This window comes from Aporhodopirellula sallentina SM41 (assembly GCF_000346505.1).
Taxonomy (GTDB): Bacteria; Planctomycetota; Planctomycetia; order Pirellulales; family Pirellulaceae; genus Rhodopirellula; species Rhodopirellula sallentina.
Window position 1 is genome coordinate 1 of the sequence record NZ_ANOH01000197.1, and the last position, 57671, is coordinate 57671.

Consider the following 57671-nt stretch of genomic DNA (forward strand, 5'->3'; position numbering starts at 1 on the left):
TACCTACCCCAACTGTCCGCCGCCCCACTGCCTCCCATGCCGCCGCCCATTCCGCCCATTTGGGCGTTGATCGGCACGCCGGCGAAGGCAGCAGGCAATTGGATTTGCAGCGGTTTCTCAGTGAGGTTCTTCACCAACAGGTTCGCTTTGGCAGCATTTTGCGGGATGAAAGTCGCTTCGACTTGTCCGGCGTCCATCGCCGCGAAAAGGCCTGCCTGATCGACGATTTCGCCACCACCGGCATTCGCAATCGGCGTAACAGCCAAGTTGGCCGCTGCGAACGAGGCCAACGCCACAAGGGAAAGAACCGAAAAACGGGCGGTCGAGGCTGCAAAGCGTTTCACGGCGTTTGTTGCAAAGCGTTTCACTGTGTTGATCCGAGCGGAGAAGAGGGAGAAAGGTGGATCGGGAACTCGAGAGTTTCGAGGGAGAGGACATGAGTCTAATTGAGTCGAGCCAAATTCACAAATTTTTCGCCGTGAAAGTGCGATTCTCGAGCACGAATGTGCCCGCAAAATCGAATCTTCACGCCGATGTGGCTGCCAAGAGCCCGCCAGGCAAGACTCTGGCTCAATCCATTAACCTGGCTCAATCCATTACTCAGGCTCGAACGATTACTCTGGCCCAAACGATTACTCTGGCCCAAACCATTACTCTGGCTCGAACGAATCTGAAAATGTTGTCGCTAGACTTCGGTGAACTGAATTCGGGCGAATACAGCTACGGGGTCGGACACGCCAAATTTCAAAACTCTCTCACCACACTCACGAGCGAACTGTTTACCGCCACACCCAGGAATGTCGACAGCCCAAGAATGTCCGTTCGCACCGATCCTCCGCATCGCAACGGATACGCGAATCATTCGCCCTCTCACTCAGCCATCGCCGAACCAGCCGATCGAGGCGAGCGTTCTGCGTGAAGATCGAACGAGCCGGTGAGGCATCCGTTCTCGACGTCAGGACTTTTTCTTGCCGCTGATCGGGACCGCCAGGGGGCCGCCGAACGCGTCGTAGATCACCAGAAAGTTCAGCAAACCTGCGATCATCGTGAACCAAGTCCCCATCTCGTAGCCGCTGCCGCGACGCGCGTACCAGGCCGCCACCTCATCGGCCTCACCCTCCAAGACCGGACGATGCGGGGGCGCCATGAATCCTCGCCACAGCGGCCGATAACTGTCGAGCGTTCGTCCCGTGGTCGGATCGGTGGCGCGTCGCATTCGATCGCCCTGAACGAGCGCCGGCAGCGCGGCGGCGCCGACACCGGCTTGCAAGAAATAATGCCACCGGCGGTCTCCCGGTTGCCATGAGGCGTAAACCACGTTCCAACCGCCCAACGCAAACCCCAAGAACCAGATCGACAGAACGCTGATGATGAACAGCGTCGCCTTCGAATGCCGCCCCTGATAAATATGCCCGGCCCCCGGCACGATCCACGCCAGGAACGCCGCCAGGTAGCGGTTCTTCAGATCGACCTCGATCCCGTCGACTTCGATCAGCGAATCGCCGTTGAGCACCTCGGGCGACAACTCGATTTGGCCGGGCTTCTTCGCCCCGTCGCCCTTCTTGGATTTGTTCGAATTTCCGTCATTCGAACCACCGTCCGTGCTCGAACTCTCGCCGGACGCCGATTTTTCGCTGGCGTGCGGCTGTTGCGAAGTGGATGTCCAAGAGCGAGCGGCCATAGTCGTTTGGAAATCGTGGAACGATGGAGAGGAAGCGAAACCGGTTGCCGGCGTCGAGTCGATTGCACGCCGAAGACACGAATCCGATCGTGTGATTGCGGGAAAAAACAAGGCACATAGCGTGGCAAAACGATGCCGCGTTCCGCCTTATTAGTTTGTACCGGTTGTGCGTGACGCCTATTGTGCGAAATATTCGCTCCCGGCGATAGCCAAGCCACCCGGACGATCCAGTTCGGCTAGAATCGGTAGATATGAAAGACTCATCTGTTGCTCCTGTTTTCCTGTTTGATCCCGCACGACAGCGGCGATTAATCAATGGACTCGTTGGTCGGGTGGCTGCCTCTCGCAGCGATCACGAGCGACTTTTGTTGGCACAGTCGGCTCAACATCAAGACCTCGAACGCAAGCTCGCCGAACAGCTCGCCGAGGTTCGACAAAACTGCCAGCAAGACCGACAGAGTACGCTCAAACAATGGGACAAGGCCCAAGAGCAGGCGATCGCGGCCTACGAAGCGGCCACCGTCCAAACCCGCGACCAACTGCGACGGATTCGGATCAAGTATCGCAAGGCGGCCAAAGAACAGACCGATGTGATCGAAGGCAAAGTCGAAAAACGACTGATCGCGATCGAACATCAATACAACCAACGCAAAGGGCAACCGAAAAAGCAGCAGGCCGAACAGTACCAACAACTCGACGAAGCCCTCGCGGCCGGCGACGAGGACCTGCAGTGGGCTCGCGACCTGACCATGCGGCGGCTCGATCAATTGCTCGAGGTGAACTTCCCGGCAGACCCGTACGCGGAATTCCAAGAAGCCGAACCCACCAACGTTCGCGACGCGATCGAATTAATCAGCCGACAAAACCGCCGCGTCAAAGCGGTCACGGTCGACATGCAGAAGGGGTTCGCGTCGAAGACCGTCGACTCTTTCTATCTGCCCGCCGGCGTCGCCGTGTTTATCGCGATCGGCAGCATCGTGATGCTGACCATGAAACCGCAACCGCTGATTTGGTGGTTGATCGGGTTGGTCGCCGTCGCCGGTGTGTTGGGGTTCATGATCTACGCGATTCTGCTGTTCCCGCTACGCCGGATGACTCGCAAATTGCATCCGCTCTCCGAACGCATTCGACACTCCGCCGAAGTGGCCGTTCAGCAAGGCAAGGCGATTTCGAAGAAGCAGGCCGAGGAGGCCGCCCAAGAATTGCTCGACCGCCGCAAAGCTCACATCGCCGAAGCCGAACGGTGGAAACGCGACCAACTCGCGGACTTGAAGAGCAAACTCGACAAAGCCCAATCCGAAGAGCAGGCCAAACTCGAATCGCAACTCCAACGCATCGACGCTCAATTCCGCAGCGGCTTCGCGACGTTGCAAAAGACCATGCGGGAGCGAGCCGATACGCTCGCGTCGAACATCTCGCAAACGCTCACCCAAACCGACCAAGCAGCCGGGCAAACCCGACGCCAGACCCTCGCCAGCCACCAGCAAACACTGCAATCGCTCGCCCAACGGCTCGAGACCGGACTGCGTCGCGGAATGAATCGCATTTTGGCGGCAACCGATTTGGTGCACTACCGGTTCCCGCCCTGGCAACAGATCCTCTCCTCGCCGCCGGACCCGCATGAATCGATCGACTTCCTGCCGCTCGGACAAATCCGTTTGGGCAAACGTCTAAAAAAGAAATTCGACGACGCACTGGGATACGCACACAGCAGCGACTCGCCGGCCGAAGCCGACATCCTTTCAAAGATCGACATTCCCGACACGATGCCGTTGGCGATTCACCGCCGGCGTCATTCCGGTGTGCTGATCGAAACGCCGTCGGAGAAACTCGACGAAGCGATCGATATTGCTCATCAAATCCTGTGGCGACTGCTCAGCAGTGCGATGCCGGGCCGGGCACGCGTGACCCTGATCGATGCCAACAGTCGTGGTCAGCACTTTGCCAGCTTCATGGCTCTCGCCGATCACGATCCACAATTGATCCACCACCGCGTCTGGACGACCAGCGATAAGATCACGCAGCGATTGACCGAACTGACACAACATGTCGAAAACGTCTTGCAAGCCAGCCTGCGGGACCGGTTCGAACGGATCGAGGATTACAACGAAGTCGCCGGTTCACTCGCCGAACCCTATCACGCGGTCGCGGCGGTCGGATTCCCCGACGGCCTGTCGCGGGATTCCTACATGCACCTGCAGTCGCTGATCCAAAGCGGCGCCCGGTGCGGCGTGTTTGTGATCTTGGTCGTCGAGAAAGATCGACCTTGGCCGACGGACATGCCACCGCTGCGCAGCGACAAGCTGTTGCGGATCGGCTATCGCGAGGCCCTCACACCGGTCGTCGAACAGCAACCCGACGACTCCGGTGAAGAGGATGGTAAACAGCCCGCCTACGTTCCACCCGAACCGGGGTCCGCGGCGCACTGGGTTTGCGAATCCGACGGCCTCGAGGATCTCGAGTTCTGGCCCGCTCCACCGCCACCGTCGGAGGTCCGCGACCCGTTAATCCGGCGAATCGGCAAAGCGTCTTTGGAAGCCGCACGTGTCGTCGTGGGACTCGAATCGCTGCTCCCCGACGGTCGCGTTCCGACAGGCGACGAAACACAAAATACCGACAACGGGATCGCGATCACGATCGGCAGCCAAGGTGCCGGGCGAACACGCAACCTGCTGCTCGGCGAAGGCGTCCGCCAACACGTCTTGATTGCCGGTAAGACGGGTTCGGGCAAGAGCACGTTGCTCCACAGCATCATCACCGCCGGTGCGGCGCAGTACACGCCCGACCAACTGCAGTTCTATCTGCTGGACTTCAAGAAAGGGGTCGAGTTCAAAATCTACGCCGACAGAAACTTGCCACACGCGCGTGTGATCGGCATCGAAAGCGAACGCGAGTTCGGCCGCAGCGTCCTGCAACGCCTCGACGCTGAATTAACGTCCCGCGGGGAAGCGTTCCGTGACGCGAGCGTGCAGGAGGTCGCCGAGTTCCGGTCCAAGCGGCCCGACACGACGATGCCACGCATCGTGCTCGTCATCGATGAATTCCAAGAACTGTTCACGCGCGACGATTCGCTCGCGGCCGACTGCACCGCACTGCTCGACCGGCTCGTTCGCCAAGGCCGTTCGTTCGGGATCCACGTCATCCTCAGCAGCCAATCGCTCGCCGGTGCGAACAGCCTTCCGCGTGCGACGCTCGGACAAATGGCGGTTCGGGTCGCGATGCAGTGCAGCGAATCGGACGCCGCGTTGATCCTCGCCGACGACAACACCGCCGCTAAACTTCTGTCGCGACCGGGCGAAGCGATCTACAACGACGCGAGCGGACTGCTCGAAGGCAACCATCCCTTCCAAGTCGCCTGGCTCGGGCCGCAAGAACACGAGGCGATGCTTAACGAAATCACTTCGCGCGACGCTTCGTTCGGCGAAACACTCGAACCGGCGATCGTGTTCGAGGGAAACCGTCCGAGCCGTTTCACCGCGAAACTCGCCGACATCGCGATCCAATCCGCGACCACATCCGACCGCGTTGCAGGATTGCTCGGAGAAGCCGTCGAACTCGGGCCGCCGACAACGCTGCGTTTCCAATCCGACACTGGACGCAACGCCCTGCTCGTCGCGCCGCCTAAGATGCGGGTCGGCATTGTCGGCACCTTCATTGCGTCTGCGATCAAACACTCGCCGGACCTATCGATCATCTTTTTCGACGGGTCGCGAGCCGACGACGGCGAATCGCCCGCGGATTGGATTCGCGCCTCGGGCATCACCGCCGAGCTGGTCCGCACCCGCGATGCAGAGAACAAGATGATCGCGTTGTCCAACCTCGTCGCCGCACGAGTCGCGAAGGAAACCGGCCGCGAAGTCGAAACGCCTCCGAAACAACCCAGTGATCACGCCAACTTCCAAGGCACGTTCTCACTCGATGATCCGAGCGGCCCCAGTTCCGACGCGTCACCGACAGACCAATCTGCGGACAACACGAACGGGCAACCAGATGCTGCACCGGAGCCGATCGAAGATGACGGCCGAACGATGTTGGTGATTGTTGACGCCCTGGACCGGATGCGTGATTTAAGGCAAAGTGAGCAGCTCGATTTCTCGCTCGACGCGGCATACAAACAAAACGGCAGCAAAGCGTTCCAATCGGTGCTCCGCGACGGACCCTCGGTCGGCGTGTTTGTCTTGGTCACGTTGCCGTCGGCCGAAATCCTATCGCGATGGTTGCCTCGCCAAAGCCAACATGATCTCGAGATTCGACTGATCGGCCCGATCAACGCAGCCGACTCGTCGCTGCTGATCGATTCGCCGGTCGCGTCTGAACTGTCCCCCGCCACCATGATTCTTTACGACGATGCCGATGGCCGCACGACGAAGTTCCGCCTTTGCGACCCACCTCCTCCAGAAGAAGTCGCCGCTCTGCTCGGTTGACCCATCGGTTCATGCCTGGCGACACCATCACCGACCCGCCCGCCGCAATCGACCTGCGTGCCCCAGTCGATCTGCATGCACTAATGGATCGACGTTCCCCAGTCGTACGCACCGCGTGCCGCTGGTCCCGTCGCTCGTTCTTGTTTTTGCGATCGTCCTGCCGGCGATGAGTTCCTCGACGACGCACGCCGAAACTCAGGCTCCGCCGCAACGTTCGATCCGGATCGCCAGCATGAACGTTTCGCTCTACGGCGATTCGTCCGGCCAAGTCGCCGATCGACTGCAAGGCGGCAGCGATGCTCAGGCGATCAAGTTAGCCAAGATCATCCGAGCCATCCGTCCGGACGTCCTGCTGCTCTGCGAAGTCGACTTTGACGCCGACGGTAAAACGCTCAACCGGTTCGCGGATCTCTACCTGAATGCGAAGCGGGAAGGCAGTGGCGAACCAATTTCCTATCCTCACCGATGGTCGATCCCGACCAACACGGGAATGATCGCGGACGCAGATTTGGACGCCGACGGACAAACCGGTCTCCCCAACGACGCGTGGGGATTCGGACGCTATCCCGGACAATACGCGATGGCCGTTTTGAGCCGGTTCCCGATTGATCGCAAAAACGCGAGAACCTTTCAAACGTACCGGTGGTCCCAACTGCCCGGCGCACTGCGTCCGATCGATCCGCAAACGAACGTTCCCTACTACAGCGACGAGGTTTGGCAGAAACTGCGATTGTCGAGTAAGAATCACGCCGACGTGCCGATTCAAATTCCTACCGAAAATCGCACGCACCGCATGCTGCATTTTCTCGTCAGCCATCCGACGCCACCGGTGTTCGACGGCCCGGAAGACCGCAACGGATGCCGCAATCACGACGAGATTCGATTTTGGCAAGAGTTCATCGAACACCCCGACGCAGAATTCCTCGTCGACGACGCGGGTGTCTCCGGCGGGCTCGCTAAGGAAGAGTGGTTTGCAATCGCCGGCGATCTGAACTCCGACCCCGAGGCCGGTGACAGCCGTCGATCCGCAATCGTCAACCTTCTAAACAGCGACAAAGTACACCCCGTTGCACCGGAGAACGGAACCCATTCGACCACAACCGCGTTGTTTGGCACCCGACGCGTTCGCGTGGACTACGTCATCCCTTCGGCAAACATCCCCGTTGTTGACAGTGGCGTGGTTTGGCCGGAACCTAACACGCCGTTGGGACGATGCCTCGACGCGACCGACCACCGAATGGTTTGGATCGACATTCAACCGATTTCCGATGACTCCGACTCTCCATGACGCTGCAGCAAATCAATGTCCCCGACTCGATCAAAAGCCTCCCGTATCACGACCGATCCGAAACCTTAATCGACACCGCCAACGAAGCCATCGAGGCGTTCATGTTGGCGGATCAAACGGTGATCGAAAACTTCGTCACGTGCGATTTTCACCTTCTCGATCAAGCACTCACCTGGATCGAACAGTCTCACCTGATCGCTGGCAATCGGTTCTGCGAATGGGGAGCCGGGTTCGCGGTCGGATCGCTATTGGCCGCTCTGCGTGGCATGGAATCGGTTGGGATCGAAATTGAACCGCGACTCGTCCACGAAGCGAACGAACTCGCCCAATCGCTCGGCAGCTCTTCGCGAGTCTACTGCGGCAGCCTCGTGCCACGCGACGTCGAAGGCCTCGAAGACATCGCCAACGAAGTACGCAATGTCGATACCGAGGAAGGTGACATCTACGACGAAATCGGTTGGGAGATCGACGACTTCGATTTGTTCTTCGCGTTCCCTTGGCCCGGCGAACATGGTTTCTTTGAACACATCTTCGACGTCCGCGCGTCGACCGGTGCCTTGTTGCTGACCTACCGAGGCCGCGAAGGCATGAACCTGGTCCGCAAGATTTCCTAAAGGTGCATCAAGATCGAGAATGAGGGGCAGATCCGTAGCGAAAGTCGCCAAGACTTTCGGCGATTCATGATCCCTTCCGAAACTCTTGGCGAGGTTCGCTACGCCAAGATTTGGCTGTCTTCGATGACTCGCCATTTCGTTTCGTCTCCAACTCGCTGCTCACCGCGACCAATTGCGTTCGCAATTGAGATACAGTAAACGTTTCGCCTCAGCCGAATCCGTTCCCCCAATTTGATAACTCAGGCCACTGCCCCATGTTGCTCAGCAAACTCATTCACCCCGAGATCACTTCCATCCTTGCCGCGTCCGGTCACCACAGCACGATTTTGATCGCCGATGGCAATTACCCTTCGCTCAACAAGCGAGGGCCGAACGCAAAACTGATCAGCATGAATTTGATGCCCGGACTGATCACGTGCGATCAAGCCTTGCAAGCGATCTTGTCGGCGGTGCCCATCGAAGCTGCGATGACCATGCAAACCGAAGAGTCCGGGCCGTACGCCCTCGACGGCGATCCACCGGTTTGGGACGACTACCGCAAAACCCTTCGCGATGCCGGATCGGACGTCGAACTTAAACCGCTCGAGAAGTGGGCGTTCTACGATCACGTGATCACACCGGACCACGTCCTCACCATCCAAACGGCCGACCAACAGCGTTACGCGAACCTGCTTTTGGTCATCGGCGTGCGGATGAGCGAAACCGAATAGCCGTGATTTGCTAGCAAGCTCCGCGTCTCCGCCGATCAATTTTCAGTTTGATTCCGCGTTGACGGCGCGTACACTGCAACTCGGCCGATGCCATTTTGTATAGGTACCGGTTCGATAAGTGACGCCTGCTCGATCACGGCTGCGACGATCAATTTCGCAGCGTCGTTTCGTTCGAACGGCCGATCGGCATCAATACAACGCGGAGTATCGATTGTGTCAGGGGACGACTCACATCACACCGGTCAGGAGCAGGATCGGGGTCAGGAGCTGGCTCAGCGTCAAAGCCAGGGCCAAGATCATGGACAACGCCAAGGCCACGGACAACGCCAAGGCGCCGGACAAAGCCCACTGGAGAAACCCGCGGCGCGTCTTGCCCTGATCCTTGTCGCTGGTTTCGCGGCCGCGTTGACCTTACCGCACCTTCGCGACGAACAAACAACCGCCCCGACCTCGGTGCCTGTTGCGTTCACGTCGGAACCGATTGAGCCATTGACCGGAACGCCGCCGACTCTCCCCCGAATGTCGCCGCTGCCGAGAACCACTCAGGCGGAACGTGTGCGTTTGATGAGGATTCCGATAAATGTCGCGAGTGATCGAGAGCTCGGTTTGTTGCCAAATATTGGGCCCAACATGGTCACCAAAATTCGTCGGCGCCGAGAGACGTGTGGCGAGTTCCTTTCCCTGCCAGAGCTTTCCCAAATCAACGGGCTCGGTGCATCGACAATTGAAGCGATTGCTCCTTGGTGCGAGATTGACCAAACGCACTCGGGGTCGTATCGTTCCGTCATCAAAACCGTGCCCCCACTTTGCCACGTTACCCTGGATCGATGAGATGGCATTAGCCGAAGACAAAGTCCGCGAAGCACTCAAAGAGGTCATTGACCCCGAACTGTACGTCAACATCGTTGACCTCGGGTTGGTCTACGTCGTCGATGTCGGTGATGAGAAGGGGGACGGGCGGCACGACGTGAACGTCGAAATGACGCTGACCAGCCCCATGTGTCCTGCTGGGCCGCAACTTGTCGCCGGCACCAAAGCCGCTGCCGAGTCGCTCGACGAAGTCGACTCGTGCGAAGTCAAAGTGGTCATGGAACCGGCTTGGTCGCCCGAACTGATGACCGATGAGGCCCGTGACCATCTCGGCATCTACTAACGGACCCCCTCGACTTGCTTCGACATTCTCACGAGATCCGCGTCGCCTATCAGGAAACCGATGGGCAACGACGTGTCCACCACGCCAACTATCTCAACTATTTCGAACGTGGGCGTGTCGAGATGCTGCGCAGCCTCGGTCACGACTACAAGAGCATCGAAGACAGCGGCAAGATGCTCGTCGTCACGGAAATGAACGTCCGCTACTTCGCCCCGGCCGACTTCGATGACGTCCTGACCGTCACCACCGAAGTCATCGAGCTAAGAAAGGTGCGAATGCGGCACCGCTACACCATCCATCGAGGCGACACCGTCTTGGTGGAAGGCGACTCGGTCATCGCATGCGTCGATCGCAACGGGAAACCAGCCCGCCTGCCAGACCTCACCCCCAACCCCCGCCCCGGCTCAGACGCCACCGCGTGACGCACAGCCCTCTCTCGTCAACCGAGCCCCATCGTGAACCGAGCCCCATCGTGAACCAAGCCTCCGACGTGCACCAAACCCCACTCGCTGCCCCGAGCACCTCTGCCGATCGCGTACCGCGGCGTCCTTCCACACTCCCGAAGGCCATCGCATCCGCGCCGGCAAACATGCGGCTCTCACGTGCCAAGGCGGGTGTCGCCGCTGTCGTGACGCTACTCGGATTAACGAGCGTCGGTTGCGGCCCCGAACGGATCGAACCGGATGACTTTCCGCGACGCGAACGCGAGGAGGTCATCGTCTCTTCCGCCGAGCCCGAAGCGGACGCCCCCACGGCGAGGTCGGCAGAACCAAACACCGGCACGGGTCGCGGCGATGCGCTGCTCGACGCCGCCATGCGTGGCGAGCTGGACTCGGTCAAAGAAATCGCATCGTCGGGCACCGATATCGACGCCACCGGGGAAGGCGGACGCACGGCATTGCAGCTCGCCGCCTATGACGGGCACCTCGAAACCGTTGAGTGGTTGATCGACCAACACGCGGAGATCGACCACCGCGACGAATTCGGACGAACGGCGTTGATGTACGCCGCCACGGGCGACAACGCATCGACCGTCAAAGCCCTGCTCGCGGCCGGTGCCGACATGGAACTCGTCGATGAAGACGAACACTTCAACGCGTTAATGTTCGCCGCAGCAGAAGGGCAAACCAAAGTCGTGCAGTTGTTGCTCGACAAAGGAGCCGATCCTTCGGTCGAAGATGTCGACGGAGAGTCGGCGTTGGACTTCGCCAAAGCGAACGGACACGCTGACGTCGTCGAACTACTCGATCAATAGAGTCTTCTCACACGAGTGAAACAATCGCTTCGACCAGCCCGTCGATGTGGCCTCGTTGATGAGCCGCCGACAACGAGATACGCAGCCTCGCGGTTCCTTCAGGTACGGTCGGTGGTCGAATCGCGGGAACGTAGTAACCTCGCTCGCGAAGCCGGGTACTCATCGCAACGGTTGCCTCATCGCTGCCGATGATCACCGGCACGATCGGTATGCCCTCAAAGATCTCCCTGTCCGCGGTCGCGTCACCGCCACCACAAGGGCCGAGCATCTCATCGGGCAAACGGTTCCCTAACTGCTCGCGCAGGCAAGCCGCCAACCGCGTCACGTGCTCGCGTCGCGCCCGCAGTCCTTCCATCGACGCAATCACCCGTTCCGCCCCGGCGGCGGTCCGTGGCGACAACGCGGTGCTGAAAATCAGTGTCCGACAAAACTGGACCAGATAATCCGTCACCACCCGCGGGCCTGCAACAAAACCGCCCTGATGACCGATCGCTTTACTCAGTGTTCCAATACGAACCGCGACGTGGTCTCGAACCCCGAGAGCCTCGCACAGCCCGCCTCCGTTTTGGCCGAGCACCCCCGTGCCGTGCGCTTCGTCGACGAGGACCTGCGCGTCATACCGCTCGGCAACCTGAACGAGTTCCCGCAGCGGTGCGGCGTCGCCGTCCATGCTGAACACGCCATCGGTCACAATCCAAACACGTCCGAACCGCGGCCGAGACTCTTGCAAGACACCCTCAACGTGCCTCACATCACGGTGGGGATACACCTGCCGATCTGCTTTCGACGCCCGACAACCATCGATCAACGAAGCATGATTGAGCTCGTCGCTCAGAATCAAATCGCCTTCACGACATAACGTCGCGACCGCACCACTGCACGCCGCGTAGCCGGAAGGGAACACCACCGCCGACTCAGTCCGCTCCAACCGAGCGATCGATTTGGCCAACCGATCATGAGCCGGTGTCCAACCACATACCAACGGACTCGCCGTCGCCCCACACTGCTCCTGCCCGAAGAACGCTTCCCCCTTCTCTGCCTGACCACTGCCAGAGCGATGAACACTGCCAGAGCGATGAACACCGCCAGAGCTATGAACACTGCCAGAGCTATGAGCACCGCCGGAGCACTCAAGACCGTCGCCACACTCACCGCCGAGCCCCTCGGCAACAATCCCGAGATAGTCGTTGCCGCCAAAGTTGAGCAGGCGTTCCGACTGGTCAGTGACCAGAGACACGCCGTCGAGGTACTGAACGACCAACCGGCGCGTCCGCCCCCGCGACTTCATTTCATCGAGCGAACGTGCAAAGTCATCGAACGGGGTGCGGTCTGGCATCTAGCAAAAATGGGTCGCAAAGGAAGCGTGAAGACCGCCGCAGTTTACACGCCGGTGCTAGACCAACGCCATCTTCTCGCGAACCATCGACACCGCAACACCGAGCACCGACATCACGCCCGGAGCGTCACCACCCTCCGTCGCACCTGGCGATCCCATTTCAGGACACCATTTCCGCATCGAGACACGCCCATCGGTCAACTTCACGACGACCAATGAGTTCTCAGTGCACTCGCCTTCCTGTTCGATAATCAGAAAGTCACCATCGAGAACGCCATACTCAGAGAACGAATTGCCCGAAACCTGAACGACGAATCGTTCTCCGGTCGCGAGCGTTTTCCCGAGATCAATGGCGTCCGTCGGATTGGTATCCAACTCAGAAGGGTGATCCGAAACCACGCCCATCAAAGGCAGTCCGGTTGCCGACCGAGCGTTCTCACCGGTTAACTCGATGGCTCGCGATTTGTTCGCTTTACGCGAGATCAGTCCCTTCCGCTCCAGTGCACGCAAATGGCACATCACGCCGTTGGGACTCTTGATTCCAAAGTGTTCGCCGATTTCACGAACAGTCGGGCCGTAGCCACGCTCTTGGATGAGCGAACGGATAAGTTCGTAAACTTTCTTCTGGCGGTCGGTCAGTTGTGGCTTAGCCATAAAACCTCGTTAGGGGGCAATCCAACGGGATATCGGAGGGTAGGAAGGCGGGTAAGTGGAGACAGTGAACTATAGCCCATGAATCACTTTGATGACGGGATTCTATCGTGGGAAAGTGTGCGGTATATCACTATTCACACGTCCAGTGTGCCGCTGGATGCGTCAACTCGCCCCTTGCTAGAATTGAGCAACACGTGCTGCCCACTCTGCAGTTTGATGTATACGGAGGTCCAGAAAAATCCCCTGAATGAAATTTTTTTGCCAAGAACCCAAACACCACACGCTCAAAACGAGCGTTTTCAGCGCAAGCTATAGAATAGCAGCATGGCCAAACCGAACGGGATGCACCAGTAAGCGAACCAGTGCAGACGCGCCTCACGGCTCCAGTGGATCAGCCATTTCAACGCAAAGATCCCGACCACAAACGCACACGCGGCGCCGATCATCAAAGTCGCTACGGGAAGTTCCGACGCCGCTTCGGTCCCGTCAACGAGGTCTTTCACCGCCAAAGTCGTTGCACCGAGGATCGCCGGGATCGCCAACAGGAACGAGAACGTGACCGAGTCCTCGTTGCTCAGGCCCATCAACCGACCACCCAAAATGGTTGAGCCGCTACGACTGATTCCAGGCAGGATTGCGACCGCCTGGAAGCAACCGACCACAAACGCCCCCAACCAGCTCATTTGGGTGTATTCGCCCACTGTAGGTTTCAATCTCCCCAGAACGATCAGCAACACACCCGTCACGATTAACATCGATGCGGCCAATACGGGACTTTCGGTAATCCAAGGAAAGCCACGTTTGATCGTGAGCCCGATGACAACCGCGGGCAAGGTTCCGACTACCAACAACCCGATTACCCGCCGATCGCTCGTGAGCAATTTAAGAATCCTTCGCCAATAAACAACAAGGATCGATCCGAGCGTGCCGGCGTGAAGGATAATCACGAGCGTGGCCGACTCGCCGAGGTCACCTAACAAGTTGTCGAGAATGACCAAGTGCCCGGAAGAGCTGATCGGTAGAAACTCAGCGATCCCCTGCACAACAGCGAGAATCAGAACACGAATAAGATCAGGCACGAGGGACGACCGAACGATGAGGGCGAAACAGAATCGGGCATTGCCAATACTCTGTTCCAAACTACTTTAGCGAGGCGAGTTGCCTACCACTGCGACAGCATTTTTAACATGAATCCTTCACGCCGAGATTGAACCTGTGATGAACGCATCCGAGACTGACGATTATGAGGGTCAGGTTCAAAGCGACGATTACAAACACTCGTCCGACGATAACGGCGGCGAGCCAACCCGCGCTGCGACACCCAACTCGGATTCGTCACTCGCAAAACCCGCCGGTTCGTTGACAGGCGATGTCATTAATATCTTCCGCGGTTTCTGCATGGGCGCCGCTGACACGGTCCCTGGCGTCAGCGGCGGCACCGTCGCCCTCATCCTCGGTCACTACGATCGATTAATCGCCGCGATCAGCAACATCGACACCGAGGCGGTCGGCCTGCTTCGCCGGCGACGCTGGACCTCCCTGATCGAGAAACTCGATCTGCGTTTCACGATCGCACTTGGGATCGGAATCGTGGTCGGGATCGGATCACTCGCAGGCCTCATGCACCATCTGCTGCTTCACCAAATGAATCAAACGATGGCGGTGTTCTTCGGGTTGGTACTGGCGAGTGTTTGGGTCGTCCGTCGCAACGTTTCACGTTGGGCAATTCCCACAATGCTCGCCTGCGTCGTGGGAATCCTGATCGCCTTGGCGGTGTCCCAAATTCCGACGAGCCACGGTGAAATCAACTTGCTGTACCTTTTTTTCAGCGCCTCCATTGCGATCTGCGCGATGATCCTCCCCGGCATCAGCGGCGCGTTTGTGCTGTTACTGCTGGGCGTTTATGAACCAGTGATCGGGATGATCAAACAGTTCTTCAAACTCAACATCGACGTCATGATCGTGACGCGGTTGACGGTTTTCGCGATCGGATGCGGCTTTGGCTTGCTCGCCTTCTCGCGATTGCTCAACTACCTCTTGCGGAAACACCACGACATGACAATGGCGACGCTCATCGGACTCATGATCGGTTCGATCGGACGTCTCTGGCCGCTGCAAGCCGTCACTCCGGAAACCGCTGACATGGAACTCAAATTCCAAGAGCACGTCTTCATTTCTCCGGCGCAGTACGATGGCAACATCGCCACCCTGATCGTTCTCGCCGTTGCCGCCGCCCTCGTCGTCCTGATCGCCGACCGAGTCACCCGCAACGCCCACATCGAAGCCTCCTGAAAACGTCGCCTGTGTAACGCGGCAACATTGCTTTCGGGGTAGGTCGTAGGGGAACTTGTTAAAGATCCTCATACATCAGGATCTTTAACAAGATCCACTACAAGAAACGAGAACCAACACAAACGACTAGGCGATCTTGAACTGAGTATTCGCCCCCGACATTCGGTCGTGCACCTGAATCACCCGCCGGGCTTCTTCGCACTGCGAAACACTGCCGAGCGATTCGACAAACCGGCAGGCGGCATACTGAGTCGACAGGCGTTCGTATTCTTCTACCCATCGTTTTCGCTGTGGCATCCGTTCCGGCGTGATCGGCCAAACGCCCGGCCGAGGCTTGAGGTGGTCATCGATCCCGATCCGCCATGGTTTGGGGGACACCCGGGCGCGAAAGCAATTTTGGTTGAAACACATCCGAACATAAATCGGATCGGCCCCAATCGCTTGGAAGAAATCGCGCACCGCGTCACCACGTGGATCGAAGGTGGAATGGGAAACCAACACACGCCATCCGCGTGGGGTCTCATAGAGCCGCATGCCCCAATCCGAATGAGAATTGGAAAAACGCTCGATCCGATCGCGAGCGGCCTGCTTGAGCGACCCTCGCATCCGGTCGCGCAACCAATGCCATGCACTGCCCAGAAGCGTCACCACGACAAACGCTCCGAGCAGGTACAAGAAAAGAGAACGCAGCCCTTCGACCCGCCACGCCAGCACGATGTAAACGATCGAATAGCCCCAGAAAACGTATCCGTACGGCCCGCACCCGGGACGCTCCTCTGCGTCCACGTCCGCGATCAAAACGTCAGGCGTGTTGAGACACAACGCTCCATAGGCATTGCGAGTCATCACCGACTCACCGTGTCGTGAAACGATCTCTTCGCGAATCGGCAATCCGTCGGCACCGTTGTAAGGCACCTTGGGTTCGGCCAGCAGCGTGGATTCACCGCTAGTGATCTTCTTAACCGCGTCGTCGACTCGTTGCTCGGCATGCTCCTGCGCGGCCGATTGACTGTCGTCAGACCAACCGAACCGACGCACCGTCATCTGTCGGTTGTCGTGTTTGATGGTCCGTTTTGACTCGGCCCAGTAGGAAGGGACAATCATCGAGCGAATCTCAGGTGGTAGGCAATAAGAAACCAGACCCCACCAATCTTAAGGCCTGCTCACAACCAATTCATCGCCCCATCACCGCCAAAACATACCCTCACCCTCGTAGTTCCGTCTTTCCAAGACGGATCCCCCACAAACAACCATTGCCCTAACATCATCCAATCAACGGCCCCAGCCCCGGCACCGCGCCCGGCACCGCCCCCGGCCTCCAAACATGCCCCTCTCGGTCTTGGAAAGACCGAACTACGTGCGCACGCGCGAATCCACCGCCCCCCTCGAACACCAAACCGCATTCGAGGACGTAGGCTAACCCCGGTCAATCAATCGCAGCAGCGGCGAGATCGTATCCTTGCGAGGCCACGATTTCACATTTGCGAATCTGGCCGATCTCGACCGGTGACTCTTCGCTGACCTGCGAGACATAGACCAACCCGTCCACGTCCGGCGCTTCGCTTCTCGTGCGACCGATGAAGACGCCTTCTTGCTCGGGCATTTCCGCGTCGATCAAAACGTCTTCCACACCACCGACCCGGCTGCCATTCCATTCAAACGCGATCGACTGTTGCAGCGCCATCAACTCGTCGCGGCGCCGGTTTGCGATCTCAGGATCGACGCGGTTGGGCAACTTCGCCGCCGGCGTGTCGTCTTCCACCGAATACGTGAACACGCCCAAGTTTTCAAACTGCGACTCCTCGACGAAGTCCATCAGCTGCTTGAAGTCATCCTCCGTCTCGCCGGGGAACCCAGTAATCATCGTCGTCCGCATGACCAGCGAATCGATTCGCTCTCGCAGTTTGCGTACGATCTCGGTCTGCAGTTTTCGAGTTGTCTTTCGCGACATCCTTTTCAACATCGCGTCGCTGGCGTGTTGCAACGGCATGTCGATATAAGGGACGATCCGTCGAGCCGTTGCGATCGTGTCAATCAGAGAATCGTCGATGTACATTGGATAGAAATACATCAAACGCACCCAATCAATCGACTCGATCCGGTCGAGCTGTTTCAACAGATCGTTCAGGCGTGGTTTGCCGTAACGGTCCATTCCGTAGTACGTCGTGTCTTGAGCGACGACGACGATTTCTTTCACGCCGCTGCGGCCGAGACGATCCGCCTCCTCAACAATCTGCTCGATCGGTTTGCTGAAGTGCTTACCTCGCATCTTCGGAATCGCACAGAACGTGCAAAGCCGGTCGCATCCTTCACTGATTTTCAGATAGGCAAAGTGACGCGGGGTGACCGCCGACCGAACCGCGTCGCTGAGCGGATTCACCGCGGCAGGTTTGAAGACCGTCCGTTGCTCCTCGAGCCCCGAATACAATTCATCGACAACGCTGACGATATCGTTTCGCCCGAACACACCAACGAGGGCATCAATCTCCGGGCGATCCTCGAGCAGTTTGCCCTGCTGGCGTTCAGCGAGACATCCCGTCACGACAACATTCCGCAGTTTGCCATCGCGTTTGAGAGTCAACATTTCGTCGATCGCGGCCATCGATTCATCGCGTGCTGAATCAATGAACGCACACGTATTGACCACAACAAAGTCCGCTCCTTCGACCGAATCGACCATCCGATAGCCGTCCGCATCGAGCCGTCCGAGCATCTGTTCGGTGTCCACGAGGTTTTTGGGACAACCCAACGAGACCACCGCGTAGTTGCCTCTCGCCCCGTTTGTATTCGGTTCGACGGCGCCCGCAGTCTCCGGATTCCCGCTCGCCCCGTCCGCACCCGCGTTTGGTGAATTCGGCGGTGCAACGACGTTGATATCGGACTTTTGGTAAATCGGGAGCTGCATCGAAACGCGTCAAACTGTTCAAAAAGGACTACACGGGCGTGGCGAACGGATGACGCATTAGATCAGAAAAGGCCATTTTGACAATTTGAAATTTTCATTTGCTCTGCGTTGATTCGGCCCCGGCACCTTTCGATGTGGCACCGGGTTTGCGACAATCGCGGGTTAGCCGGACCATGCTCCGTGGCGATTCGTCAGTCGCCTCTCATCGAAAACCACCATTGAACCAAACTTATCTCAGGGTGCAGCGTTTGACGCTGACGAAAAGGAACCGCCATGCGTTGGAAAGGTAGACGGCAAAGCGAAAACGTCGAGGATCGACGAACGATGGGACGCCCCGCAGCAGTCGGCGGCGGCATCGGCATCGTATTGATCGCGATCGTGATCGGATTGCTCGGAGGAAACCCACAGCAATTCCTCCAACAAGCCCGACAAAATCAAGCCGCCCCGGGCCCCGGTGGCGAACCCGCTGAACTGACGCCCGAAGAACAGGAAGCCGGCGAATTCGTCGCCACCGTCTTCGCAGACACCGAAGATGTCTGGACGCGGTTGTTCGCCGACAACGGCTTGGATTACCGGAAACCGACCCTCGTGCTGTTCAAAGATCACGTCCGCAGCGGTTGCGGAATGGCGAGCAGCGGTACGGGGCCGTTCTACTGCCCGGCGGACCAGAAGGTTTACCTCGACACGTCTTTCTTCAGCCAGCTCTCTCGCCAACTCGGTGCCCCCGGCGACTTCGCACAGGCCTATGTCGTCGCGCACGAAGTCGGCCATCACGTTCAGAAACTGCTCGGCTACACCGACCAAGTCGACAAAATTCGACAACAGGTTCCCGAGGTCGAATACAACAAATACTCTGTCAAACTCGAACTGCAGGCGGACTTCTTCGCCGGCGTGATGCTGCATCATGCTGATCGAATGCACAACATTATCGAACGCGGCGATATCGAAGAAGCGTTGACGGCCGCCCAAGCAATCGGCGACGATACGCTGCAACGCCGCAGCAAAGGGTACGTTCAACCGGAAACGTTCAACCACGGTACCAGCGAACAACGTGTTCGATGGTTCAGCAAAGGGCTGAAAACCGGCGACCTCAGCCAAGGCGACACGTTTGGTGCCGAAACACTGTGATCGATCGCCGTGTTTTTTCCACGGATCGGTTCGGCACACTTCATCCCACGTAAAACAAATCTGTTTTGAATTTCGCTTGTGAAAACCCGGCGGGGAACGCTGACGACTCAGGTGCTGCACAGGACGCGATCCGTGCCCAAGTCATTGACCAAACGAAATGCGTTGTAGTGAAAGTCGGCACGCGCGTGCTGACAACCAACGAAGGCAAACTCGATTTAGCCCGCGTCGACCTGCTCGCCGCGCAGCTCGCGAGGATCGCCGACTCGGGCCGCCATGTAATCATGGTTAGTAGTGGAGCGGTCGGAGCCGGCGTCGCGAAACTCGGCCTGCCGACACGCCCGGTCGGCATCGCCCGGTTGCAAGCCGTCGCCGCGATCGGACAAGCTGACTTAATCAAAGCCTACGAGAAATCGCTCCTGCGTCACGGCTACCAAGCCGCACAGGTGTTGCTCACCAAGAGCGACCTGCGCCGGCGCAGCGGATACCTTCACGTTCGCAACGCTCTCAACGGCATTCATGAATTCGGCGCGATCGCTGTCGTCAATGAAAACGATTCCGTCGCCGTCGCGGAACTCAAGACGACTTTCGGCGATAACGACCGACTCGCCGCTCACGTCGCCGGTCTATTCAACGACGCACTGCTGATTCTGTTAACGGACGTGCACGGACTCTACGACGGGCACCCCGACAACCGAGACAGCAAGAAAATCGAAGTCGTTCGCGACCTCGACGGCGACGTGATGTCGATGGCCGAAGACAAAAATTCCGCGGTCAGCAAAGGCGGCATGGAAGGCAAACTACGTGCCTCGCGACTGGCGAACTCGCACGGCCACCCAACCATCATCGGCCCCGGACGCCAAGACGATGTGCTCGACCGCATCTTCGCGGGCGAACGAGTCGGGACGCTGTTCATTCCACCCAAACGCACCCTCCGTGGCCGGCGTCGTTGGATCGGCAGCGCGGCCGTCGTCGCCGGCAGCCTCTACCTCGACGACGGTGCTTCGCGAGCGATCTGCAACCAAGGCCGCAGCCTACTCGCCGTCGGAATCGAACGCGTCGAAGGAACGTTTTCTCATGGAGACGTTGTCAGCCTGATCGACCGCAATGAACAAGAGATCGCTCGCGGGCTGGTGAACTACCGCAGCCACGAGATCTCCCTGATCGCCGGACGATCCAACGCTGAAATCGAATCCATTCTCGGCCACCGCCCCTACGAAAACGTCATCCACCGAAACAATTTGGTCCTGCGAAATCTAGCCGAAACCGACGTTACCGAGCATTAAGAACTGCCCGAAAAACTCATCAGCCGATGCGCGTTAGCCGCGGTTAACACGACCGGTGCCAATGCACTCCCGCTGACCAATTGATCGAGGTCTCCGGATCGTTTCCAGGCATCAGGCGCGAACCAAAACCGTGTCGGGTTCGCGCGAACCGATCGAGACAGCTACTTCGTCACCAAAACGCGATCGACGTCGACGAAGGTGGCGACTTCCGGTGCGACCATCGCCAAACTGACAAACTTGATGTGACTCAGGTCGAGCGATCTCTCATCAGGGCCGTCAACAATCTCCTCGCGATTGAGCACCAAGTGCGACGTCTTACCCGGTTCGATCCGAAAGATCTTCCGGCTCGTGTCGGACTCCCAGTCACGGTGCTCCGAGTCGACCACCTTAACGACGAACTCGAGCGGCTTCGGATACGAATGCGACAGCGTCACATCGAGCTCCAAAGTTTGCACGTTCGACCAGTCCGTGACCGTCTCATACAGAGTCGCCGCCGGATACGGAGCTCGCTCGGCGAGAATCCGCAACGCGTGTTTGCCATCGGTGACGTTCTGGTCCGTTCGCGTGCACCGACAATCGTCGAAATACCACCTCGTCAATTCCATTTCACGTTCAAACGAACCCAACAATGGAAACGACCGTTGGACGTCGACAATGTCCAATAACAATGACACCGGTCGAGCAAGCGCCATCCCGATCATGATCATCGCAACGCCCGCCGCCGTCAGGCTGACCCAACGCCGGTCCGCGTGATACCGAGCATTCAGCGCCGCGAAATACAGAGCCACGCCCGCAATCACGCCGAGCCCGTTGGCCACCGCATCGTGCATCGCCGCACTCCGCCCCGTCATGATCTGAGCAAACTCGACAATCACGCCGGCCAAAAAAACACAAACCGCGACCAACGCCATCCGCCCGACCCATTCGCGGCCGAACGAGTCCAACGGATCAAAGCGGTGCCACAGAAACAACACACCGATCGTTAACACGGCAAACAAAGGCCCGTGCGCCACGTCCCCGAGCGCCGCCCAAATCCGCCCGTGAAACGGAATCGGTACCAACAACATGCCGACCGCAGCGAGCAATCCGATCACCGCCATCGGGCCGACCGGACGCGGACGTTCCTTTTCCGGAACCCCGCTCGTTTGACCTACCGAATTCACAGGCTCGTTAATGGGACAATGACCAAGGTTGAACAACGATACGGGCAGAGACGGCGGACAAGGGCAAAAGAACTCTGCGCCAAAGACCAAAACCTGATGCCCACCACAAACGATCATCCGCCAAAAAGCCCACCACGGGAAGGGCACCACCCCACGCCCGCAACGAGCCCCCTAGTGATGCGCCAAAGCCTCGTTCTAGGGTAGCGAAACTCGCCAAAAGTTTCGGGAGGCCCTGGGAATCACCGAAAGTCTTGGCGACTGTCGCTTCGCCCCTGAACCCTCATTCTTGGTCGTGACGCACCACCAGTCTCCACGCCTCGAAGGGGCATCCCTATCTCTCAACCCAGAACAACAGTCTCAGCCCAGAACAACGGCCTGGTAAACCAGAACATGGCGTGAACATTAGCAGCCAAGGGCTCGCTATTCTTTATCGAAGAGAAAAGAATCTTCAGTGACCAGATCCTTCCCCAATTCAGCCTGAATCGGAACGCACCCGCTGGTGTGACAGCCTGTTCTCTTGGTGAAACGTATGAAACGCACCCGTCTAGTTTGTCTAAATCCCGCTTGTTTCATCACAATCCTAACTGGCACGTTGGTTTGTTTTCCATCGTCACTGCGAGCCGACATGATTCCAGTCATCGTCCACACAAAGACTTATGGATTCGATTTCAACTACCCGCCAGCGGCGATTCGGATCGATGATTCCGTCGGCGCGGTGGATCGGTTGACGCAAGCGTGCGCCGATCAGAACCCGCAAAAACCAGCGGGATCTGCAATTCAAGATGTGATCGCCAATCCACAAGCTTTCTTCATGTCGAAGGAGGTGCTCAAACAGCAGATCTCGAATTTCGATTCACTTGCCACCGTGTTGATACCGCTACTCAGCGACGAAACCATTGAAGCGGAGAAACGTTTTCATTTCGCCCGAATACTGACCGCGCTCGGCGTACGAAAAGGATTTGATTGGGGAATAAATCGCTTTGCCGTCAAAGACGAGTGGGATGAACGCGGTGTCAAGCAACTGCTCTTCTACATGGCCAAGAAGGAGTGGCTAGAGGACGTCGACGCATGGTCGCTGCTCGAACCGCGACTGGAGCACGAAAGATACGGCGACCGGTCTGCTGGCGAGTACCATTTTCCCCAGCAGATGATGGCGTGGTACATCGCTGAATGCAAAAAACCGGAGACTTCAGACGACGCGAGGCAAGCTTACTTCAGAGCTTTGTCGGGATTCGCTCCCACGCTTGCCGCATTGAAGTCTTGTGATCGGGTTTTCAAACCAGGGCCTGAGAAGTTCGAGGACTGGGCCCGCGAACCCGAATTGTCTGGACTGCTGCAGCGTTTTGTCGACGGGAGTCCAGGTGGTCGTCCGGCGTTCGTTCGAGATGAATCTGAAGTCGCCGAAATCAAGTCCGTTGCCTGTCGGTTTGCCAGTCGCGTTGCCGGGCATCGGCACGGGAAGTCGCAGATGTATCATCGATTCATTTGCGTCAACGGCGACGAAGAATACCGTCAGTACTTTGAGGACCATTTGGGAAATGCCTACTACCAGTATCAGGCCTTTGAAGCACTGGTGCGACTCGAAGGCGACAACGCAATCGAATTCTTGCGCAAGCACGCAAATGGCTTTCCGGGCCAAGAAAGCAATCTGCAAGACCAAGCAACCAGGATGCTGGCCGAACGTCTAGATGATGTTATTGATGCAGAACTTGTCGATTCGCTTTTGAAGATCTACCACGCCACTGAAAGGTGGGAGAAGAAACTGTCAATCGTGAAGCGACTGTTTCAGGCAGGGGCAACTGAGATGGCCGAAGAGTTGAGAGAAGACGTAGCCACCAATGCACCGGCCGTCTACTTCCGTCGACCACTCAGTCGAAAGTGGAATGAAGATGGCTTGAACATCAATCGGTTTCTTGCCGATTTGCAGGCACATGGATATGCAAAGTCATTGTCGGCTGATCAAGTTAATCAGGCTGCGATGCCGTTTGGTCCCACGGCGGAGTGTCCACACCCATCGCTGCTGTCTTTCGATGAACAGGCATTCAAGGCACTCGAATTGGCTGGCCTTCGAGATGCGGTTAATGTGCTGACAGAGATTGAAGTCAAAATGCGAGGTCTTTCAAAATTGTCAGGCGGTGAGTTCGATGCTGACTTGGTCTTCATCAATCAAGATCTGAAAACCACGTCACTTCGATTTCGCAACCAAGTGTTTGAATATCAAGTCGATCGTCCACAGGAGCACCAAGACCCAATCGTGCTCACGATGATCGCCAATTCACTGTTGCAACATTTCGATGTCGAAAACTTCTTCCTAACGTTCGATGACTTTGAAGGCATGACGGACATCAACTTTTTCTACGGCCCACCGTCGCTTGCCAAGTTACTCACAGAAAAATACCACATGCCATTCCTACCCGGATCATCCGCCTACTACAACGCCGCCCCGTAGAAATATTCGGTCCCGAGGTGTTGCCTTGTTTGTCCGATCCAAACCGCCGCTAACGCCGATCGGCTGATGCGGTTTTGGATAGCCCCCCCAAAAGTCGATTCGAATCGGCATTTTAGATTGCCGCAATCAACGGGACATTCCCTTCCCGTGGTATCCGTTTTGTGCCTAGCGGTCTCCAATGTGCGTACTTGCCATGTCTTGCGGTACCCATACCATCTGATCGACTGGAAACGGACGGCGTAGTTTGACGGGAAGCCGGTGAAGCAGAGCCATTGGGTGTCCGTCGCAACCGCAACATGAACCAGGACATCAAGTGAACAAACTCTATTGTATCTTCTGCATTGCCACGTCGCTGCTGTTTTGCATCAAGGGTTCGGGACAAGAACCCAGCGTCGAATTGGATCTGTTTGCTCAGCTCGACCAAGCGGTTGGAAACATTGCGTACACGCATGATGGAACGCTGGTTCTGAGCCATCACCCGTTCTTCAAACCCGACGTGCGCGTGGCGACTTACGATGCGATGGCAAAGACGGTTATTCCGTTTCCGAACGAAGAGTGGAACACGCCTCGCGACGAAAACGATTGGTATCTCGATGATGTCCTGGGGCTTCGCAATGACTCAAAGGGCGTTGTATGGATGCTCGACATGGGCACCCGAAACAACGTCACGCCCAAGCTGGTCGCGTGGGATACGAACGAGAACAAACTGCACCGGATCGTCTACGTCCCGCCCCCCGCAAGTCTCGACATTTCACAGCTCAACGATTTCGTGATCGATGAGCAGCGAAACCTGATCGTGATTGCTGATGAAGGGATTGCTCGCGGAGGAGATGGCTCCCGAGCGGCGTTGGTGGTTGTCGACCTTACGACGGGGATCGTCCAACGCGTCCTGCAAGACCATCCTTCGACGACTGCCGATCGCAACATGCCGACCATGATCGATGGTGATCCCCTGAGCGTTCGCGTACATGACAAAACGACGCCGATCTTCGTTGGAGCCGATGGCATTACGCTCGATGCAAACAACGAGTGGCTCTATTTCTGTCCGCTCAACGGGGGCAAGATCTATCGGCTGCCGATCGAGGCACTCGCCGACCACGAGATGACCGACGAACAGCTCGGCGAAAAGGTGGAGACTTACAGCGACAAGGTCAACAACGGCGGTCTTTCCATTGACCATGAAGGCAATCTCTATTTCACCAATGTCGGCAGCCATAGCATCGGCTTTGTATCCGCTCGTGATCGCACCTATTCGGAGATCGCGTCCGACGTGAGAATGCAATGGCCGGACGGAATCAGCTACAACCGAGACGGTTACATGTACGTCTCCGCCGCTCAAGTCCACTTGGGGTCGGCGTTCAACGACGGAAAAGACAAGACGTCGAAACCGTTCTACATCTTTCGCTTCAGGCCATTGAGCGATGGCATTTTCGGACGGTAAGCGATCGGTGGTTTAGCTCACGAAATTTGTCCGCAGCCTCAAGGCGTTGCCCTGGACTAACATAGTGTCGCCCCTATGGCTTGGTTGCTCTATGCAAACCGCCGCGAACGCCGATTGGCTGATGAGGTTTCAGGCCATTCCATCCACCCAACCCACCACTCGATTCCTCAACGCCCCAAAGGGGCATCCATCGTTCAGCCCAGGCCAACGGCCTGGCAACCGGAATCGAAACATGCCACCAAGCCCCAACGGGGCGGCCCTATTCTCAAAACGCTGCGTGCGATTGGAAACATCTATTGGGTGGCACCGCTTGGATTTCCCCGCTTGGACTTCCAAACAGCGGATGCATGTTCAGATAGGTTCTACACCATCACGACGTCCGCCCCACCTCGACGACTATCGACTCAGGTTCAACAGTTCGTCGATCAATTCCTGAGTCGTCGTGATCACCCGGCTGTTCCCCCGGTACTGCGTGCTGGCCAGGACCAACTCAACCAGGTCGTTTCCGATGTCCGTGTTGGACAACTCGAGTGCACCACCAATCGTTGTTCCGATCCCGTTCTCTCCTGGCTGCCCCGTCACCGGCAATCCGGTGTTGACCCCTTGGGCGTACATGTTCAAACCACGAGCCTCCAAACCGGCTGGGTTTGCAAAACGGGCCAACTGCAATTGACCGAGGTCGCGTGAGATGCCATTACTAAACGTCCCAACGATCGTTCCATCATCGCCAACATTAAAACTATTCAAGACCCCTGGGGCACTCCCGTCCTGACTCGTCGCCGCCAAAGTGGCAGTATCTGTCGCCAGCCCCGAGACGAGTGAAAAGTCCATTTCGAATTGCAACGGCGTGACGCTGGGCAGCCCTTGCCGGTTGATCGAAATCGTTTCCTCGGTCGCGGTCACAAAGTTGCCGTTGCCATCGAATCTAATCAAACCGGTTCCCACCGCAATCTCGTTCTGACCAGGCTCCGCATTGTCAGGGCTGTCGGCATACCAACGATAGACCGTTGCCTCATCCGTCCGGCTTTCCAACGTCGCGGTCACTCGAACGTTGATCGGCACACCAAGTGAATCGTAGACGATGAAGTCCGTCGCGGCACTCTGACCGATCGCTTCTTGGGTTGTTCCAAACGCCAAGTTGGGTGTTGTCACCTGGCCAACATCATCCGTCAAACGAAACGATGATAGATCGATATCAACCGCGTTGGATTCACCATTATTCGAAACCAACCGGATGCGACCGTCTTGAATGTAAGCACCGGGTTTCAAGGTTCCTGTTTCGCCAAGGATATTGTTTTCGGAATCCGGGATCGGGTTCTGTGAATCGACTTGCAGGGATTGAATCCCCGATGCGTCTTCGATGAAATCGAGTAGGTCCTGCATCGTCGTCGTGGCAGTAATCTCGAGCTCCTTCGTCCCTAGCGTCCGTCCACCTTTCCGACCGGTATAACTAAGCGTTCCTTCGCTAAAGATCTGTTCGTAAACCAAACCATCCCGTCGAAGAACATCTGTCAACAACGTGTTGCTACTGACCGAAGGACCATCCATGTCCAACAATTGGTTCGCCGAATCGCTGAGATCCGAGATTTCCTCATCGGACCGCGAATCCGTAAACGTTTCTCCAGGCTCAACGGTTCCTACGAGATAAAAGTTGTTTTGGTCACCGGAGAGGTTCCGGTAAATTCGAATTTCGTCGTAATCTGGAAAGCCGCCGCCAACCGGTGGGTCCGGTGGATCGGGGAAATCCGACAACGTGATTCGACCATCAACGACACTCTGCGGCCCCAAGTAACTGCTCGGACGACTCTCCGGATCACCCGCACTGTAGTACGTGATCATGTAGGTGTAGTTGCCCGTCAGATTCTCATCATTCAGCTCGGTGGTGCTCAACGCGGTTGCCCCTGTGTCGCTGTAACTTCCGCCGCTCGCTGCAGAATCGAGCAAAAAGAATTCGCTGCCGTTGGCGGCCGTCCGATAGATATTCACCGTCGGATAATTACCTCCCGTTGGATCGGTCGGCAGGTTTGCCAAGTCAACGTTCCCGTTCGGGCCAACCGCCGCGCTGATGATGTTACTCGTCGCGGCTTCGTACCCGTTGGAATCAACCAACGCGACGCGATATTGATAGGTCCCCGCACCGAGCGATCCAGACGATCCTGGCGTTGCGGTGGTCGACGCGACATCGGTAATCGGCGCCGTCTCGACGTTCACGCCCGACGCGTCGGGCCGTGGCACCTGGTTATCGCCCAGATGCAAGCTCTCGATCACCTGCGCAGCGCTAGCAATTTCACCTTCTGGGGTCAACGTTCCTTCAAACGAAACGTTCTCGGTCTCTTTCGCCACCGTCTTCGTTCCCAACGGCACGGTCAACGGTGTCAGGGTCGAGGTCTGCAGTGCAAACTGATCGTCAATCCCGTACCCGAGCAGACGTTGCCCGGTCGCGTTAACCAGTTCCCCTTCGCTGTTGAGTTTGAAGATCCCGTTTCGCGTGTAGAGAATCTCGCCATCGGCAGCCTGAACCTGGAAGAAACCTTCGCCCTGTATCGCCAAGTCGCTACTACTGCTGCTGATCTCGATCGTACCCTGATTGTGGTTCGCTGCGACCTCGGCGACTTGTACACCAAGGCCGACCTGGCGAGGGTTGGTACCACCGTTGTTTTCCGATGGCCCGGAACCAAGCGATAGCGTCTGCAAGAACTGACTCGCAAAAACCACATCCGAAGACTTGAAGCCGACCGTTTGCGAGTTCGCAAGGTTGTTGCCGATCACGTCGATTTGCGTTTCGGCGGCGCTGAGGCCAGTCAGAGCGGTCGAAAGAGCAGATTGCAGACCCACGGTGATTCTCCTGAGACGTTACTGAATCAGGCTCACCGATCTAATCGGCAAACCTCACCCAGTTTGAATATCGCGAATGTTCTCTACGATCATCGTCTTTCCACCGACGTGAACTTTGACCGAACGTGCCTCGTTTTCACCATTTGTTTCCACAGTGACACGATCGACCACTCCCTCAACTTGGCTGGAGTCTGTCGCAAGTCCCGAGACGGTCTTCCCGATCAATCCACTCGCAGTGACGAGCTGCTGGTTGTCCGAAAGCGTGGTTAGAGTATTCGTCAACTCGTCCGTCGCACCGATTTCTCGAATCAGCCCGATCTGTTGGACCATCTCCGAGTTATCCATCGGGTCAAGCGGATCCTGGTTTTGCAACTCTTGAATCAACAAAGCCAGAAAGTCATCAGTCCCAAGATCGTTGTACCCGTCATTGGTACCTCCGATCGTCGATGAAGAAAAATCCGCAACCGAAGAGGCAGCAGTAGTACTTCCGGTCTGGGAAGCAGCGGACATCGGCAGATACCTTAAAAAGAAAAACGGATCCGAGAAACCAACTCAACATCCCCGATAACAAACCCCACCCTCGAAAAACAAGAGACAATCAGGACACGGGGAAAGACAGGACATCGGGAAAGAGTGGGCATCGGGAAAGAAATGCCCGCAAGGAAGCTCATCCATCAAACGAACGGTTCAGTGTCCACTGGAATTCTTACGAAATCGCTTCGGAACCATTTGCCGCAAGCGACGTTTTGCCGAAAGCGGAAAGCTCTTGATTTGGTCCGCTCTGCTCATCACACCGTTTCTTCGCAACACTGCTCCCCACTGCTTTTGCCACAGTTTGTTGGCTGTGCGATCGCCCTCGGGGCGTGACACGACCGTATCAAACCGAAGGCCCTGCGTTGCATAATCATCGACAATGCACTCGAACCGTTCGGTAAACGATGGCGTGTTCAAGTGGACCTCATCTACCGAGAGCACACTCAACAGGCGAAAACTCAACGAACGGTATCGACTGCTCATCATCTCAACAAAATCGCGAGACTCAGTGCCCAACCTTCGTATTCTCTCATCAATGATCGATTCATCGACCTGGTGATCTAACGTTTCGGGACCCTCGCTCGCTTGGCGATAGTAGACGAACGCGATCTCGCGTCGCGAACCTTCGAGCAACTCCGACATCCGATCCATCCGACGCTCAAAGGTCGTCAACGCCTTCGGGTTTTCCAGTGGATTGGTGTGTACGTGCGCCACGTGCGGATACGCCCGAAACACGATCGATCGCTGCCCCGGCCAACGATAGTGAGACAACTGAGAATACGCTCCCACGCCACGCACATCGTCAAATCCGCTTCGAAGCATCGATGTGACCGATCCTAGACCGTCATGAAGATTCCATAACCAATCAAACGGTAGACTTGAGTGACGCAATTGAAAGTGGTTGAGGATCATCGCCACGTCGCATCCGCCGCCAAGGGATATCACCATTTGCTTTCGCATTCTTTTTGACCTCGGACGATAACGACGTTCCGTACTCCTCCCCTTCTCTACCGCGGCAGCAACTATAGACGCGTGACCTTGGCGACTGCCGACGATGCAGATTTCACTCTGCCATTTACCTAGGAAACGCAGTACCAAACCGGCCGGTCGTGAGTCAAGCATTCCTGAAAACAGGCCTCACATTTCGAGTTTCACGGCCCCCTCGCCTCACGGCCCCCTCGCCAGTTGGACTTGAATCGGCACGTCATGTTTGTCTAGCTTCGCGCTTCAACACAGATCTGCCGTGGATGCAAAAGGAATATCAATGGCACGTTTTCGCAAAATTCGCCGACGTTTGTTCCCTGGATTCCCCAGCGGCACGGACGTCAAACAAATGCGTGCGAGGGCACTGCGCCGTATCGGATTGTCCCGGTGCCGCGTGCCGAAACTCCTCGTCGACCAACCCGATTTGCTGTACGGCAGTATTTTGCCAATGGCAATCGCAGAACACGTGATTCAAACCGGTCATCTGACGTTCCTGCAAATCGGCGCCTTCGACGGCAATCAAAACGATGACCTCAAACACGTCCTCAATCGGTTCCCGGTCAAGGGCGTTCTCGTCGAACCACAGCCGAACGTGTATCGACGCTTGCAGGCCTTGCACGGTGACAACCGTGACCTCACTCTGGTCAACGCTGCGATCGACAAGGTCTGCGGCGTGCGACCGTTCTACATGCTCGAAGGTGGCGACTTAGAGTGTGCCTCCTTCGATCGCAATCACCTGATCAAACATGGCGTCGCCCCCAAGCAGATCTATTCCCAAGAAGTGCCCTGCAAAACCGTGCACCAAGTGCTCGAGGACGCGGGACTCGACTCAGTGGATCTTTTGCAGATCGACGCGGAGGGCTACGACTACGAGATCATCAAAACGATCGACTTTGAACGCTTAACACCCGCGATGCTTCGGTTTGAATACCGCCATCTGTCGAGTGCCGACATCGACGAATGTCTCGAAATGCTATCAAGTCATGGTTATCGATTTATCGTAGAAGAACTCGACCTGATCGCCATTCATACAAACGCTGTTGCCACCCACGAAGAAGTCATTGGCCGTAACCGGGCAGCCTAGTTAGATCCGTCGCCGTGTCCTTGCGATGCGAGAGTTAGAGGAATTTGAGTGGATATTGCCAGTCACAATCGCAAACTGTTTCACGTCGGCAAGTACGTGTTTGCCCCCGAGACGCTGCTGCCGTTTCGCCGCGGTGAACCGAAGCAATACAACTTCATGACCATCGATCAGTTGCGTGATCGCTTTCCCGACCGCGTCGAAGTCCACAACCTGGACAACTTTCCGGAACAGAATCGCCCCCTGGTCGGCCAACCGGAAGGCAAAGCACCGGTCTCGTACCGCGCCGATCATCCTCGCAGCTTCGTAGCAACCATCGATGGCGGATGCTGCCACGGCCGAAACTGCGACTGGGTTGGCCTCGAAAGCCACTACCTCCAAGAGTTGCGATACATCGCCGGACGGCTTCACGCGAAAGACTTCTCACACGGCTACCTCGACCCACGCTTTCTCCGCCGTTTGCTGACCACTCCGCGACGCCTACCACGCCCAACCCACCTCCGAGGAACAGTCGTTGTCCTCAACAAAGTCGCCTCACACAACTACTTTCACTGGCTCAGTGAAGTGCTGCCACGGATTGAACTCGTCAAGCGTGCGGGACTACTCTCCGCAGATGCCTACATCGTCGACTGCCATAAGTCCTTTCAGTTGCAATCGCTAGAACTCCTAGGAATTCCGCTTCAAAAAATCATTCAACCTCATGAAGGTCTTCTTATCCAGGCGGAACGATTGGTTGTCCCATCATTCTACTCCGCCGACTCGCGTCGTCGTCTCGGCCCGTTGATGAAATCAACCATCGGCTTGCAGGACGCCGACCACCAAGAATTCAACAAGAGGAAGGTCTATATCAGCAGGAGACACTCGAACAATCGTATCCTGCAGAACGATGCCGAGGTATCACGCTTCCTTGACAAGCATGATTTTGAAACTCACCATCTCGAACAATACTCGCTGGAAAAACAAATCCGTTTGCTCCATCAGACCGGTACTGTCATCGGTCTTCACGGCGCCGGCTTAACGAACGTTTTATTTTCACCGGGATCGGCTGAGGTTTTGGAAATCCGTCCTGAACGTTGTAACCGCACGTGTTTTTCGGAGTTGGCGGACGATCTAGGTCATCGTCACGAGATAGTGAACGCCACTCAGCCAAAACGTCGCGGCCCGATTCATTGCAAACTTTCGGATCTCGAAGAAGCTCTCGAACGAATCACTCATCCGGTTCGAAAGGCAGCATAGGTCAGCCCGCTGCCGGCGACAACTTATGCCATCAATTGTCTGACCACATCGCGAAAACGCGATTCAAATTGCTCGTGGTTGTCGACAAACCATCGTCGCGCATTGGCCCCCAAGCTGGATTTCTCTTCTTCAGACATCTCTAGCAAATTCTCGATGGTCTTTTGCATGGCTGCCGGATTCACGAACCAATTGATTCCGAGGTGCCTCGGCTCGGATCGGTCGCACTTCACCAGCACACCGCGGGTCTCGTCCACCAATTCATTCATGGGAGGACCGTCCGTAGTAACGACAACCGCGCCACACGACATTCCCTCGACGATGTAGTGTCCCCACCCTTCGGATCGAGAGGGACACAGATGAATCCCATGCTGGTTTTGCATTGCGCGCAACGAATCGTCTTCCACATACTCCGTCATCAAACGCACGTTGTGGGGAACTGAACTGGGAGCATTCGAAGCCGACTGCACAATCGTCAACTCAGGCCAATCTGGATGTTGCGACCAGAGGTCAATCAACATACTCGTCCCTTTGAGGGTACTCCGTCCGGCGAGATGAAAAAATCGTCCATAGTCGGGAGTAATCGAATCAAGAATTCGATCTTCGGATGTAAAACCAATGTACGTCGCTTGCTCGGCGTAACGTGAAAAAACCTCGACCGCATGCCGCGTCTTACATAAGACTTGGTCGACGTAGCGAAGGCGTTTGAGGTGCCGCCGAGGATATCTCTCTTGATTGGGAATCAAAGCCACTTTACCGCTGAACATCGCGGCGTTCCGCGGCACACGTTCAGCCAGCAAATTCAAGCAACCGTCTTGGCATTGCTTTTTCGGTACCAGCAAGCGAGTAACACTGCTCCAGATCGAATCGAGATCACGATACTCCTGCCACTCGACATCGACCTGATCACGTAGAGCGTCTTCAATCAGATTGACATCACGATCAATTCCAACCCCATTCTTTCGAGCGACGATTTGAACCCTGTTCAAACGTCGAGTGTCGCGATCGTCCGCCTTTGCATTCGCAGTCATGCTGCCCTCGCAACGCGGGGGTGAAGTTCTCGATACAAATTCAACGTCGCGTCCACCATTCGGTCAGTCACGAACTGATTCCTAGCGTAGCGACTCGCTTCATCGAGCAGTTCCGCATTCCCGGAATCGGCAAAGCTCTCTCGTAGTGCGAATGCCATTGCGGCATCGTTACCGACCTCAAACACCTTTGCGAAGGGACCGTTGCTGCGCATCCTCGGGTCACACCCGAGCACATCGCGCAGACCTCCAACGTTGGTAGAAACAACCGGTCTGCGAAGTATCATTGCTGCGGCCACAGTCAGACACAGCCCTTCGCTATGGGAAGGGTGAGCGACAACATCCGCTGCCGCGATTAGTTGATCAGGGTCGTTCCGGTAGCCAAGCAAACGCACCTCGTCGGTCACATCTAGCCTACGGATAAGTGACTCCAGAAACGGCCGGTGCTCTCCCTCGCCGGCAATCACAGCGGTAACGCGATTCCCTTCGGACTTCAGCGTCGCGACCGCCCGGACAAGTGTCTCATGCCCTTTGCATGGCAGCAGATTCCCAACAGCGACAATCAGCCTGTGACTCGAACTCGGCAAAAACTCTTTGCGTAAACTTTCGCGACTTTCGGCATCCACGGTCGGAATCTCAATCGCGGCATGGATCACCTGGAGCTTTTCCTGGGGTATTCCTCTGGCTACACACGCGTCGGAGACCGCATGGGAGACGCAGATGACACGATCAGCGACCCGCGAATATTTCAACACAGACCGAATCGGAAACATCGTGTGTCTTATTCCAACGACTTTCAACCCTCGCACCGCATTGGCAGCGATTCCCAAACCCGTCAACGAGTGCGAATCATTGCAATGAACGACACTGATGTTTTCACGCTTGAGCCACGCTCGAAGATTCCACAACTGCAGCGGATTGCGTCCTTTGCCTGAGAGCGCCCGAACCGTGAAACCTTCGGCAATCATCTTCTCTTGCAACACGCTCGCATCGCGAACCGCGAGAAAAACCTCGACACCACGATCACGCAGTCCCTTAGCGAGGTTCCTCAGGTAGACTTCGCCACCACCCCAACCGGCCTGAGTCGAACCGAGCAACACGCGGAGCTTGTTCGCTTCCTGCATCGGATGGACTGTTGGAATCGATAGTGGAGTATTCGGAATCATACCCGAACCCTACTTTGATGAGACGTTGAAAAAGCTGGATGGGGTTGATATCGCATGCCCGAGTTCGGTCATGCCGCCCGAGATGGACGACTGACACTTATGGAGGATTCACTCACCCAATTAGCACAGCCCAGTGAATCTCCGTTGAGCGTTCCGGGATTAAACCATGGATCCGGATAGTACACCCGCCTCTGTGCGTCGCTGCGACCGAGAAAGGCTGCCCACCAACTGAACGAACTATTCGCGATAATGGAATGATCGCATTGACTCATGAGAAACATGTCTTCAATCGCGGTCGTCGCATCGTTGTGCGTGACCGGCCTCTGCTTGAGCCCTACATCCAAATGGTCTTGGCACCACTGGATGTCATTTGAAAACACAAACACATTGAGATTGCTAAATCTCTGCCGCAGATCGTTTAGGCACTTTCGATAGTATTCCGCGTCCAGCCTGCGGTAGATCCTTAGCGTCTCTGCATTCGTCACATAGTCACCCCGACGCACATGCATCGCAACGCTCATCGATGACTGGATTTCATCAAGCACTCGGCTGGATTCATCCGACAAGCCGCGTTTGAGCTGAAATTCTTTCTTCAACTCAGCCTGTAAGCCTGGGAAATAGCGTTCGCTCTGCCAGTAGCCGTCGAGATAAAGATCCGAGCCTTCTGCAAGATACTTCTCCGCGAAGCCGAATGGTTTCTCGCGTCGTAATCGCAACGGGCGTTTATCGCACGACTGAAGTCCGCCGGCAAAGTTCGCAACACGTTCGGCCCACCGCGATTTGCCTCGATATCGCCCGGGAATACGAGCGAATTCCGCTTGAGTCATCCTCGCAGCAGAAATATCAAATTGGTCGATAGCAAGTGCATGAAGATCGTAGCTTTCAAAAGCACTGACATCCAAGACGAGTCTCTCTGATCGACGCCTTGCGAGGCTAAAACCGTAAGCATACTGAAACATTTGGTTGCCCAGTCCGCCGATGAGTCGTGTTGCAATCATCAGATCTAGGCCACCTTGCTCGTTTTGCTTGACTCCACGGATTCGCGAACAGCCGTATCCAGGGTACGAATCATTCGCTCAAACATCACGTCATCAAACATCGGATTGAGTCCAACGTAGAAACTACCGTGATGAATTTCTTCCGCCCCCGGGAAGTCAGTCGGATCGAGGTCGCCGATCAACTTGGCTGCTGGTTGGCGAGCCAAATTCCCCGTTACCACAGGCCGGGTTTCGACGCCCGCCTCCTCAAGTCGGTTGAGCACATCAACACGACACTTCGATGCCGAACCAGCCAACCGCACTACCGTAGCTAATGGACACGAAGTTCCCTTCGCCGGCATCGATATACGATCTAAAAATGGTGTGCTATCAATATACTCATCAAAACGTTGCGCGAGTTCGTCGCGACGTTCATTCATCGCGTCAAGCTTTTTCAGTTGTTCGAGTCCGAACGCCGCGTTCAGTTCCGTGGGACGCAGGTTGAATCCCCAATTGATGAATTGAAAACGCTGGTCAACGGTCTGCTGGCTGACCGGAATGTGAGCACGTGACCAACCATGAGCCCGAAGGACACGCAGAGCCTCCGCGTCTTCTTCCGAGTTACAGATTACCATGCCACCTTCCATGGTGGTCATATGATGCGAGAAAAAGAAACTGAATGTCCCGCCGATGCCAAAATTACCGACATGAGTGCCGTCATATTTCGCACCAATCGACTCGCAGCAATCTTCGATCAGCAAGAGCCCATGTTCATCGCAGATGTTCTGCATCTCCTGCATGTCGCAGGGATAGCCCATCAGGTGAACCGCAAATAGGCATTTCGTTCGCGATGTAATCTTGCTGCGAAGGTCATCAAAATCAATGTTCAGCGTCTGGGGGTCGACGTCGACCAATTTGACCTTCAGTCCCGCCATCAACGGAGACCAAACCTGCGTCGGCCATGTAACGGCAGGAACCAAGATCTCATCGCCTTCCTTCATTCGTGGTTTGAGCGGATTGACGAGGTGAAACGCCAGAAGCAAATCAGCAGAGGACCCGCTGTTGACCATCACCGCGTCTTGAGCACCAGCAAACGCTGCAAACCCTTTTTCAAACTCACGTGTAGTCGCTCCCATCGACGTCTGATAATCGCACATGCAAGCCGTTGCTGCGGCGATCTCTTCTTTTCCAAATGTGGGAAGAGTCAACGGGAACCAGTATTTGCCGCGCTCCGATTTGGGTGCATCCAGGTTATTGTCGAGCCATTGATCGAGACTCTTTACGGCATCCGTGTTCATGCGACCCTCCGTGTCGTTGTTTGTGCAGTTGCCCCGGTGGCATCGGATATGGATGCCTGACAAATCTGCTTGTACTGCAAAATTGTTCTTCGAATTCCATCTCGAAGCGCGATTTTTGTGCGAAAGCCAAGCTGGCTGAGTCGTGTGTTGTCGGTGCACTTACGCAACATGCCATCGGGGCGACTGGTGTCCCAACTAATGTTGCCGACGAAACCAGTCTCTTCGGCTATCATTCCTGCGAGTTCAGAAATCGAAACGTCCGTCCCAGGACCAAGATTGACGATTTCTCCGTTCTCTGCATTCTCAAATAGATGCAACATCCCGTCGACGACATCGTCGACATGAATAAACTCGCGACGTGCGATCCCCGATCCCCAGAGCACAACTTCATCTGCCCCGTCAGTAACTGCATCGCTAAAACGTTTCACTAGTGCACTGAGAACGTGGCATCGTGACAGATCAAAGTGGTCGTTGGTCCCATATATGTTGCAGGGCATCGGCAACACACACTTCATTCCATGTTGCTTTTGGTAAGCCTGAGCCAATCGCAGTCCGGCAATTTTTGCCAGGGCATAACCTTCATTTGTCGGCTCGAGCGGACCGTCGAGCAGATACTCTTCCTTCATCGGCTGCGGACACTCCCGTGGGTAGATACAGGTGCTTCCTAAGAGCAGGACCTTTTCTACGCCGACGCGGTGACATGCACCGAGTTGATTCACAACAATCTTCAGGTTGTCAGACAAAAACGCTGTGGGATCCGCGATATTCGCGGCTATGCCTCCCACCTTTGCCGCGATCAAAAACGCGTACCGCGGGCGATGCTGATCAAACCATCGGTCAACCGACTGTTCATCGCACAGGTCAAGGTCATTGCGTGTGGTAACGAGCAGATTCGAAAATCCATCCGCACTCAGTTGCTCTACCAGACGCGCGCCAACCATACCGGTGCCGCCGGTAATGAGAATAGGATCTGTCTTATCCACAGGAAATCCATTTCCTTGATGTGGGAGTTAAATTTGAGATTTCCGCCTTTTATCAAGTCAAACTCTCGGCAGATAGAGGAGTTTTCTCCCTAACGGCGAAGTCTCGACGCTTGATCAAGGCGAGGTGGTACATCGACCAACGTTCTCACCGCAATTGAGCCCGAATCTCGGCCTATCCGAGTGATCGACGATCGCCCGAAGACATCAAGCCGCACGCTTAATTTCTGGCACCTCGGGCATGTCTTGCCGAGTACCTTGAAAGCGATGCACAGCCGTTCGAACCGCCGCTTCGAGGGACATCCGCCACGTCAAGACGCTCAATGGGGACGCTTTCCATTGTCGAAGCAGATGTTTCAACGCCACATCCCATTGTCCGTTGCGCGACGCCTTGCGAGCCCACTTGTTCGGACCGGACGGCGACCGAGAAGCTAGGCAACGCTGCACGATTGCATTGGGTAAACGAATGCCTCGTCGACGGTAGGACTCTTGCATCAATGACAGCAGACGTTCGCGACGCTTTCGCCCGACGCTCCACGTACCGCTCGATCCATGTTGCCGATAACATAGCAACACCTGCGGAAGATTTGCGAGTTTACCGATCTCCGACATTCGCAACCAAAGATCAAGGTCTTCAATCCATTCATATTGCGGGCGATAGCCTCCCAGCTTTTCTACCACTTCACGACGCATCATTACGGTGGGATGAGCCATACCCGTTTTCATACGCAACATGTCCGCTTCGATTGCCTCGTGAGAAATTCCAAACGAATCGACGCCCAACGCTGCTCCGTCGCTGTCTAGTTCCAAGATAGCGGTACCTACAGCGACCACATCGTCATGACGGGCGAGAAACTCACGCTGCAGGAAGAAGCGTTGCGGCATCGCGATATCATCAGCATCCATCCGAGCAATCAGTGGAGCGGTGCAACGCGCCAAACCGGCATTGAGGGCTCCGACAAGTCCCTGGTTTTCCTGACGATGAACCGTAACGCGAGGATCTTCCTTTGCAAAAGAGGTCAAAATTTCTGACGAGGCGTCAGTACTTCCGTCATCCACACAAACCATTCGAAAGTGTGGATAGGTTTGCTGCAGAATACTCCGAATCGCCAACTCCAAATAATTTTCGGCGTTGTAGATTGGCATTACCACGTCGATGTCACATGTTTCCATCAATCACTCCCTACTGAGACATCAAACACACGAATGCGTCGCAGCGCATCTAGGTCAATCAATCGGACTACCAGTCGTCGGGCACATCCCCGCTGAAGCCATCCTGCCATCGCGGAACATCGGTCAACTGCAGTCCGAACCATCGGCCCAAAACCGAAAGCATTCAGTTCAAAACACGGACACCATGCGACCCAACCTGCGTCTAGACCACTCACTTTTCCCATGGCGTATTTCTAAGCCGCCGGACGCATGGCACGAGTCAACTTGGACGCACCGATTTTGAAGCGGTGTTTTTTGGGATAAATCGTCAGTTTCCGCTTCGGGCCACAAACCATCTTCTCACGCAGCAACCTGACCAGCATTGGAAACAAGTTCCATTGCTCAAGGACTGACGTCCGTGCAGTGTCTACGTCACCCTGGCGATGCCTATCAAGATCTGAATCGATTCCCCGTAAAATGATGTCGATCGCATTTTCAGGCTGAAAAATGTCAATCGGCTCAAAGCTTCCGACCGGAAAGTACTCCGATGCATTCGGAGCACCGTAATAAAAGGGAAAGCAAAATCCCAGCAAGGCGTCCGAAAGCTTCTCCGTGATGTAGTTCGGACGAGAGGCATTTTCGAGCACGAGGTGGTATCGATAGTTTCCGATAGCTTCCCACTTGTCAGAAATCGTTTGATGGCCTCGGCCATAGACATGAAGCCTATCACCGAGTCGATCCTTCAGCATTTTGACGAAAAGCAAACGTTGGCGATGCGCCGGGGTTATCGCCTTGTTCGAGATGACCACACTCATCAAAGCCGTCTTTTCAGGCCGCTGCATCGTGGAGAGTGAATCGTAGTTCATCACCGGCACAAAACCATGCTCCGCATCAACACCGAGGTGCCAAGGTTGTGACTGCTGCGAGACGACCAGCCCCGGATGAGAAACCGAATGACAGGTCTGCACCCACTGGAATTGGCTAAGAAACAACCGATTGTAGGAACGTATCTCGGGAGGTTCCCAGGAAACAAAGAACGTATTACGAGGATGGCATCGAGCGGACACGTCTGACAACGGATTCTCCAACACCACCCACGCATCAACGTCTTCATTCGTCCGGTCAACGACAAACTCGAAGTCTTCCCACACACCTGCCCCACCTGGGGTTTGGCGCAACAGCGGCCAGTCGGGACAACAATGCGTTAACAGAACACGAGGCAACTTCGCTCTCCTTGGCGTCGATGTGAGCCGGGGCGTCAAAATGGGCAGTTTCATAGGTGACGCTAGCAAACCAAGGCCCGTCGAGGCAACAGGTGTTCCGTATCAACGACCGGGTGCTGTTTTCAGCATCGCTTGAAAAAGGGGCATCAAATGTTCCCAATAGCCTGGCAACGGGGAAAGCATCGTGAGACTGATCCGAGACCGCAATGTTCATCGACGGCATGCATCCTGTCTCGGGCTGACGCAAGCATCTTCGAGAACTTCAACCGGCCTTGCGAGCGGCTTCGACCTTTGATGATGGCTCGACGATGCCATTTGGAAAGTTCACCATATCATCAATCGCCTGCGACATCCAAGGAATGCTGCGGAAATTGCCTTCCGCCTTTCCTGGCACGTGTTTAACGCGAGGGTCGGTTCTCCAACCAACCCCAACTTCGACCTGGCGTTTCACCTTGCGATATTCTCTCATGAGCTTTTCACCTACGGTACGCTTACCGTTGCGACCGAGATGACGATAGAACCGGTCGACGACTCGTTTTGCGCGACGCGTGGACACATGCCCGTCTTGCTCACATATCGCAGCGACCAACGCCTCTCGAAAGCCATGGTACAGGCTCCGTGCCTGATCGCCGTCCGCAATGTTCGCTACAATTTCCGAGGTGTTGGAGTCGTGAACGCCGAATAGATATCCGGGCTCATCGATTAGTCGCAGTTTGCCTTTCAACACAGCCAGATGAAGCAGCATCTCCTCCGGAAAGGCCCATCCCCGATTATAGTCAACGTGCGTCTTGGTATAGAGGATATTGTCTTCCAGCACCTCAGTGCGGTAAACGCTATAGAAACTCGCGAATGGTTCTTCTCCGATACTGATCGATCTCTGTAGTGGCGAATCGTGCTCGACATTGCGCACGTTCGCCAAACGCATTTTGGATTGACCAGTCCAAAACACCAGATACTGCCCCATCGCGCAGCTATAGTCCGGTTGCCCAGCTAGAAACTCGGCGCATTTCTGAGAGACGTCAAAATTGGCGTAGTCATCGTCCGCACAAAGCGTCACGAACGGGGTTTCAACCTCACAAAGCGCCGTATGGATTTTGGTGATAAAATCACATTCAAAATGGCGATACGAAATATCAAGATGCCCCTGCAGGTCAGCCACAATTCGCTCATTGGCTTGGCGATGCAATAGGCTGCTGGAATCCGCAACAATTATCTTCAGTCCCTGGGCTGAACGCTTCAAATGCATCGCCATCCGCCGCAGGAAATGGCTTCGCTCATGCGTCGGAACCACACAGGTGAGATTGGGCTGTGTCATGGAGAGTCTGCTCGAAACGATGAAAGAACGGGATTTGTCCCAATCGCGTACTCAGCTCACGCGACGGAGATAACCGCCCGGCGCGACAGAGATGAGGAGTTGATTGTCGATAGCGGTATCGACAACGAAATCGTCTCGATCGGCTAGGAAAGCGTCGACTGCGGATTTCGGGCTGTTTCCGGGGCCCCATGTTCGATCGGGGTACATGTCGCTGGGCAATGTCTCCACGATCGTGTCAAACACCACGCAGTAGCTGCCCACCGAAGTGAGATCGGCGTAGGCTTTCAATTCTTCAAACACGTGTTCATGCGTATGATTACTGTCCAGGCAAACCAAGACACGTTGCTTTCCTTTTGGCGACTTTCTTCACCTGTTCGACGATCTCAGGCGCTACGCTGGATCCTTGTATCATTTCGATCCGCTTGAACATTGGATGCTGCTCGATGGCAACCTTATTGTGTTCGCGGATATCGATATCGATTCCTAGAACACTCGCGTCAGAATTGCCTCCGCAAGTCGCATTGAGTTCCAACATTGAAGCTGAAAAGATCAGCGAACCGCCGTGTGCGATTCCGGTCTCGATGATCAAATCCGGTTGGATGTCCCAGATCAGTTGCTGCATCGCAACCATGTCTTGTGGGTACTGGATGATCGGACGTCCCATCCAGGTGAAATTGTACGAGTATTTGGGAACGGTACTCTCACGCATGAATTCACGAGCCGAATCCGCGATTGGGGCGTCGGCATAGCTGGCGACGCGTTCGGCGCATTCTTCACGAAACGCTTGATTGGGATCTGCTGCGGTCATGGCGTGGTCTCTAAGGATTGAAGAAGTGTTTTGTCGCCCCAAAAAGCAAAGGGCTCGTAATCAGGATACGGATAGTGACCTAATTCAAGACGGATTTCGGCGTCGTGCCTGGCAATTTCCTGCTCAACGAGCCGTCGCACAGAAATAGGACTACCACTGCAAACATTGATGGGTCCACAAAACGTCGGATGCTCCGACAACATGGCTAGGTGACTTGCGACGGTTTCGACTCGCAAGTAATCGCGAAGCTGTTCACCACCGGACATAGGAAACGATTCATCCCCCCGTTCCAATGCCGCCTCGAGTTGCGAGATCAGACTACGTGGACTTTGCCCCGGACCATACATGTAAAATAAACGTGCCCATGTCAACCTATATGGAGTCACGTTCTGAAGCTGACGCAAGAACCGATGCAAACAGTCCTTTGCCAAGCCATAAGGATTTGTCGGTTGCGTTGGAGTCGTCTCTGATATGACGCCTTGTACATTACCATATTCGAAACAGGTTCCGGTAATCAGAACCCGAGGGCACCCTGCCGTGACAAACGATCGAACCAGTTCATACGCAGCAAGGAGATTCTCTTCGAAATGAAATGTCGCGTTGTAATTTGGAAGCCCAGGCCATGCCAAGTGAACCAACAAATCAGTCGCTCCTAGTTCCTGCCAGAGCGAATCATTCTTCTCATTGACGTCCGCCGAAACGAAACGGACCTTCTTGGCCCACGGCATTTCATCCAAACTCTTTTGCTCTCGGCCAATCACGGTCAGATCGTGGCCACGTCTCAACATTTCGGTAGCGTAGTGACGCCCGATGAAGCCGGTTGCCCCGGTGACGGTAACTCTCACGCTTGATCCCGTCCACTCACGGGGCCGGGCGGAGAATGTTGCGCGGCGTTCTTAACCGCATTGCCACAACCGTTCATTCCTAGCGCCTCGTCGAAACTCGGCAGCCTCTCATCCTTCTCCGAGACACAACTAGCCTCGATTGGCCATGCAATTCCGATGGTCAGATCTTTATAGTGAAAGCCTGCGGCCGACTCGGCATGATAGTAGTGGGCCATTTGGTAAAAGACTTCAGATTCAGGTTCGAGGGTCTGAAACCCATGAGCGAACCCTTTGGGTATGTACACCGACCGGTGATTCTCCGCATTGAGTTCGAAACACTCGTGAACGCCGAAGGTCTTTGACTTTTTGCGCAGATCAACAATCACGTCAAGGATGCTTCCACGAGTGCATCGCACCAACTTTGTCTCTTCGTGAGGTGCTGTTTGAAAATGCATTCCTCGGAGAGTTCCAGCATTTCGATTAAATGAAACGCTACATTGCACTAGGTCCGAATCCAGACCGAACTCAGTGAACTCGCGTTGGCACCATGTCCTCGCGAAAAAACCACGTTGGTCAGCAATCAGGTCCGGTTCGATCAGCCACGCATCAGCAAATCGGGTAGGCAGGAATCGCATGGTCTCGCTCAGACGATCCGGACTTCGGGAATTGGGATAATGAACTTGCCGCCCCGATCTCGATATTCTTGCTGTTGCCCCATGATTTCGTCGGCGAAATTCCAGGTCAGCAAAAGACAGTAGTCAGGTTGATCGACGAGCAGTTGCTCTGGAGCACAAATCTTGAGATGCGTTCCCGGAGTATAGCGTCCTTGCTTTACGGTGCTCCGATCTACCACATAATCGATCGACTCTGCACCAATACCGAAGTAGTTGAGCAGCGTACTACCTTTCGCCGAAGCACCATAAACGACGATCGACTTGCCTTCATCTTTCAAATCCGAAAGACAGTTCACCAACGAATTTCGCAATTCCTCCACGCGACGGGCAAACTCGTTGTGATGCGTTTCATCGAACACCCATCCCGATTCCTGAGCGAGCAGATCAACGACGCTCTTTGAAACTGCTGTCGTTCCGGCGTGGGCGGCATGGATACGAAGTGACCCGCCATGGATTTTGAGCCGCTCAACATCCACGATTTCGAGACCATGCGAGGCAAACAGTCGAACAAGCGCTGTCAACGAAAAGTAACACAGATGCTCGTGATAGACGGTGTCGAACTCAACCGCGTCAATAAAATCGCCCAGGTAGGGAGCTTCTACGACGACCCGTCCGTTTTGATTGAGCAGCGTCTTGAATCCGGCGACCACGCCGTTCAAATCAGCGACGTGCGCGAGCACGTTGTTTGCGTGAATGATATCTGCCTGGGTGCCTTCACCCGCCAGTCGTTCCGCAATATCACGGCCGAAAAACTCCGCGATCGTGTCGACATCGCGTTCGCGAACGGCAACCTCAGCAATGTTTTTCGCTGGTTCAATTCCGAGTACGGGAACGCCTGCTTTTTTGTACCACTGCAGCAGATAGCCGTCATTGCTCGCCACCTCGACCACAAGACTACCAGCGTCGAGACTTCGCTCCCTCGTCAATCGCTCCGCGATCTTGCGGGCGTGAGCAACCATCGTATCGGAGAACGATGAGAAATACGCGTACTCAGAGAACAGGCTCTCGGGCGGCACCGTTTCGGTGATTTGAACTAGCGAACACTCTTCACAGCGAACTAGATCTAACGGCCAGCGAGGTTCTGGTTTTTCCAAATCCGCCTCGGCTATTAACGCGTTTGCGAGAGGCGTGGTACCGAGTGACAGGACAGGTTTCAGGCTGCCTTGCCCGCAGCTGCGACAGACATATTTTCCCGAACAGGCCGTTTGGTCGCGTTCTGGTTGAGAAAGTTGGAGTACCATTGGATTGTCCTTTGTAGGCCCTGTTCAAACGAAAATAGTGGTTGCCACCCCAACATTTCCCGGGCTTTGGTGGCATCGAGGTACTGGTGCTTGATTTCGTTGGAGGCTTGCCCCAACACGACCGGGCGAAGACTGCTTCCCATTGCGGAAAGGACACAATTAACGACTTCGAGCACCGAGACTTGAATTTCAGTCGACAGATTAAACGCCTCACCGGCCAACTCAGGCCGCGCCGCCATCTGTTCCGCGAGATGCATGTAAGCAGCCGCACCGTCCTCGACATAGAAGTAGTCGCGAACGAACGACCCGTCCGAACGAATTACCGGAGCCTCGCCACGGTACACGCTACGGATCGTTCCAGGGATGATTCGGTTCCAGTTTAAATCACCGCCACCATAAAAATTCCCGCAACGCGTCACGCAAACGGGACTGCCATAGGTGTTCGCATAGGTTTGAGCGATCAAGTCGCCACATGACTTGCTGACGTCATAGGGATGCATTCCTGCGAGCGCCGTCTCTTCAGTGTAGGGAAGCACTTCGGCATCACCATACGCTTTATCGGAAGACGCCATCACGATCTGCTTGACCAATGGTGATCGACGACACGCCTCGAGCAATTTCCACGTGCCTCCGATGTTTGCTTCGAAGGTCGAAACCGGATTTCGGTTGGCAATCCCTACAATCGTTTGCGCAGCAAGATGCATGACTGTTTCAATTTCATGCTCCCCAAGAATACGCTCCAAACACTCTTGGTCACAAATGTCGCCGCGAACAACCGTCACATGTTTGATCAAGTCGTTTTGCACAATTTCAGCGAACGGAGTCCAGTCGCGGATCAAACAGACGACGTCAGCACCGGCATCCAGCAATCGACGAATCAGCCAGCCGCCGACCAACCCGGTACCGCCGGTCACAAACACACGACGATCACGCCAAAATGAAGAATTACCGCACTCGTCGCTGTTGTGGTTGGCATCCATTGCAAGGGTCTGTTTTGGAGAGAAACGTTGAGGTGATTTGATTGACGACTTGCTGCTGCAAGCAGTGACGATTGAAAGGGCATCATGGCCAGTGCGTCTCGAACGAACGTCGCTCGATACACGCACGCCGCACATGGGAGAAATGTGTTCTAGGCTACTGCCCGTCGAACCGGCATCACGCGAAGCCGAGTCTGTTGTGCCTCGCAGGCGTCCTGCATCCAAGGTGGATTACCGGAATCCCACAGCTTTTGCAGATAGTTTTTGTCACGAAGCGTATCCATGCACTGCCAAAAACCATCGTGCCGATAGGCCGAGAGTTGTCCTGCCGCGGCAACTTGTTCGAGGGCGTTGGCCTCAAGGCTGCACTCGTCGGATTTCAGATAGCTGAATATTTCCGGCTCGAACACGAGAAAGCCGCCGTTGATCCAACCTTCGCCTGCGACAGGCTTTTCGGTGAAGTGCTCGACGACGTCACCATCCATGATTAGCCCACCAAACCGAGCCGGTGGCCGCACGGCCGTCACGGTCGCAATCCGGCCTTGCTGACGATGAAACGCGACTAATTCGTTAATGTCGACATCACACACGCCGTCGCCGTAGGTCAACATAAACGTCTCGCGACGCAGTTTGTCTTTGAGCCGGAGCAGCCTTCCGCCGGTCATCGTATGCAACCCGGTATCGACGAGATTCACGGTCCACGACTCCGCTTCGGACTCCGCCCGCTGCATCATGTCGCGGCCAAAATCGATCTTCAAATCGCCGGATAGATTGTATTGGTCGAGAAAATACTTTTTGATGAAATCACCCATGTAGCCACAGGCGACAAAGAAGTCGTCGTGACCGTAACGAGCAAAACTCTTCATGATATGCCAGAGGATCGGACGTCCTCCGATTTCCACCATTGGCTTGGGCCGCGCAGTCGTCTCTTCTTGGAGTCTTGTTCCAAGTCCGCCCGCCAAGAGTACTACTTGCATGGAATCCATTCCTAAACGATTGTCGCCTACCCCAACACATCCTTGCGAAAGGTTCGTGGGGGAGGTTAGCGAAGCGAGTTTCCTACCGCAATAGGAATCTGCTCGTCTCATTTGCCTATTCCCCCACGCCCTCCAAAAAAGGTATCGCCGTTCGTCGCGTTGCAACCTCGTCTTCGATCGAGTCTGTTTCCCCCTGGCACGACAATGCGGCTTGCTTCTAATGCTGCGTTGATAGCAGGAAGTGAGACCAGCAGACCGAAATCCAGGTCACCTTCAAAGAACACGTCAGCTTGCAGGAGCAAGTCAGCTCCCAAGAGATCGTGGATCAAGCTAGAGGATGCGGTCGATCACTTCGAGACGGCGGACAGCATCAGCAGCTAGGCGGGGTAGAGAACGTAGGTAGCGACGTTCTTGTTCGAGGGATTCCGCGAAGTCGTTGCTAAAGTGACGCAGGAGGTGGGGGCCGAAAAGCAGTGCCGCTTCGCGATCGAGGCCTTTGTAGGCTGGGTCGGGATGCACTTGGCCCGATTGCTCTGTGGTTTTCGGGCGTTCGAATCGGAGGATGATGTATCGCCAGTGGCCTTGGGCGGTCGTTTCGTGGGTGAGGTGGTAGCCGGTTCGGAGTGCCCATTCTCGTACGCGCTCGGGGCGTCGGTTGGGTTGGATGATTGCGGTGGCGGGGACTCGGTCGGGGTGGGCGTCGAGGATGCGGACGATCAATTCGCCGCCCATGCCGCAGATACTGAGGGAATCCGCTTCGCCTGCATCTAACCCCTCAAGTCCGTCGGCCAGCCGCACGTCGGCGTTGAAACCGGTGAGCGTGGATCGCGAGTTTTCATAGGGCTGCCGCTTGTTTTCGATCGCGATTCCTCGCTGGATACGACCGGACGCGAGGAGGGCTTTGAGCAGATGCCCATGATCCGATCCGATGTCAGCGTGTGTTACGCAGCGAATTTGCTGGGCGACGACTTTCAAACGTTGATCGAGGTGGGGCAAGGGAAAACGAAAGTTGCTGGTGACAGGTGGTGGAAGGCTAGCGGCGTGTCACGATTTTTAATTAGCGCGAATACCGTAGCGAAAGTTGCCAAAACTTTCGGTGATTCTTAGGGCCTGCCGAAACTCTTGGCGAGTTTCGCTACCCTCAAGTTATGCTTTGACAGACCACTAAGTCATGTCGGGATTGTCGGCGGTGTTGGGTGGGATCGTTTCGAGAATCAGCTTGTTCGCGGGGACCGGGGAGTCGGCCATCGTAACCCACGGCTCGGGAGATTTTTGAACGGAACTGGCAATCGAATCCGAATCGTCGAAGATCGAAAAGAGCAGCTGGCCCTTTTCAACCACGTCCCCGATTCGGACGTGAGTCTGTATGCCGACGCGATGATTCAGCGTCTCACCGCCCGACCTGCGTCCTCCTCCAGAAGCAATAATTGCGTCGCCAATCGCCGGGCAATTGATTTTGGCAACGCATCCATCGGTTTCGGCAAAGTAATCACGACGTTGCTCGAGCGGGATCGGGCCTGACAGACGTCCGCCTTGTGCTCGGATCATTTGTTCGAATCGTTCCATGACGTGTCCGCTGGCGAGCTTTTCTCGCAACTGCTCATCGGCTGTTTTCAGATCCTCAAACACACCGGCTTGCATGACAGCCGAAGCTGAGAGGGCGACCGTGAGATCGAGAAGCGGGTTTTCACCGCCCGACGCGTCACTTTGCTTCATCACCTCCATGGCTTCGTTGACCTCAATCGCGTTGCCGATCGCGGCACTCGCTTCCACACCGAGCGGTTGGTCCATGTCGGATAGGATCGCGTGCGTCGGTAGCCCGGACTGCCCGCCAACCCGCACGAGACTTTCGGCCAACTCCTTCGCGTCGTCACGGGTGTGCATGAACCCACCGCTGCCGACTTTGACGTCCATCACCAACGCATCGAGCGATGCGGCGAGCTTCTTGCTGAGGATACTCGCGGTGATCAGGCCGACCGACTCGACTGTTGCGGTAACGTCGCGGAGGGCATACAGACGCCGGTCCGCCGGTGCGATTTGCTCATCCGCACCGATGATGAACGCCCCGACCTCTTTCAAAATCTTCGACGACTCATCGATCGACATCGAGGCTCGGTAGCCTTCGATCGCTTCGAGTTTATCCAGCGTTCCGCCAGTCCGGCCGAGCCCTCGTCCACTGATCATTGGCACATCGCAACCCACACATGCGATCAGCGGTGCGAGGATGAGCGACACCTTATCGCCGAGTCCACCGGTGCTGTGTTTGTCGACACGCGGACGGTCGCTCACGCGAGGCAAACGCGTTCCGCTGGCTAGCATCTCGCACGTGAGACTCGAGATTTCGTCGGGCGTTAGGCCGTTGATACAAATGGCCATCGCCATGGCAGCCATCTGCGCGTCGGTCACGTCACCGGTACAATAAGAATTGATTAAGAACTGCCACTCGTCGCTGTCGAGAATGCCCCCATCACGTTTCTTGCGGATCAAATTTGTATTCAGCATGTGGCGATGCCTTCGGAGCCCTTCACAAGTAGACGAGTTAGCGCGTGACACTGTTTGCCACCGGTTGCCACCTATCGTAGCACTGATTGTCCTTAGTCGCAGGTAGCGTATATCATCGCGAGACCAGACTCCGGTGCATCGTCTCATTGCTTCGCTAGGGTGCACGAACACCCCATTGATATGGCCGATACCATTCTCCTTCGTTCGATCCAAATCGGCAGCCCCCGCGTCTTTCACGACGCGGAAAAGCAAAAAGATTGGACATCGGCGATCATCAAACACGCCATCGATGGGCCGGTACGGGTCGGGCTGACCAATCTCGACGGCGACCAGCAATCGGACTTGGTTCATCACGGCGGCCGCGACAAAGCCGTGTTGGCTTATCCGCACGATCACTACTCGATTTGGGCCGACGAGTTCCCGCAAATCGATTGGCAGGACGGGGCGTTCGGCGAGAACCTGACGCTCGCCGGTGTGAACGGAGCGGACGTTTGCGTGGGCGATATTTTTGAAGTCGGCACCTGTGTGCTGCAGATTTCCCAGCCCCGTCAGCCGTGCTGGAAATTGTCCAAGCGTTGGGGGATTCCGAAGCTAGCCGTTCGCGTCCAGCAAACCCGAATGACCGGATGGTACCTGCGTGTTCTGGAGCAGGGCGAGATCGAGGCCGGTCAAAAAATGACTCTCACCGAGCGGCTTCACCCGGAATTCACGATCGACTTCGCCAACGAAGTGATGTTTGCCAAACCGCGGCGCCGCGAAGACGACCGGCGGCTCGCGGCCTGCCCAGAGCTGTCCGATTCATGGCGGGAAACGCTCGATCGATAGCCGGCATTCGCCCAGAAAACGCTAAAAACGCAACGAATCCGGCCTCCAACCGGCCCGAGCGTCTGGCACCGAGAGCCCAGCGGGCGTGTCCCCTGAAGAGGTGTTCACACCGCCGAGCCCAAGGGTCAATCGCCGCCTCGAGAGGGTGAAACGACGGCCCCAAAAGGCACCCGGGAAACGCAAACGAGTTTCCCGCAAATTGATTTTGCGTAAATTTGGGAGATTCGTTAAAGTTTCACGGCAAGATGCCATTTCGACGTTTTCAAGGAGGAAACGATGCCGGGAGAATCTTTTCGCTTTATCCACGCCAGCGACTTTCATTTGGAAACGCCGCTCGGGGATCTCGATCAACTGCCGCCCAACCTCCGCGAAGCTCTCGCGACCGCCCCACGCACGGCAGCGGCGGCGGTTTTCGAAGCCGCCTTGGCCGAGAACATTGACTTTCTCGTGCTCAGTGGCGACCTGTTGCATCCTGTCGCGGCGGGGCCGCATGGGATGTCCTTGCTGCTCGACAATTTCGAGAAACTGCACGCCGCTGGCACCCCGGTTTACTGGGCCGCCGGCATCGCGGACGATCCCAAACAGTGGCCCGAGGCGGTACCTTTGCCGCCGAACGTGACACTGTTTCCTCGCGACAAACCATTGTCTGTCCCTTATGAACGGGCCGGCCGGGTCGTCTGCACCATCGTCGGTCGCAGCAGCGAGGGACGCTCCTCGTTGCACGTCCCCGGATTCCAAACCGAACCGACCGACGAGTTCACCGTCGGCGTCGGCTACGGCGCGGCCGATGCCAACGCGCTCGCCAGCGGCCGGATGGATTACTGGGCACTCGGCGGCGCTCACAACTACACCGAGATCGAAGACGGGGCACCAGCCGGCGCGATCCAACCGGGTTCGCCGCAGGGCCGCGGTCTCGATGAAGCCGGACCGCACGGGTACTGCGTCGTCGACGTCGATGCCGAACAAACCGCTCGCATTCACCGTGTCGAAACGGATCAATTCCGATACTGCCACGAAACGATCGATGCTCAAGAAATCCGCACCGTCGGCAGCCTGCGAAACCTGCTCGGTCAAAAGATCGCTGCCTTGGCAAACGACAACGGCGGCCGTCATCTGTTGATCGCGTGGGATGTTGCTCTGAACGATCCTGAACTGATTTCATCGGTCGGCGATCCGGTGGAACTGCTGCGGCAACTGCGACGCGACCATGGCAACGGCAACCCGTCGGCATGGACGACTCGTTTGACCGTTCGTCCGCCTCGTACCTATCCAAAATCATGGCGTGAAGAAGACACCATTCTCGGTGACTTCCTGCGTGCCTCGGACAAGTTCCGAAAAGCGTCGGCGTCGAACAGCAGCACGCCTGGGAACACCGACGCGTCTGGTTCGACCGCGAAGGCCGGCCAGGTTCAATTGATGCCGTTCACGGAAGAACACCCCGAACTCTCCAGCACCGCGACCACCATGCTCGGCGACGTGCCGGCTCAACATCGCGATGAAACACTCGACGAAGCGACGCTGCTGGGCGTCGAACTGCTTCGCGGTGGCAAACCGTCATGGGGACGTAAATCATGAAGATCAAAGACATCCAAATCGACGGTTTCGGCGTCTGGACCGGGTTGAGCGTTGACTCGCTCAGCGAAGGCATGACGTTGTTCTACGGCCCCAACGAAGCGGGCAAGACGACGTTGATGCAGTTCCTGCGCGCGATGCTGTACGGCTTCACGCCCGAACGCCGCGGCCGCTATTTGCCACCGATTCACGGCGGTTCCCCGGGCGGTGCGATTCGCGTGACCGGCCCCGGCGGTGGATACGAAATTCGTCGCCACAGCCAACTGACCGATGCCGACACGACCGGCCGACTGACGGTGACCGGCACCGATGGGCTGAGCCAAGGCCAACACCGACTGAGCATGCTGCTCGGACAAATCGATGAACCGATCTTCACGAACGTGTTCGCGATCGGCATCCGCGAACTGCAAGAACTCAGCACGCTCGACGATACCTCGGCGGCCGACGAACTTTACAAACTCAGCAGCGGACTGGACCGGGTCTCGTTGGTCGACGTGCTGCGCAGCCTTCGGGCAGGTCGTACCGAGTTGATTGGCAAAGACACATCTTCCCAGAGCGAAGAAGAGGCCGCTGCCAACCACCTCGCCGGGCTGTTGACGCGGCGTGAAAAGCTCCGCGATGAAATCCAACGGCTCACCGGTCAAACTCGCCGGTGGAGTGAAATGGCGACACAGCGCCGGACGCAAAGCCAAGAGATCGAATCGCTGCGCGGACGCATGGTCGCTTGGGAACGCGAAGCACGCTGCGTCGAGATCGCCACCAGCGTTCACGAACCGTGGCAGAAGCGGGCCCAGCTCACCGCGGAAATCGAAGCCATCGAGGGCGAAGCCCACCTGCCCGACGATGCGCCATCGCAACTCGTCCAGATCGACGCGCTGATCGAAGAACGCAAAGCCAAGATCGAAGAGATTCGAAACCGCCGTCGCTCACTACGCGACAAAGCCGAACAACTGCCGGTCAACAAACGGCTATTCGATCTGCAAGGCCGCATCGAAGCCGCTACCCAACAGGCGACTTGGGTCGAAGCCCTCGAAGAACAAATCGATCGCATCGACACGCAGATCGAAAAAGCTCGCAAGCAAGTCGAAGCGGACGCCGACCGGCTCGGCATCGACGAACATGAACGCATGCAAATCGCCGAGGGTGACACCGGCTCGCTGCCGGACCTGTCCCGCAGCACTCTCGCGGCGTTGTCGGGCCCCGCCAAGAACGTCAAAGAACAAAGCTTCCTGCTCAAACAGGCTCGCACCGAGGGCAAAACGCACAAGGCTCGCGCCGAAAAACTCGGCGAGAAACTGCAAGACGTTCTCAACCGGGCCCATGCCAGCGACCTGCAACAAGCCATCCGGCGCGAGAACGACAACATCTCGTCGCTGCGGCATCGCATCCAACTCGGCCAACACCTCGAAAAACTAACGCGGCACTATCGCGACCTCGAGAGCGAATCGATCGAACTGACGACCGATGAAGCGCTGCCGATGGACCGGTTGTTCCTGCTCGGACTGCCGTTTGTCGTCGGCGGAATGTTGGTCCTCTACGGGCTGTTCAATGTTTTCCAAATCACGACGTTCGTCGCTCGCCCGAACCCAACGCAGGGGATGCTATGCATCATGTTCGGGGCGATGGCGTTGTTGGTTTACTACCTCAGCCGCGAGCGTGGCCAACGCAGCACGGTCAACGATCTCGAAGATTGCGAGCGTCAAATCGAAAGCGTTCGCCGTCAGATTCGCGAGATCGAGTCCGAACGCGAAGAAGTCGACTCGCATCTGCCGACCAGCAACGAATCGCTCGAAGCACGCCTGCGGGAATCCGAAACCCTGCTCGCCGAACTCGAAGAATCCTTGCCCGTCTATCACTCGCACGAAGCCGCCATGCAGTCGTACAAGGCGTCCTACGCCCGTGCGACCAAGGCCGCCGAGGGGATGAAAGAAGCCCGCCGCGAATGGACCGCCACGCTCGATCGACTCGGCCTGGCAAACACGCTCTCACCCAAGAGCGTCCGCACGCTCGGCGACGGCTACGAAACATTGCAAGCCAGCCTGCGACGTTTGCAGGACCTTCGCGATGAACGGGAACAACGTCGACGCGAACGGCAAACAATCGCCAAACGAATCGAGACGTTGTACATCGAAGCCCTCGATGCCTCCGAAGGAAACACCTCCGCGGCCGAACACGGTTACAACGACGAATATGAGCCGGAACAACGCGACAGTTCCGATCGCAATCGCAACAAGAAACGCGAAAAGAACCGTCGCTCGAAAGGCAACCGCGATTCGGCCCAATACCGATCTCTCGGACCGAACGGATACGAGGACGACTACGAAAACGTCGACCAGGATCGCTATCAAGATGACGATTCGGAATCGTTCTCGCGTCGCACTTCGGCGATCTCGGGCAGTGCCTCCACTGCACTGAAGTCGCGCAGTAACCCGCTCGACCAACTCAACCATCTGCACGAAGAACTCGCCCGCCAACAACACTGGATCAAACAGCGTCGCGACCTCAAGGCGCAAGACCAACAGTACAAGAAGCAACACGCTTCGCACGCCAGCACGATCGAACGTGCCGAACAACAACGGCGTGCCCTGTGGGCGAAGTGTGGCGTTGCGACGGCGGAACAGTTCTACCAAATCGTTGACCGCAAATCGCTGCTCGCCCAACTGATGGAAGAACGTGATTCGGTCGACAAACAGATCCGAACCATGATCGGAACGTCGGTACAATACGAAGACGTTGAACGGGAAATCGAAGGCGCGAAAGCGTCCGATCTCGAACGACGTTGGGACTCGTTGACCACGCGGATGACCGAAACGGAAGCCCGCATCGCATCGATGCAAACCGCACAAGGTGAACTCGCCGCCAGCATGAAACAGCTCGGCGATGATGACCGTTTGATGACCGCCCGACTCGAACTCGGATGCGTCGAACGCAAACTCGATAAACTCGCCCGCCGTTGGCAAACCCTTGCGACAGCGAGCTGCCTGCTCGAAGACGTTTGCGGCACGTTCGAGCGCGAACGCCAACCGGAAACGCTCCGTGAAGCGTCGTCGTTCCTGAACCAATTGACCGATGGGAAATACACTCGCATCTGGACGCCGCTGGGCACCAACCAATTGAAGATTGACGACAACGACGGAAAGGCGTTGCCGCTCGAGGTCCTCAGCCGTGGTACCGGCGAAGCCGTTTTCATCGCACTGCGTCTTTCGCTCGCGGCCGCCTATGCCCGACGCGGTGTCATGCTGCCATTGGTTCTCGACGACGTGCTCGTGAACTTTGACGGGGAACGCGCCGAACACGCCGCCCGAACCCTGCAAACGTTCGCCGAACTCGGGCACCAGGTCATGATGTTCACCTGCCACGATCACATCGTCGAAATCTTCCACCAAATCGGTGTCGAAGTTCGCCAAATGCCCGCACAGGGAACGCCGGGCCGAGCAAGCATCCTGCCTCCGCCGGAAGAATCCTACGAATACGAAGAGCCGGAATACGAAGAGGAGATGGAGGAAGAGGAACCCGAACCGATGGCCGAAATCATCGAGCCGGAGCCGGAACCCGAACCAATGCCTGCACCGGAGCCGCTGCCGGTCGTTGTCACACCGCCACCGTTGCCGCTCGCCCGACCCGCGTCACTCGTTGTGGAAAACCGCGTACAACCGACGCGTCCCAAACCGCCAAAATCGAAATACCGTTTCGGCTTTGAAAAACTGCATCGACAACACCGACGCCGACGCGCGCCGGAAATCAAAATCGCGCCGAAGAAGATCCCCCAACCGGAACCCGTTCGCGAAACACGCGTCATCGTCGAACGCGAACCGGAACCGATCACCGAAACTCGCGTCGTTGACAACTCGATCGGCTGGGCATGGTTCGAACGGGAACCGGCGGATGGGCGTATCGACGCCGAGGAAGCCGCCGCTCAAGCGACCCGCAATCAATGGCTCGCCGAGGAAGACCGGGTCACCGAAACCGAAACGGCGGATGACGAGTACGCCAACGGCGAGTTCGCCAAATCCGCACGCTACGACCACGATTCTGATAACGGGGGAGATGAGGTCACCAACGAAGACGAACGCTCGTGGTGGCACGGCGAAAAACTCGGCCGCGCGTCGTAGGATCAATAGGGACGTAGCCGAAGTTGCCTAGAGTTCGAACAGCTTTATTGGTCGTTTTGCATCGGCTGTTCTGGGAGGGTCCGTCTTGGAAAGACGAACCTACGTGTTGCCTGTTGTTCACAGGAATGATGCGAATGCTTTAGAATTCGCGAACATCTTCCGCATCCCTGCTCGAACGTTAGCTTCCTACGATGAACCATCGCTCACTGCATTTCGACACATTGAACGACGCGATGGCGGAAGCCGAGCGTCTCGCCGCGACCGACGTCGTTACAACGGGTTCGTATTCCTTCGGACAAATCCTCGACCATCTCGGACGAACGCTTCGAATGGCAACCGGCGACATCGATCCGCCGAAAGTCCCGCTATTACTGAAGTTGTTCGGTCCGCTCGTCCGCGGCCGCATCATCAAAGGTCCCGCGAAACCAGGCTTTAAACTTCCATCGGTATTGCAGGACTACTTCTGGTCCCAAGACGACATCCCGGTCGATTCGGCATTGAGCGACCTGAAGTCCGCTCATCAACGATTCGCAGGCATGCAGGAAGTCCCTCGAAACCCCATGTTCGGAAAGCTCTCGCACGAGCAGACCGAGCAATTGCAATGTCGACATTTCGAGTTGCACTTGGGTTTTGTCAACGAAGCTTAGTGGGCGCTGTGTTGCAAATTGTCCGTTCGCACCTGATCTTGTTGAATCCTTAACAAGATGCACTACCAGTCGGCGGCGGCGAAAACGTTCCGTCTTGCGGCATTCCAAATTGCCTATCTTTTGTTGACGTGGGGCGAGCGAACTTCCTAGTCTCGCTCGCATGTTCTGTTTCACGCCCCCTGTCCCGAACGACGCGACGCACTCTCGGTGCACGACGTCCCTTGCTTCGGCGGATTCTTTCCGCCGGATGTTCGGTTGGTGTTTGGTGATGGCGACTCTGCTGTGCGGAACATCCGGATGCATCACGGCTCGTTATCTCGAAAACAGACCGATCCGTGACAACGCGCTCGAAAGCACTTTGCATCTGCTGCGTTGGCGTGGCCCGGAGATCAGCGAACGAACACAACACACGCTGCGACGTTACGGATTGACCGAAACGTACGAAAAGGACTGCGTCGTCTGCAACAAACAACTCCGCGAGTTGCATCGGCAAAACCTCGACCCCGAACTGACCTATGCGGTTTCGGAACTCGCGTACGTCGAAGGCAAAAAGGCCGAACGGCTCGGTCACACTAGCGATGCGATGAACCACTACGGCATCGCACTGACGACGAGCTATCGATACCTGTTTGGGCCGCAACTCGCTGAAGTTCGCAACCAATACGACCCTCAATTCCGCGCGGTCTGTGATTTGTACAACGAATCACTCGAAGACCTACTGCGGGTGCTCTGTGCCGAAAATCGTTTACGGCCCGGACAGACCTACACGATCCAAACGGCGGATCGCAAATTCGTTATTCGCACCGAAATGCGTGGCGGTTGGAAACCGGACGAGTTTGACCGATATGAATTTGTGAGCGATTTCGACATCAAAACGCTTCGCAATCGACACACCACATTCGGCCTCGGCGTTCCGTTGGTCGCGGTGCG

General features: G+C 56.3%; 48 protein-coding genes and 1 pseudogene (1 of these 49 running past the window's edge). 21 read left to right on the plus strand and 28 right to left on the minus strand.

From position 1 onward, the window contains the following. Positions 1–344: pseudogene (locus RSSM_RS12560) on the minus strand (hypothetical protein); the annotation flags it as partial. 161 nt (positions 345–505) lie between these two features. Here RSSM_RS12560 and RSSM_RS12565 point away from each other — a divergent pair. Then, positions 506–919 carry a hypothetical protein gene (locus RSSM_RS12565; protein ID WP_144059769.1) on the plus strand — a complete coding sequence of 138 codons (414 nt, stop codon included), beginning with the start codon at positions 506–508 and terminating at the stop codon, positions 917–919. A 36-nt stretch (positions 920–955) separates the two neighbouring features. On the opposite strand, the gene RSSM_RS12570 is transcribed toward RSSM_RS12565, so the two are convergent. Next, positions 956–1681 carry a DUF6677 family protein gene (locus RSSM_RS12570; RefSeq protein WP_008679002.1) on the minus strand — a complete coding sequence of 242 codons (726 nt, stop codon included), beginning with the start codon at positions 1679–1681 and terminating at the stop codon, positions 956–958. Between the two features lie 251 nt (positions 1682–1932). On the opposite strand from RSSM_RS12570, the gene RSSM_RS12575 reads away from it, so the two are divergent. The 8 genes from RSSM_RS12575 (at position 1933) to RSSM_RS12610 (ending at position 11125) form a co-directional block, all read left to right on the plus strand. Further along, positions 1933–6105 carry an FtsK/SpoIIIE domain-containing protein gene (locus RSSM_RS12575; protein ID WP_008679004.1) on the plus strand — a complete coding sequence of 1391 codons (4173 nt, stop codon included), beginning with the start codon at positions 1933–1935 and terminating at the stop codon, positions 6103–6105. A gap of 166 nt (positions 6106–6271) precedes the next feature. Then, on the plus strand, positions 6272–7393 hold the full coding sequence (locus RSSM_RS12580; RefSeq protein WP_044302437.1) for an endonuclease/exonuclease/phosphatase family protein: 1122 nt from the start codon (positions 6272–6274) through the stop codon (positions 7391–7393). Further along, positions 7390–8007, plus strand: a complete 618-nt coding sequence (locus tag RSSM_RS12585; protein WP_008679008.1) for a class I SAM-dependent methyltransferase — start codon at positions 7390–7392, stop codon at positions 8005–8007. Before RSSM_RS12580 ends, RSSM_RS12585 begins: the two co-directional genes overlap by 4 nt. Positions 8008–8261: 254 nt before the next feature. Continuing rightward, on the plus strand, positions 8262–8717 hold the full coding sequence (locus tag RSSM_RS12590; RefSeq protein WP_008679010.1) for an RbsD/FucU family protein: 456 nt from the start codon (positions 8262–8264) through the stop codon (positions 8715–8717). 213 nt (positions 8718–8930) lie between these two features. After that, entirely contained in the window at positions 8931–9548 is a 618-nt protein-coding gene (locus RSSM_RS31645; RefSeq protein WP_008679012.1) for a ComEA family DNA-binding protein, read from the plus strand. A gap of 1 nt (position 9549) precedes the next feature. Continuing rightward, entirely contained in the window at positions 9550–9870 is a 321-nt protein-coding gene (locus RSSM_RS12600; RefSeq protein WP_008679014.1) for a metal-sulfur cluster assembly factor, read from the plus strand. 14 nt (positions 9871–9884) lie between these two features. After that, positions 9885–10292 (plus strand): acyl-CoA thioesterase, encoded by a 408-nt coding sequence (locus RSSM_RS12605; protein WP_008679016.1) that lies wholly within the window; start codon positions 9885–9887, stop codon positions 10290–10292. Positions 10293–10342: 50 nt separating this feature from the next. Then, the gene (locus RSSM_RS12610) at positions 10343–11125 is read left to right on the plus strand and encodes an ankyrin repeat domain-containing protein (protein ID WP_008679017.1); all 783 of its coding nucleotides are present in this window, start codon (positions 10343–10345) and stop codon (positions 11123–11125) included. Positions 11126–11132: 7 nt separating this feature from the next. On the opposite strand, the gene RSSM_RS12615 is transcribed toward RSSM_RS12610, so the two are convergent. From RSSM_RS12615 to RSSM_RS12625, 3 genes are all read right to left on the minus strand, one after another. After that, a complete protein-coding gene (locus tag RSSM_RS12615; RefSeq protein WP_008679020.1) occupies positions 11133–12461 on the minus strand; it encodes an aminotransferase class I/II-fold pyridoxal phosphate-dependent enzyme in 1329 nt (442 codons plus the stop codon). Between the two features lie 57 nt (positions 12462–12518). Further along, positions 12519–13115: a transcriptional repressor LexA gene (gene lexA, locus RSSM_RS12620; protein WP_008679021.1), complete on the minus strand. Its 597-nt coding sequence runs from the start codon at positions 13113–13115 to the stop codon at positions 12519–12521. Between the two features lie 299 nt (positions 13116–13414). Then, the gene (locus RSSM_RS12625; RefSeq protein WP_008679023.1) at positions 13415–14194 is read right to left on the minus strand and encodes an undecaprenyl-diphosphate phosphatase; all 780 of its coding nucleotides are present in this window, start codon (positions 14192–14194) and stop codon (positions 13415–13417) included. A gap of 139 nt (positions 14195–14333) precedes the next feature. On the opposite strand from RSSM_RS12625, the gene RSSM_RS12630 reads away from it, so the two are divergent. Further along, the gene (locus RSSM_RS12630) at positions 14334–15407 is read left to right on the plus strand and encodes a DUF368 domain-containing protein (protein WP_008679026.1); all 1074 of its coding nucleotides are present in this window, start codon (positions 14334–14336) and stop codon (positions 15405–15407) included. 126 nt (positions 15408–15533) lie between these two features. Here RSSM_RS12630 and RSSM_RS12635 read toward each other — a convergent pair whose 3' ends face one another. Both RSSM_RS12635 and rimO read right to left on the minus strand, forming a co-directional pair. Next, positions 15534–16511, minus strand: a complete 978-nt coding sequence (locus tag RSSM_RS12635; RefSeq protein WP_008679028.1) for a hypothetical protein — start codon at positions 16509–16511, stop codon at positions 15534–15536. 322 nt (positions 16512–16833) lie between these two features. Further along, positions 16834–18312, minus strand: a complete 1479-nt coding sequence (gene rimO, locus RSSM_RS12640; protein WP_008679030.1) for a 30S ribosomal protein S12 methylthiotransferase RimO — start codon at positions 18310–18312, stop codon at positions 16834–16836. 273 nt (positions 18313–18585) lie between these two features. Here rimO and ypfJ point away from each other — a divergent pair, with 273 nt between their 5' ends. Together ypfJ and proB are read left to right on the plus strand one after the other, a co-directional pair. Beyond that, on the plus strand, positions 18586–19440 hold the full coding sequence (gene ypfJ / locus RSSM_RS12645) for a KPN_02809 family neutral zinc metallopeptidase (RefSeq protein WP_008679032.1): 855 nt from the start codon (positions 18586–18588) through the stop codon (positions 19438–19440). A gap of 65 nt (positions 19441–19505) precedes the next feature. Then, on the plus strand, positions 19506–20723 hold the full coding sequence (gene proB, locus RSSM_RS12650) for a glutamate 5-kinase (protein ID WP_008679034.1): 1218 nt from the start codon (positions 19506–19508) through the stop codon (positions 20721–20723). A 161-nt stretch (positions 20724–20884) separates the two neighbouring features. Here proB and RSSM_RS12655 read toward each other — a convergent pair whose 3' ends face one another. Further along, complete coding sequence (locus RSSM_RS12655; RefSeq protein ID WP_008679035.1) at positions 20885–21886, minus strand: VanZ family protein; 1002 nt, start codon at positions 21884–21886, stop codon at positions 20885–20887. 625 nt (positions 21887–22511) lie between these two features. Between RSSM_RS12655 and RSSM_RS12660 the strand changes: the two genes are divergently transcribed. Together RSSM_RS12660 and RSSM_RS12665 are read left to right on the plus strand one after the other, a co-directional pair. Next, the gene (locus RSSM_RS12660) at positions 22512–24335 is read left to right on the plus strand and encodes a hypothetical protein (RefSeq protein ID WP_044302428.1); all 1824 of its coding nucleotides are present in this window, start codon (positions 22512–22514) and stop codon (positions 24333–24335) included. A gap of 313 nt (positions 24336–24648) precedes the next feature. Beyond that, positions 24649–25776 (plus strand): L-dopachrome tautomerase-related protein, encoded by a 1128-nt coding sequence (locus RSSM_RS12665; protein ID WP_008679038.1) that lies wholly within the window; start codon positions 24649–24651, stop codon positions 25774–25776. 396 nt (positions 25777–26172) lie between these two features. Here the strand turns inward: RSSM_RS12665 and RSSM_RS12670 are convergent, their stop codons facing one another. The 3 genes from RSSM_RS12670 to RSSM_RS12680 form a co-directional block, all read right to left on the minus strand. Next, complete coding sequence (locus RSSM_RS12670; RefSeq protein WP_008679040.1) at positions 26173–28611, minus strand: flagellar hook-basal body complex protein; 2439 nt, start codon at positions 28609–28611, stop codon at positions 26173–26175. Between the two features lie 54 nt (positions 28612–28665). Next, complete coding sequence (locus RSSM_RS12675; protein WP_008679042.1) at positions 28666–29121, minus strand: flagellar hook assembly protein FlgD; 456 nt, start codon at positions 29119–29121, stop codon at positions 28666–28668. A 177-nt stretch (positions 29122–29298) separates the two neighbouring features. Then, positions 29299–30093: a DUF1796 family putative cysteine peptidase gene (locus tag RSSM_RS12680; protein ID WP_160168127.1), complete on the minus strand. Its 795-nt coding sequence runs from the start codon at positions 30091–30093 to the stop codon at positions 29299–29301. Between the two features lie 316 nt (positions 30094–30409). Between RSSM_RS12680 and RSSM_RS12685 the strand changes: the two genes are divergently transcribed. Beyond that, a complete protein-coding gene (locus tag RSSM_RS12685) occupies positions 30410–31213 on the plus strand; it encodes an FkbM family methyltransferase (RefSeq protein WP_044302429.1) in 804 nt (267 codons plus the stop codon). A gap of 48 nt (positions 31214–31261) precedes the next feature. After that, positions 31262–32446: a glycosyltransferase family 61 protein gene (locus tag RSSM_RS12690; RefSeq protein WP_008679047.1), complete on the plus strand. Its 1185-nt coding sequence runs from the start codon at positions 31262–31264 to the stop codon at positions 32444–32446. A gap of 23 nt (positions 32447–32469) precedes the next feature. Here the strand turns inward: RSSM_RS12690 and RSSM_RS12695 are convergent, their stop codons facing one another. The 17 genes from RSSM_RS12695 to RSSM_RS12775 form a co-directional block, all read right to left on the minus strand. Then, complete coding sequence (locus RSSM_RS12695; protein ID WP_008679049.1) at positions 32470–33474, minus strand: glycosyltransferase; 1005 nt, start codon at positions 33472–33474, stop codon at positions 32470–32472. After that, positions 33471–34637, minus strand: coding sequence for a glycosyltransferase (locus tag RSSM_RS12700; RefSeq protein ID WP_008679052.1), 1167 nt, complete (start codon positions 34635–34637; stop codon positions 33471–33473). Before RSSM_RS12700 ends, RSSM_RS12695 begins: the two co-directional genes overlap by 4 nt. Positions 34638–34705: 68 nt before the next feature. After that, positions 34706–35635, minus strand: coding sequence for an alpha-1,2-fucosyltransferase (locus tag RSSM_RS12705; RefSeq protein ID WP_008679055.1), 930 nt, complete (start codon positions 35633–35635; stop codon positions 34706–34708). A gap of 5 nt (positions 35636–35640) precedes the next feature. Further along, complete coding sequence (locus RSSM_RS12710) at positions 35641–36912, minus strand: DegT/DnrJ/EryC1/StrS family aminotransferase (RefSeq protein ID WP_008679057.1); 1272 nt, start codon at positions 36910–36912, stop codon at positions 35641–35643. Next, on the minus strand, positions 36909–37895 hold the full coding sequence (locus tag RSSM_RS12715; RefSeq protein WP_008679060.1) for a GDP-L-fucose synthase family protein: 987 nt from the start codon (positions 37893–37895) through the stop codon (positions 36909–36911). The genes RSSM_RS12710 and RSSM_RS12715 overlap by 4 nt, the downstream gene beginning before the upstream one ends. A gap of 204 nt (positions 37896–38099) precedes the next feature. Further along, positions 38100–39038 carry a glycosyltransferase gene (locus tag RSSM_RS12720; RefSeq protein WP_160168128.1) on the minus strand — a complete coding sequence of 313 codons (939 nt, stop codon included), beginning with the start codon at positions 39036–39038 and terminating at the stop codon, positions 38100–38102. 260 nt (positions 39039–39298) lie between these two features. After that, positions 39299–39910 (minus strand): glycosyltransferase family 10 domain-containing protein, encoded by a 612-nt coding sequence (locus RSSM_RS33720; RefSeq protein WP_236621116.1) that lies wholly within the window; start codon positions 39908–39910, stop codon positions 39299–39301. Between the two features lie 619 nt (positions 39911–40529). Next, positions 40530–41582, minus strand: coding sequence for a TIGR00180 family glycosyltransferase (locus RSSM_RS12730; protein WP_081613769.1), 1053 nt, complete (start codon positions 41580–41582; stop codon positions 40530–40532). A 51-nt stretch (positions 41583–41633) separates the two neighbouring features. Beyond that, the gene (locus RSSM_RS34715; RefSeq protein WP_008679070.1) at positions 41634–41882 is read right to left on the minus strand and encodes a cephalosporin hydroxylase; all 249 of its coding nucleotides are present in this window, start codon (positions 41880–41882) and stop codon (positions 41634–41636) included. A gap of 16 nt (positions 41883–41898) precedes the next feature. After that, on the minus strand, positions 41899–42390 hold the full coding sequence (locus RSSM_RS34720; protein WP_008679072.1) for a cephalosporin hydroxylase: 492 nt from the start codon (positions 42388–42390) through the stop codon (positions 41899–41901). After that, positions 42387–43235, minus strand: coding sequence for an NAD-dependent epimerase/dehydratase family protein (locus RSSM_RS12740; RefSeq protein WP_008679074.1), 849 nt, complete (start codon positions 43233–43235; stop codon positions 42387–42389). Before RSSM_RS12740 ends, RSSM_RS34720 begins: the two co-directional genes overlap by 4 nt. Next, on the minus strand, positions 43232–43849 hold the full coding sequence (rfbC, locus tag RSSM_RS12745; RefSeq protein WP_008679077.1) for a dTDP-4-dehydrorhamnose 3,5-epimerase: 618 nt from the start codon (positions 43847–43849) through the stop codon (positions 43232–43234). Before rfbC ends, RSSM_RS12740 begins: the two co-directional genes overlap by 4 nt. 8 nt (positions 43850–43857) lie before the next feature. Further along, a complete protein-coding gene (locus tag RSSM_RS12750) occupies positions 43858–45129 on the minus strand; it encodes a class I SAM-dependent methyltransferase (protein ID WP_044302432.1) in 1272 nt (423 codons plus the stop codon). Further along, positions 45042–46109, minus strand: coding sequence for a GDP-mannose 4,6-dehydratase (locus tag RSSM_RS12755; protein ID WP_008679080.1), 1068 nt, complete (start codon positions 46107–46109; stop codon positions 45042–45044). The genes RSSM_RS12750 and RSSM_RS12755 overlap by 88 nt, the downstream gene beginning before the upstream one ends. 149 nt (positions 46110–46258) lie before the next feature. Next, positions 46259–47083, minus strand: coding sequence for a glucose-1-phosphate cytidylyltransferase (gene rfbF / locus RSSM_RS12760; RefSeq protein WP_044302433.1), 825 nt, complete (start codon positions 47081–47083; stop codon positions 46259–46261). A 330-nt stretch (positions 47084–47413) separates the two neighbouring features. After that, positions 47414–48079 (minus strand): tRNA (adenine(22)-N(1))-methyltransferase, encoded by a 666-nt coding sequence (locus RSSM_RS12770; protein WP_008679086.1) that lies wholly within the window; start codon positions 48077–48079, stop codon positions 47414–47416. Positions 48080–48247: 168 nt separating this feature from the next. Further along, on the minus strand, positions 48248–49585 hold the full coding sequence (locus RSSM_RS12775) for a thymidine phosphorylase (RefSeq protein ID WP_008679088.1): 1338 nt from the start codon (positions 49583–49585) through the stop codon (positions 48248–48250). 180 nt (positions 49586–49765) lie between these two features. Here RSSM_RS12775 and RSSM_RS12780 point away from each other — a divergent pair, with 180 nt between their 5' ends. The 5 genes from RSSM_RS12780 to RSSM_RS12800 all read left to right on the plus strand — a co-directional run. Beyond that, positions 49766–50410: an MOSC domain-containing protein gene (locus RSSM_RS12780; protein ID WP_008679090.1), complete on the plus strand. Its 645-nt coding sequence runs from the start codon at positions 49766–49768 to the stop codon at positions 50408–50410. 276 nt (positions 50411–50686) lie between these two features. Next, positions 50687–51985, plus strand: a complete 1299-nt coding sequence (locus tag RSSM_RS12785; protein WP_008679093.1) for a metallophosphoesterase family protein — start codon at positions 50687–50689, stop codon at positions 51983–51985. After that, a complete protein-coding gene (locus tag RSSM_RS12790; protein WP_008679096.1) occupies positions 51982–56094 on the plus strand; it encodes an ATP-binding protein in 4113 nt (1370 codons plus the stop codon). Before RSSM_RS12785 ends, RSSM_RS12790 begins: the two co-directional genes overlap by 4 nt. A gap of 191 nt (positions 56095–56285) precedes the next feature. Further along, positions 56286–56741: a DUF1569 domain-containing protein gene (locus RSSM_RS12795; protein WP_008679098.1), complete on the plus strand. Its 456-nt coding sequence runs from the start codon at positions 56286–56288 to the stop codon at positions 56739–56741. A gap of 268 nt (positions 56742–57009) precedes the next feature. Further along, a protein-coding gene (locus RSSM_RS12800; protein ID WP_144059770.1) for an alpha/beta fold hydrolase crosses the window boundary here: on the plus strand, positions 57010–57671 show its start. It continues 1453 nt past the right edge of the window; only the first 662 of its 2115 coding nucleotides appear in the window; its start codon is at positions 57010–57012; its stop codon lies beyond the right edge, outside the window.

What these genes read in the sequence shown, in the direction of transcription:
- RSSM_RS12570 (WP_008679002.1), bottom strand. Translation starts at nt 1,681, where the DNA reads ATGGCCGCTCGCTCTTGGACATCCACTTCGCAACAGCCGCACGCCAGC.
- RSSM_RS12575 (WP_008679004.1), top strand. Translation starts at nt 1,933, where the DNA reads ATGAAAGACTCATCTGTTGCTCCTGTTTTCCTGTTTGATCCCGCACGA.
- RSSM_RS12580 (WP_044302437.1), top strand. Translation starts at nt 6,272, where the DNA reads ATGAGTTCCTCGACGACGCACGCCGAAACTCAGGCTCCGCCGCAACGT.
- RSSM_RS12585 (WP_008679008.1), top strand. Translation starts at nt 7,390, where the DNA reads ATGACGCTGCAGCAAATCAATGTCCCCGACTCGATCAAAAGCCTCCCG.
- RSSM_RS12590 (WP_008679010.1), top strand. Translation starts at nt 8,262, where the DNA reads ATGTTGCTCAGCAAACTCATTCACCCCGAGATCACTTCCATCCTTGCC.
- RSSM_RS12600 (WP_008679014.1), top strand. Translation starts at nt 9,550, where the DNA reads ATGGCATTAGCCGAAGACAAAGTCCGCGAAGCACTCAAAGAGGTCATT.
- RSSM_RS12615 (WP_008679020.1), bottom strand. Translation starts at nt 12,461, where the DNA reads ATGCCAGACCGCACCCCGTTCGATGACTTTGCACGTTCGCTCGATGAA.
- lexA (WP_008679021.1), bottom strand. Translation starts at nt 13,115, where the DNA reads ATGGCTAAGCCACAACTGACCGACCGCCAGAAGAAAGTTTACGAACTT.
- RSSM_RS12630 (WP_008679026.1), top strand. Translation starts at nt 14,334, where the DNA reads ATGAACGCATCCGAGACTGACGATTATGAGGGTCAGGTTCAAAGCGAC.
- RSSM_RS12635 (WP_008679028.1), bottom strand. Translation starts at nt 16,511, where the DNA reads ATGATTGTCCCTTCCTACTGGGCCGAGTCAAAACGGACCATCAAACAC.
- rimO (WP_008679030.1), bottom strand. Translation starts at nt 18,312, where the DNA reads ATGCAGCTCCCGATTTACCAAAAGTCCGATATCAACGTCGTTGCACCG.
- ypfJ (WP_008679032.1), top strand. Translation starts at nt 18,586, where the DNA reads ATGCGTTGGAAAGGTAGACGGCAAAGCGAAAACGTCGAGGATCGACGA.
- RSSM_RS12660 (WP_044302428.1), top strand. Translation starts at nt 22,512, where the DNA reads ATGATTCCAGTCATCGTCCACACAAAGACTTATGGATTCGATTTCAAC.
- RSSM_RS12675 (WP_008679042.1), bottom strand. Translation starts at nt 29,121, where the DNA reads ATGTCCGCTGCTTCCCAGACCGGAAGTACTACTGCTGCCTCTTCGGTT.
- RSSM_RS12680 (WP_160168127.1), bottom strand. Translation starts at nt 30,093, where the DNA reads ATGGTGATATCCCTTGGCGGCGGATGCGACGTGGCGATGATCCTCAAC.
- RSSM_RS12685 (WP_044302429.1), top strand. Translation starts at nt 30,410, where the DNA reads ATGGCACGTTTTCGCAAAATTCGCCGACGTTTGTTCCCTGGATTCCCC.
- RSSM_RS12695 (WP_008679049.1), bottom strand. Translation starts at nt 33,474, where the DNA reads ATGACTGCGAATGCAAAGGCGGACGATCGCGACACTCGACGTTTGAAC.
- RSSM_RS12700 (WP_008679052.1), bottom strand. Translation starts at nt 34,637, where the DNA reads ATGATTCCGAATACTCCACTATCGATTCCAACAGTCCATCCGATGCAG.
- RSSM_RS12705 (WP_008679055.1), bottom strand. Translation starts at nt 35,635, where the DNA reads ATGATTGCAACACGACTCATCGGCGGACTGGGCAACCAAATGTTTCAG.
- RSSM_RS12710 (WP_008679057.1), bottom strand. Translation starts at nt 36,912, where the DNA reads ATGAACACGGATGCCGTAAAGAGTCTCGATCAATGGCTCGACAATAAC.
- RSSM_RS12720 (WP_160168128.1), bottom strand. Translation starts at nt 39,038, where the DNA reads ATGCCAATCTACAACGCCGAAAATTATTTGGAGTTGGCGATTCGGAGT.
- RSSM_RS33720 (WP_236621116.1), bottom strand. Translation starts at nt 39,910, where the DNA reads ATGAACTACGATTCACTCTCCACGATGCAGCGGCCTGAAAAGACGGCT.
- RSSM_RS12730 (WP_081613769.1), bottom strand. Translation starts at nt 41,582, where the DNA reads ATGACACAGCCCAATCTCACCTGTGTGGTTCCGACGCATGAGCGAAGC.
- RSSM_RS34720 (WP_008679072.1), bottom strand. Translation starts at nt 42,390, where the DNA reads ATGACCGCAGCAGATCCCAATCAAGCGTTTCGTGAAGAATGCGCCGAA.
- rfbC (WP_008679077.1), bottom strand. Translation starts at nt 43,849, where the DNA reads ATGCGATTCCTGCCTACCCGATTTGCTGATGCGTGGCTGATCGAACCG.
- RSSM_RS12750 (WP_044302432.1), bottom strand. Translation starts at nt 45,129, where the DNA reads ATGGTACTCCAACTTTCTCAACCAGAACGCGACCAAACGGCCTGTTCG.
- RSSM_RS12755 (WP_008679080.1), bottom strand. Translation starts at nt 46,109, where the DNA reads ATGGATGCCAACCACAACAGCGACGAGTGCGGTAATTCTTCATTTTGG.
- rfbF (WP_044302433.1), bottom strand. Translation starts at nt 47,083, where the DNA reads ATGCAAGTAGTACTCTTGGCGGGCGGACTTGGAACAAGACTCCAAGAA.
- RSSM_RS12775 (WP_008679088.1), bottom strand. Translation starts at nt 49,585, where the DNA reads ATGCTGAATACAAATTTGATCCGCAAGAAACGTGATGGGGGCATTCTC.
- RSSM_RS12780 (WP_008679090.1), top strand. Translation starts at nt 49,766, where the DNA reads ATGGCCGATACCATTCTCCTTCGTTCGATCCAAATCGGCAGCCCCCGC.
- RSSM_RS12785 (WP_008679093.1), top strand. Translation starts at nt 50,687, where the DNA reads ATGCCGGGAGAATCTTTTCGCTTTATCCACGCCAGCGACTTTCATTTG.
- RSSM_RS12790 (WP_008679096.1), top strand. Translation starts at nt 51,982, where the DNA reads ATGAAGATCAAAGACATCCAAATCGACGGTTTCGGCGTCTGGACCGGG.
- RSSM_RS12795 (WP_008679098.1), top strand. Translation starts at nt 56,286, where the DNA reads ATGAACCATCGCTCACTGCATTTCGACACATTGAACGACGCGATGGCG.